The 45,211-nt window shown below is 58.1% G+C and carries 46 protein-coding genes and 7 pseudogenes; 42 read left to right on the top strand and 11 right to left on the bottom strand.

Annotated features, from left to right (window positions below; all coding sequences use genetic code 11):
* A pseudogene (locus FHT28_RS33825) lies at nt 1-166 on the bottom strand (IS110 family transposase); the annotation flags it as partial.
* A gap of 120 nt (nt 167-286) precedes the next feature.
* Between FHT28_RS33825 and FHT28_RS33820 the strand changes: the two are divergent.
* Nucleotides 287-649 (top strand): annotated as a pseudogene (locus FHT28_RS33820) (IS6 family transposase); the annotation flags it as partial.
* A gap of 21 nt (nt 650-670) precedes the next feature.
* Here FHT28_RS33820 and FHT28_RS33815 read toward each other — a convergent pair.
* On the bottom strand, nt 671-2,029 hold the full coding sequence (locus FHT28_RS33815; protein ID WP_168598660.1) for an ISKra4 family transposase: 1,359 nt from the start codon (nt 2,027-2,029) through the stop codon (nt 671-673).
* Between the two features lie 376 nt (nt 2,030-2,405).
* Between FHT28_RS33815 and FHT28_RS33810 the strand changes: the two genes are divergently transcribed.
* The 23 genes and pseudogenes from FHT28_RS33810 (at nt 2,406) to FHT28_RS33705 (ending at nt 22,496) form a co-directional block, all read left to right on the top strand.
* Entirely contained in the window at nt 2,406-3,245 is an 840-nt protein-coding gene (locus tag FHT28_RS33810) for a cyclase family protein (protein ID WP_168598655.1), read from the top strand.
* Between the two features lie 117 nt (nt 3,246-3,362).
* Complete coding sequence (locus tag FHT28_RS33805; protein ID WP_168598654.1) at nt 3,363-3,713, top strand: cupin domain-containing protein; 351 nt, start codon at nt 3,363-3,365, stop codon at nt 3,711-3,713.
* Nucleotides 3,710-4,516 (top strand): SDR family oxidoreductase, encoded by an 807-nt coding sequence (locus FHT28_RS33800; RefSeq protein ID WP_168598653.1) that lies wholly within the window; start codon nt 3,710-3,712, stop codon nt 4,514-4,516. The genes FHT28_RS33805 and FHT28_RS33800 overlap by 4 nt, the downstream gene beginning before the upstream one ends.
* Nucleotides 4,517-4,518: 2 nt before the next feature.
* The gene (locus tag FHT28_RS33795; RefSeq protein WP_210255963.1) at nt 4,519-5,430 is read left to right on the top strand and encodes a 3-hydroxyacyl-CoA dehydrogenase family protein; all 912 of its coding nucleotides are present in this window, start codon (nt 4,519-4,521) and stop codon (nt 5,428-5,430) included.
* Nucleotides 5,431-5,470: 40 nt separating this feature from the next.
* Complete coding sequence (locus tag FHT28_RS33790) at nt 5,471-6,730, top strand: ABC transporter substrate-binding protein (RefSeq protein ID WP_168598651.1); 1,260 nt, start codon at nt 5,471-5,473, stop codon at nt 6,728-6,730.
* Between the two features lie 10 nt (nt 6,731-6,740).
* A complete protein-coding gene (locus FHT28_RS33785; protein WP_168598650.1) occupies nt 6,741-7,403 on the top strand; it encodes a hypothetical protein in 663 nt (220 codons plus the stop codon).
* A 29-nt stretch (nt 7,404-7,432) separates the two neighbouring features.
* Nucleotides 7,433-8,719 carry an ABC transporter substrate-binding protein gene (locus FHT28_RS33780; RefSeq protein ID WP_168598649.1) on the top strand — a complete coding sequence of 429 codons (1,287 nt, stop codon included), beginning with the start codon at nt 7,433-7,435 and terminating at the stop codon, nt 8,717-8,719.
* A 54-nt stretch (nt 8,720-8,773) separates the two neighbouring features.
* The gene (locus FHT28_RS33775) at nt 8,774-9,508 is read left to right on the top strand and encodes an ABC transporter ATP-binding protein (RefSeq protein ID WP_168598648.1); all 735 of its coding nucleotides are present in this window, start codon (nt 8,774-8,776) and stop codon (nt 9,506-9,508) included.
* Entirely contained in the window at nt 9,501-10,205 is a 705-nt protein-coding gene (locus tag FHT28_RS33770) for an ABC transporter ATP-binding protein (RefSeq protein ID WP_168598647.1), read from the top strand. The genes FHT28_RS33775 and FHT28_RS33770 overlap by 8 nt, the downstream gene beginning before the upstream one ends.
* A gap of 5 nt (nt 10,206-10,210) precedes the next feature.
* Nucleotides 10,211-11,074 (top strand): branched-chain amino acid ABC transporter permease, encoded by an 864-nt coding sequence (locus tag FHT28_RS33765; RefSeq protein ID WP_168598646.1) that lies wholly within the window; start codon nt 10,211-10,213, stop codon nt 11,072-11,074.
* 5 nt (nt 11,075-11,079) lie between these two features.
* A complete protein-coding gene (locus tag FHT28_RS33760) occupies nt 11,080-12,081 on the top strand; it encodes a branched-chain amino acid ABC transporter permease (RefSeq protein ID WP_210255962.1) in 1,002 nt (333 codons plus the stop codon).
* A gap of 92 nt (nt 12,082-12,173) precedes the next feature.
* Entirely contained in the window at nt 12,174-13,388 is a 1,215-nt protein-coding gene (locus FHT28_RS33755) for an MFS transporter (RefSeq protein ID WP_210255961.1), read from the top strand.
* Between the two features lie 82 nt (nt 13,389-13,470).
* Nucleotides 13,471-14,409 carry a 3-keto-5-aminohexanoate cleavage protein gene (locus FHT28_RS33750; protein WP_168598643.1) on the top strand — a complete coding sequence of 313 codons (939 nt, stop codon included), beginning with the start codon at nt 13,471-13,473 and terminating at the stop codon, nt 14,407-14,409.
* Between the two features lie 34 nt (nt 14,410-14,443).
* Entirely contained in the window at nt 14,444-15,220 is a 777-nt protein-coding gene (locus tag FHT28_RS33745; protein WP_168598642.1) for an IclR family transcriptional regulator, read from the top strand.
* A gap of 24 nt (nt 15,221-15,244) precedes the next feature.
* Nucleotides 15,245-17,197, top strand: a complete 1,953-nt coding sequence (locus FHT28_RS33740; protein ID WP_168598659.1) for an acetoacetate--CoA ligase — start codon at nt 15,245-15,247, stop codon at nt 17,195-17,197.
* Nucleotides 17,198-17,221: 24 nt separating this feature from the next.
* Entirely contained in the window at nt 17,222-18,406 is a 1,185-nt protein-coding gene (locus FHT28_RS33735; protein ID WP_168598658.1) for an acetyl-CoA C-acetyltransferase, read from the top strand.
* A gap of 34 nt (nt 18,407-18,440) precedes the next feature.
* Nucleotides 18,441-18,584 carry a hypothetical protein gene (locus tag FHT28_RS33730; protein ID WP_168598641.1) on the top strand — a complete coding sequence of 48 codons (144 nt, stop codon included), beginning with the start codon at nt 18,441-18,443 and terminating at the stop codon, nt 18,582-18,584.
* A gap of 34 nt (nt 18,585-18,618) precedes the next feature.
* Nucleotides 18,619-19,608: an IS5 family transposase gene (locus FHT28_RS33725; protein ID WP_168598640.1), complete on the top strand. Its 990-nt coding sequence runs from the start codon at nt 18,619-18,621 to the stop codon at nt 19,606-19,608.
* A 14-nt stretch (nt 19,609-19,622) separates the two neighbouring features.
* The gene (locus FHT28_RS33720) at nt 19,623-20,480 is read left to right on the top strand and encodes an AraC family transcriptional regulator (protein ID WP_168598639.1); all 858 of its coding nucleotides are present in this window, start codon (nt 19,623-19,625) and stop codon (nt 20,478-20,480) included.
* A gap of 132 nt (nt 20,481-20,612) precedes the next feature.
* Nucleotides 20,613-20,741 (top strand): annotated as a pseudogene (locus FHT28_RS36585) (exodeoxyribonuclease III); the annotation flags it as partial.
* A gap of 157 nt (nt 20,742-20,898) precedes the next feature.
* Entirely contained in the window at nt 20,899-21,258 is a 360-nt protein-coding gene (locus tag FHT28_RS33715; RefSeq protein ID WP_168598638.1) for a type II toxin-antitoxin system RelE/ParE family toxin, read from the top strand.
* Entirely contained in the window at nt 21,248-21,571 is a 324-nt protein-coding gene (locus FHT28_RS33710; RefSeq protein WP_168598637.1) for a DNA-binding transcriptional regulator, read from the top strand. Before FHT28_RS33715 ends, FHT28_RS33710 begins: the two co-directional genes overlap by 11 nt.
* A gap of 170 nt (nt 21,572-21,741) precedes the next feature.
* Nucleotides 21,742-22,496, top strand: a protein-coding gene (locus FHT28_RS33705; protein WP_168598657.1) for an IS5 family transposase whose coding sequence is annotated in 2 segments (ribosomal slippage) — nt 21,742-22,075 and nt 22,075-22,496 — 756 coding nt in all. Because the reading frame shifts where the segments join, the coding sequence is not laid out codon by codon here.
* Nucleotides 22,497-22,520: 24 nt separating this feature from the next.
* On the opposite strand, the gene FHT28_RS33700 is transcribed toward FHT28_RS33705, so the two are convergent.
* The 7 genes from FHT28_RS33700 to FHT28_RS33675 all read right to left on the bottom strand — a co-directional run bounded on the left by FHT28_RS33700 (nt 22,521) and on the right by FHT28_RS33675 (nt 29,286).
* On the bottom strand, nt 22,521-23,096 hold the full coding sequence (locus FHT28_RS33700; protein ID WP_168598636.1) for a TetR/AcrR family transcriptional regulator: 576 nt from the start codon (nt 23,094-23,096) through the stop codon (nt 22,521-22,523).
* Nucleotides 23,097-23,110: 14 nt separating this feature from the next.
* The gene (locus FHT28_RS33695; RefSeq protein ID WP_168598635.1) at nt 23,111-24,580 is read right to left on the bottom strand and encodes an amidase family protein; all 1,470 of its coding nucleotides are present in this window, start codon (nt 24,578-24,580) and stop codon (nt 23,111-23,113) included.
* A gap of 171 nt (nt 24,581-24,751) precedes the next feature.
* On the bottom strand, nt 24,752-25,654 hold the full coding sequence (locus FHT28_RS33690; RefSeq protein WP_168598634.1) for an alpha/beta hydrolase: 903 nt from the start codon (nt 25,652-25,654) through the stop codon (nt 24,752-24,754).
* Between the two features lie 17 nt (nt 25,655-25,671).
* A complete protein-coding gene (locus tag FHT28_RS33685; RefSeq protein WP_210255960.1) occupies nt 25,672-26,541 on the bottom strand; it encodes an MBL fold metallo-hydrolase in 870 nt (289 codons plus the stop codon).
* A gap of 99 nt (nt 26,542-26,640) precedes the next feature.
* On the bottom strand, nt 26,641-27,840 hold the full coding sequence (locus FHT28_RS33680) for an MATE family efflux transporter (protein WP_210255967.1): 1,200 nt from the start codon (nt 27,838-27,840) through the stop codon (nt 26,641-26,643).
* Entirely contained in the window at nt 27,792-28,112 is a 321-nt protein-coding gene (locus FHT28_RS35970) for a hypothetical protein (RefSeq protein WP_210255959.1), read from the bottom strand. The genes FHT28_RS33680 and FHT28_RS35970 overlap by 49 nt, the downstream gene beginning before the upstream one ends.
* A gap of 217 nt (nt 28,113-28,329) precedes the next feature.
* Nucleotides 28,330-29,286: an SDR family oxidoreductase gene (locus FHT28_RS33675; RefSeq protein WP_210255958.1), complete on the bottom strand. Its 957-nt coding sequence runs from the start codon at nt 29,284-29,286 to the stop codon at nt 28,330-28,332.
* Nucleotides 29,287-29,321: 35 nt separating this feature from the next.
* Here FHT28_RS33675 and FHT28_RS36580 point away from each other — a divergent pair.
* A pseudogene (locus FHT28_RS36580) lies at nt 29,322-29,468 on the top strand (IS256 family transposase); the annotation flags it as partial.
* Nucleotides 29,469-29,687: 219 nt separating this feature from the next.
* Entirely contained in the window at nt 29,688-30,401 is a 714-nt protein-coding gene (locus FHT28_RS33665) for an IS6 family transposase (protein WP_168598632.1), read from the top strand.
* Between the two features lie 78 nt (nt 30,402-30,479).
* Here the strand turns inward: FHT28_RS33665 and FHT28_RS33660 are convergent, their stop codons facing one another.
* Nucleotides 30,480-30,803, bottom strand: coding sequence for an XRE family transcriptional regulator (locus tag FHT28_RS33660; RefSeq protein ID WP_168598631.1), 324 nt, complete (start codon nt 30,801-30,803; stop codon nt 30,480-30,482).
* 199 nt (nt 30,804-31,002) lie between these two features.
* On the opposite strand from FHT28_RS33660, the pseudogene FHT28_RS36940 reads away from it, so the two are divergent.
* From FHT28_RS36940 to FHT28_RS33620, 8 genes and pseudogenes are all read left to right on the top strand, one after another.
* A pseudogene (locus tag FHT28_RS36940) lies at nt 31,003-31,194 on the top strand (cold-shock protein); the annotation flags it as partial.
* A gap of 1,052 nt (nt 31,195-32,246) precedes the next feature.
* Nucleotides 32,247-32,675, top strand: coding sequence for an acetyl-CoA carboxylase biotin carboxyl carrier protein subunit (locus tag FHT28_RS33650; protein WP_168598629.1), 429 nt, complete (start codon nt 32,247-32,249; stop codon nt 32,673-32,675).
* Entirely contained in the window at nt 32,675-34,054 is a 1,380-nt protein-coding gene (locus FHT28_RS33645; RefSeq protein WP_168598628.1) for an acetyl-CoA carboxylase biotin carboxylase subunit, read from the top strand. The genes FHT28_RS33650 and FHT28_RS33645 overlap by 1 nt, the downstream gene beginning before the upstream one ends.
* Complete coding sequence (locus tag FHT28_RS33640; protein ID WP_168598627.1) at nt 34,051-34,449, top strand: acetyl-CoA carboxylase; 399 nt, start codon at nt 34,051-34,053, stop codon at nt 34,447-34,449. The genes FHT28_RS33645 and FHT28_RS33640 overlap by 4 nt, the downstream gene beginning before the upstream one ends.
* Before the next feature lie 20 nt (nt 34,450-34,469).
* Nucleotides 34,470-35,153 (top strand): 5-oxoprolinase subunit PxpB, encoded by a 684-nt coding sequence (gene pxpB, locus FHT28_RS33635; RefSeq protein WP_246705025.1) that lies wholly within the window; start codon nt 34,470-34,472, stop codon nt 35,151-35,153.
* On the top strand, nt 35,150-36,145 hold the full coding sequence (locus tag FHT28_RS33630; protein WP_168598625.1) for a biotin-dependent carboxyltransferase family protein: 996 nt from the start codon (nt 35,150-35,152) through the stop codon (nt 36,143-36,145). The genes pxpB and FHT28_RS33630 overlap by 4 nt, the downstream gene beginning before the upstream one ends.
* Nucleotides 36,146-36,179: 34 nt before the next feature.
* Entirely contained in the window at nt 36,180-36,947 is a 768-nt protein-coding gene (locus tag FHT28_RS33625; protein WP_168598624.1) for a 5-oxoprolinase subunit PxpA, read from the top strand.
* Nucleotides 36,948-37,008: 61 nt separating this feature from the next.
* On the top strand, nt 37,009-38,214 hold the full coding sequence (locus tag FHT28_RS33620; protein WP_210255966.1) for a pyridoxal phosphate-dependent aminotransferase: 1,206 nt from the start codon (nt 37,009-37,011) through the stop codon (nt 38,212-38,214).
* Between the two features lie 7 nt (nt 38,215-38,221).
* Here the strand turns inward: FHT28_RS33620 and nac are convergent, their stop codons facing one another.
* Entirely contained in the window at nt 38,222-39,127 is a 906-nt protein-coding gene (gene nac, locus FHT28_RS33615; RefSeq protein ID WP_168598622.1) for a nitrogen assimilation transcriptional regulator NAC, read from the bottom strand.
* Nucleotides 39,128-39,319: 192 nt separating this feature from the next.
* Here nac and FHT28_RS33610 point away from each other — a divergent pair, with 192 nt between their 5' ends.
* The 8 genes and pseudogenes from FHT28_RS33610 to FHT28_RS33575 form a co-directional block, all read left to right on the top strand.
* Nucleotides 39,320-40,096: an SDR family oxidoreductase gene (locus FHT28_RS33610; protein WP_168598621.1), complete on the top strand. Its 777-nt coding sequence runs from the start codon at nt 39,320-39,322 to the stop codon at nt 40,094-40,096.
* A complete protein-coding gene (locus FHT28_RS33605) occupies nt 40,093-40,800 on the top strand; it encodes an amino acid ABC transporter permease (protein ID WP_168598620.1) in 708 nt (235 codons plus the stop codon). Before FHT28_RS33610 ends, FHT28_RS33605 begins: the two co-directional genes overlap by 4 nt.
* A complete protein-coding gene (locus FHT28_RS33600) occupies nt 40,797-41,552 on the top strand; it encodes an amino acid ABC transporter permease (RefSeq protein ID WP_168598619.1) in 756 nt (251 codons plus the stop codon). Before FHT28_RS33605 ends, FHT28_RS33600 begins: the two co-directional genes overlap by 4 nt.
* Nucleotides 41,549-42,316, top strand: a complete 768-nt coding sequence (locus FHT28_RS33595; protein ID WP_168598618.1) for an amino acid ABC transporter ATP-binding protein — start codon at nt 41,549-41,551, stop codon at nt 42,314-42,316. The genes FHT28_RS33600 and FHT28_RS33595 overlap by 4 nt, the downstream gene beginning before the upstream one ends.
* Before the next feature lie 33 nt (nt 42,317-42,349).
* On the top strand, nt 42,350-43,186 hold the full coding sequence (locus tag FHT28_RS33590; RefSeq protein ID WP_168598617.1) for an ABC transporter substrate-binding protein: 837 nt from the start codon (nt 42,350-42,352) through the stop codon (nt 43,184-43,186).
* Between the two features lie 97 nt (nt 43,187-43,283).
* Nucleotides 43,284-43,958: a 4-carboxy-4-hydroxy-2-oxoadipate aldolase/oxaloacetate decarboxylase gene (locus FHT28_RS33585; protein ID WP_168598616.1), complete on the top strand. Its 675-nt coding sequence runs from the start codon at nt 43,284-43,286 to the stop codon at nt 43,956-43,958.
* Between the two features lie 128 nt (nt 43,959-44,086).
* Nucleotides 44,087-44,269 (top strand): annotated as a pseudogene (locus tag FHT28_RS33580) (L-idonate 5-dehydrogenase); the annotation flags it as partial.
* A gap of 598 nt (nt 44,270-44,867) precedes the next feature.
* A pseudogene (locus tag FHT28_RS33575) lies at nt 44,868-45,125 on the top strand (transposase); the annotation flags it as partial.
* Nucleotides 45,126-45,211: the final 86 nt, after the last annotated feature.

Below are 45,211 nucleotides of genomic sequence, written 5' to 3'. Positions count from 1 at the left end.
AGCAGGCTTCCATGCCGATCAGGCAGGGTGGTAGTTTTGTGAAGAAAGCGATCATGTTGGCGCGGCGCAAGGCTTTGCGCAGAACGACCTGCCCCCGCGCATCGACACCGTGCAATTGGAAAACATTCTTTGCGATATCAAGCCCGATTGTCGCAATATCGTCCATGGTGGGTGGCTCCTCTCTTGGGTTTTGCAAAAAAACCATCTTGGCACATTCGATGCCGTCGGAGGGCGACAACCACATCACCTTAAGGGAAATGTGCGGAGGGGATGATATGCGACGTGCATGACCGAAGAGCAGCAGCATCACTATCGTCGCCACCGCTTCCCCGCCCAGATCATCGCCCATGCGGTCTGGCTCTATTATCGGTCTCCGCTCAGTTTTCGCGACGTCGAAGATCTGCTTGCCGAGCGTGGCATTGAGGTCTCGTTTCAGACCCTCTCGGAATGGGTTGCGAAGTTCGGTCCCAAATTTGCTAATCAACTCCGCCGCCGTTCACGCGGCCACTTTGCCGATAAGTGGCAGCTCGATGAGATGGTGGTGACCATTACGGGAAAGAAATACTGGCTGTGGCGCGCCGTCAATGCCCTGCTACAAAGCCGAAGGAACAAGGCAGCCGCCCTGCATCTGATGCGCAAGCTGCTCAAGGGAGCGGGAAAAACCTGGGGGTCACACTGCAAGATTTAGCTTTGCCTTCTTAAGTCGACCATCCGCTACAGCGGCTCGGACTTGAAGAACCCGATGAGTGCCAATCGGCGACCAACGCATCTGACGCTTCTTATTCATACGGGCATTGACGAGGCTGTTGGCGGCACTTTCGGCGGGCGAACTGGATATCGGTTGACCGGACCAGTATCGCCGACAGTAGTTGACGATCGAAGCTGCATTCTGCGCCAGGTAGGTGCCAAGATTGTTGATCAGTTCGCATAGACGCCTGAGCTTCCCGGTGGCATCACGAAGTCCGGGATGCTGATCCAATTGGGCGAGCATCTGCGTTACGGCTTCACTTGCCTCCCGGACATAACCACTCCAAAGCAGATGTCGAAGCCTTGGCACATGTACTGCGACATCTCGAAGATAGACGTTTAGATCATGGAGATGCCTGATGCCCTCCCAGGCCTGCTCAATGTGCCGCAGCCGCATCGATAGACGAAACCAGTCGAGAATATGCGTGACGGGCTGGTGTGTTGCGCTGAGGACGATGTTTTGCAAGCCGACTTGTCCGTCACTGAAGACAGTAACGTCTCGGCCAGGAAGCCATCCTTGTGCTCGTAACGCCGCGCGAAGAATATCGTGCTTGCCGGTAGCCATATGAGGCGCGCCGGCAAACTGACGCGGTGCCCGGCCTTGCGACACAACCCGTCCCATTGCGACCTCGAAATGCCGGCTTTGATAGCCGGGAACCGCGCGAATGTAGGCGCCATCGATGACAACGGAAACGGGAGACTTGCCGGCGCGACTGAGACGGTAGGGGCTCGCGACGTCCCACTTTTCGATCTGATCGGCAACCTTGGCCAGCCGGTTCCTTAGCGTCCGGTGATTATGGACTCTTGCGGTCGGCAAAAAGATATCAAGTACACGAGCTGCTTCTCGAAAGGACAAACGGGAGCCGAGTTCTGCCTGAATTCGCTCCAATTCCGGCGTTGCTCTTCCATTCAACAGGGTCGGGGCGCAATCGGTGGCCAGTCTTGCGCTCGATCCGCATTCGCAGCGTCGCCACCGTGGCACGCGCACACGACAAAGGCCGAAGAGCGAATGGATCGCACGGGATCTGTAATCGTGAACCTGGCGAGAGCAATCGCAGTGCGAGCACTTCCGATCACGCTGGACGGCCTGATCCGTCTGAAACTGCGTCAGCTCCTTCTGCAGATGCAGCTGAATTTCTTTGGATTCTTCGAGGGAAAGGCCAAAATCGTCGAGACGAGCATCATCGACACTTCGCTTAACGTTGGCAATCTCACCACGCTGTCGAACGCCGTCCACCCCCACAAGCTCGACGGAGATGATCATCTTAAATTGTGCGGTCAACAAGTACCCTTTCCAAAAAGCACTCGATTATCTGGATATCCTTACCCCCACGTTTTTCCCACTCTCATCTCGTGCATCGTGGCTGCGTCGATTCCCTTCACTGACATAACTTCTTCGCCAGCTGTGAGGAGCGCCAATCGATTGAGCCGCTGTCGCCGTGCGACCCGACTTTCTGCCTGTGGTTTCATGTCCGCTTCCTCCTCAAATAAACAATGCAGTTCAAAGAGTAGCGCCAAACTTCTGGGCGCAATCCGAATGCCGCTTGACAATAAATGATACAGATGTACCGTATAAAGGTACAGGCGCTCTGGGAGGAGTCAGCCAAAATTTGGATCTAATGCTACGCCCCGCACCGCGAGGCGAGGAGGATTTCTGTATGTCCATTACTGTCCGTGGGATCGAATTTCAGGATAACCTCGATAACCCAATGGGGATCGAGTTCTACAATCTCTCGCATCGCTTCGGGTACCAGTGCCCCAACTGGCCGTACTTCAAAGATGTTCGCATCGAGCGCATGCACTACATGGCAAAGTCCGGCGTTCTTTCGCAGACCATCACGACAACGATGCACGTAACAACGCACATTGATGCGCCAGCGCACGTTGTCCAGGGAACGCCTTTCATTGACGAAGTCCCACTTCCACACTTCTTCGGCTCCGGCATTGTCGTTTCGATCCCGAAGAAGAAGTGGGAGCCGATCACCTATGACGACCTCGAAAAGGCGTGCGGACATGCGATCCGCAAAGGTGATGTGCTCATCATCAACACCGGGTGGCACAAGGAATACGAAGACGGCGACTACTTCGCGTATTGCCCAGGCTTCGTACCGTCTGCCGCCGACTGGATGATCGAGAAGGGCGTCAAGGTTGTCGGCCATGATACCCAGGCCAATGACCACCCGCTTGCAACGGCAATTGGACCTCAGCGCAATGGGCCTCTGCTTCCGCATCTCGCTGAAGAATACAAGGAATGGTCCGGCGGACGCGATTGGAAGGACGACTTCCCGGAATGGGAGCCTGTCCACCAGAAGATTTTCAAGGCGGGCATTCTCGGCATCGAAAACGTGGGCGGTGATCTGGATGCTGTCACCGGCAAGCGCTGCACGTTCGCGTTCTTCCCAATCAACTGGGATCGCGGCGATGGCTGCATCATCCGTCTGGTGGCTATGATCGACAAGGACCAGAACTACCGCGTCGAGAAGGGTGAAAGCTTCTGAGTACGACCTGCTGCCTGAATCACAGCAGCTAACATGGAGTGACGCCGCAAGAGGAGGTGGCGTCACTGCTGATCAACGGATGATGAATCCGTAACCCCAACGTGAACGGGAGGAGACATGTTCACAAAGCGGTTTCAAGAAGCCAAATCGTACGAGGCGCCGAACCATCACGGGTGCTTCGGATTGCGGTTGCAGGGCTTCGAAGAAGGCGGCCCTAAAAATCAATGGGTCGGCTTTTCTCAATTCTTACCCGGCGGAGGCGCGGGTCCCGACTCCACGCCATTCGAGAAGGTCTACGTCGTCTTGGACGGCGAAATGACGGTCGTTGTCGATGGCAGCGAAACAGTCCTGAAGGCGCTGGACAGCTGCACCATTGCACCCGGAGAGGTGCGCGAGATCGTCAATCGATCCAATCACGTCTGTAAAATGCTGGTTGTCATCCCATACCCTGCCGGAGCGGTCCAATGATTGCGGAAGAAACACTGCGCAAGCCTTCAAGCTTGTTTGACGTCAGCGGCAAAGTGGCAATTGTCACCGGGGCTTCAGGAGCATTCGGAGCCCTCGCTGCGCGTATTCTCGCTGGGGCAGGAGCGAAACTGTCGATTGTCGCAGGCAATCAAAATGCCCTTCGTGAGACGGAAGAAGCATGCGTTCACTTGGGCGCCGAAGTCCTATCTCTCAACCGCCGACCAACGACAGAGGATGACTGCGAGGCGATTGTTGCAGACACGATTTCACGCTTTGGCAGAGTAGACATCCTAGTTGTCGCATCCGGCAAGAACGACGTCGCGAAGATCGTCGACATGGCCCCTGACCGGTTCCTCGACGTCATGGACGCCAACGTGACGCAAAGCTGGCTGATGGCCCGCGCCGTCGGCAAGCGCATGTTGGAGCAGGGGGAAGGGGGCAAGGTTGTCTTCATGTCCTCCGCACGCGGGCTCCTGGGACATCCAGCTGGGTATTCCGCCTATTGCGCATCCAAATCCGCAGTTGACGGCTTAACCCGTGCGCTCGGATGCGAATGGGGCCCGACGGGGATCACAGTCAACGCCATAGCGCCAACGGTCTTTCGGTCGCCGCTGACCGCCTGGATGTTCGACGAAACCGAGAAGGCGCAAGAGGTCCGCAAGGGGTTTCTCGCCCGTGTTCCAAAAGGGCGGCTGGGCGAGCCTGACGATCTGGCAGGCCCGTTGCTCTTCTTGGCCTCGCGAGCATCAGACTTCTACACGGGACACACTCTTTACGCCGATGGCGGGTACACGGCGGGCTGATGATGTCTGATACCAAAATGAAAATCGCGGTGATCGGAGCAGGGCTCATGGGCCACGGCATCGCCCAGGTCTTTGCAGTTGCAGGCCACAGCGTTGCAGTGTTCGATGCCCACCAACCGGCTCTCGACACTCTCCGCTCTCGGATTATGAAGAACCTTTTCGATCTCGGCTTGCCCGACGGAGCGCAGGACCTCGTCACAGGATATGCAGTGCTGGCAGACGCTGTGAGCGATGCTGACGTTGTCATTGAAGCTGCGCCAGAAAAGTTGGAGCTAAAGCGCTCAATATTCGCTGACCTGGTACGCCTTGCGCCGAAGCACGCCATTCTCGCCTCAAACACGTCGGTCATTCCGATCACCGACATCGCGCAAGGGCTGCAAACTGGTGAACGTATTCTCGGAACGCATTGGTGGAACCCACCATTTCTCGTCCCGCTTGTCGAAGTGGTGGCTACGGCAAACACCGATTCTAACATCGTGGCCGAGATGATTGATCTTTTGGCATCTGCCGGAAAGACACCGGTCCACGTCAAAAGGGATGTTCCGGGCTTTGTAGGAAACCGATTGCAGCATGCGTTGTGGCGTGAGGCGATAGCCATCGTTGCCGAGGGCATTGCTGACGCCGAGACCGTCGACACCGTTGTCAAGTCAAGCTTTGGACGGCGGTTGGCAGTACTGGGGCCATTGGAAAACGCCGATCTCGTTGGAACGGACCTGACCTTAGACATCCATAACGTAGTGCTCGAACACCTCAATCGCGATCCTGGTCCATCGCCTTATCTGCGGGAGCTGGTTGAGAAGGGGCGGCTTGGGATGAAATCTGGGGAAGGCTTCCGAGCTTGGACTGAGGAGGGCGCCGCCGCTCTGCGAGCACGTGTGGCCCAATATCTCAGGAACTTCAAACCGGTCGAATAACAAACGTAGCGATAGACCAACCTTTGGGAGGAGGCAGACTATGAGGATTACGGGGTTAAATCGAAGAACGTTCATTCAGGCTACTGCACTCGCGGTTGCCGCACCCGCACTGACAAAGGGGCGTGCATTCGCCGCCGGAAAGCCCATACGCGTAGGTTTTGTCACGCCGCAAACCGGTCCGTTGGCGTTCTTCGGTGAACCGGATCGTTTTCTTCTTGAACGCTTCAAATCCGTATTGGAGCAAGGCGCGAACGGCCGCCCAATCGAAATCCTCGTCAAGGATAGTCAATCAAACTCCAGCCGCGCTTCGGAGCTGGCGAGCCAGCTCGCGCTGAAAGACGAAGTCAGTCTGCTAATCACCGCTGGCGGCCCAGACACCGTTGTCCCGGTCGCAGACCAGGCCGAGCTGAACGGGATACCAATGATCGGCACAGCTTGCCCGTGGCAGCCTCTCGTCTTCGGCCGCAATAGCACGCCGGACAAAGGCTTCGACTGGAGCTACCTCTTCGCCTTCGGTTTGGAGGACGTCATCGCTGCCTACATGGGACTTTGGGGGACCCTCGATACCAACAAGAAGGTCGGCTTGCTTTTCCCCAACGACGCAGATGGCAATGCTTGGGGAGACCCCAAATTTGGGTTCCCTCCCGCACTGGCACAAGGAGGCTACACGGTCGTCGACACTGGGCGCTATACGCCTATGTCAGAAGACTTCACGGCCCAGATCACGAAGATGAAGTCCGAAGGGGTAGATATTGTCGCTGCGACAATGATCCCTCCAGAGTTTTTCGCATTTTGGAGCCAGGCCAAACAACAAGGCTTCCAGCCGAAAATTGCGACAATCGGCAAGGCCTTGCTGCTACCGACCACTCTGGAGGCGATCGGTCCGACTGCTGACGGGTTGTCGACGGAGGTTGCCTGGCACCCGAGCTATCCGTCTCGGTCGGCTACCACAGGAGACACGTCGTCAATAGTGACAAAGGAATGGCAGGGTGCCACCGGCAGGCAATGGACGCAGGCCATTGGCATTAAACACGCGCTGCTTGATGTCGCTGTGGACGTGCTGAAGCGAGCGAGTGACCCGGCCGACCCTGGCTCGGTAGTCGAGGCGATCAAGGCAACGAAGGCCGACACCCTACTTGGCCGTGTCGATTGGTCAGCATCTGACATCAAAAACGTCGCGAAAGTTCCGATTGTTGGCGGTCAGTGGCGTCAGGCGGACAGAAAGTTCGACATTGCCATCTGCGCCAACCCGACGGGGGCTGCGATACCCGTCGCCGATAAGCTCCGTCCGGTAGCCTGAGGAGAAGACTATGCGGTTTGAAAACGCCAACGACCTACTGAACCAAGGCTATCTGAAGATCGAGTCCGGCGTCGTTGATTATGACGACGGGTTCAAAACGGTGTGCGCTTACACCCGCATGCCGCGCTGTAAGGCGAAGATGGTGGACTGGTGGTTCGGTTGGCTCGGGGGTACCGAGCAGTACAAACTGTGGCATCCGCGCGATCACGTCTTCAGCGACTGGGAGGAACGCCAGTCAGGAAGCTACATTGGCTCCAGTCATCTGGTTCACGAGTATCTGGGCGGTGACGATGGCCCCTTGTTCAAGCTGAGGATCAACTTCCGTGATCCCACCGAATTCTTCGACCAGGCTCGTTACGCTGCCTTCGACGGAACTGCCGTTTGCGCACGCATCGGCAGCCTTGAGAAGCCCGTAAACCTCGGTCGGATGACGCACTTTGTTCGCAACACCGACTACGGCTGCGAAATGCGGTCCCGGTTCTTTCTCGGCCATGTTGAAAGCCGCGATCCGGATCGCCCGTTCTCTGAGGAGCAGAAGGCGGCGATACGGCACGAGTTGGTGACCGACGATCTGGCGCGAGGCCTGCACCAGCATGCCACGGAGGAGATGGGATATCTCGCCGAGCTGCTGCCAATTCTCTACCGGCAGGTCACACAAGACGTGACCATCTAACTTCAATCGAACCTTTCTGGGAGGATACAATGGGTTCGAATGACACAATCGGTACGAAAAGAATAACACGCAGAACAATCCTAAAGTCTGGTTTGGGGCTGATTGCGGCGCCTGCCATCTTGCGCTTCACGCGGGCCTACGCAGACACGCCAACAATCAAGGTCGGTCACGTCAGCCCCGTCACCGGGCCATTGGCAGGCTTCGCTGAGGCGAATGACTATATTCTTGAAGGCATCAAGAAATCCCTTTCCAGCATCAACAACAACGGAAAGTCCTGGGCAATCGAGGTTATCTCAAAGGATAGCCAATCAAACCCCAACCGCGCTGCCGAGGTTGCAGCTGACCTGATCCTGAAGGACGAGGTCGACATCATCGTCGCCGCTTCAACGCCGGACACGGTCAACCCTGTCTCCGACCAAGCGGAAGCGAATGGCACGCCATGCATCACCACCGACTGCCCATGGCAGCCTTACTTCTTCGGTCGAAATGGTGTGCCGGACAAAGGCTTCGAGTCCACCTACCACTTCTTCTGGGGCTTGGAAGACGTAATCGGCGCTTTCCTTTCACTTTGGGATAATCCCAACGTTGCGAAGAAAGTAGGCGGCCTTTTCCCGAACGATGCGGATGGTAACGCATGGGGTGACCCGGACCGTGGCTTCCCCAAGCCACTGAAGGAAGCCGGATATGCATTGACCGATCCGGGCCGATACCAGCCGATGTCGGACGACTTCTCAGCTCAGATCTCCGCGTTCAAGGCTGCGGGTGTTGAGATCGTCACTGGGAACATGATCCCGCCCGACTTCGCCACGTTCTGGAGCCAGGCCGGTCAGCAAGGTCTCAAGCCCAAGATTGTGACCATCGGCAAGGCGTTACTGTTCCCCTCTGTGATTGCCTCTCTCGGAGAACGCGGGATCGGACTTTCGTCGGAAATCTGGTGGTCGCCCAATCATCCGTTCTCTTCCAGTCTCACGGGTGAAAGCTCGAAGGACCTTGCCGAGGGGTTCGTAAAAGCCACCAACCGCCCATGGACGCAGCCCATCGGCTTCAAGCACGCTCTCTTCGAAGTGGTCGCTGATGTTGTGAAGCGAAGCGCCGACCTGGAAGACCCGGCTGCCATTATCGATGCAATCAAGACGACCAACCTGAAGACCATTGTTGGGCCAGTGGATTGGTCCAAGGGGCCAGTGAAAAACGTGACGAAAACGCCTCTCGTTGCTGGTCAGTGGCAGAACGTAAACGGCAAGGCGGAACTGGTGATCACGACCAACAAGACTGCACCTGAAATCCCGGTCGGCGGCGTACTCAAGCTCCTCTGAGTTTGATTTCCAGGGCTGCTCATCACACGGGCAGCCCAAAATCGAGAGAACACGATGCCAATCATAAAACTGGACACGGTAAGCAAGCGGTACGGCGCTCTCCAGGTCACTGACAAAGTCTCATTGTCAGTCGATCCGGGTGAGGCTGTGGGGATTATTGGGCCGAACGGTGCAGGAAAAACAACGCTCTTCAATCTGATCGCTGGAACGACACTGCCGGACAGCGGAACAATACACTTTGACGGCTCAGACGTGACGCGTGTTCCTGCGCGTAGCCGCTGTCACCGGGGTATCGGGCGCTCCTTTCAGATACCGCATCCATTTGTCGGCATGACAACCTACGAGAACGTATTGGTGGGTGCGACTTTCGGGGGCCGCGTGACCGAGGCGGCAGGAGCTGCGAAAGCGGTTGAGGTTCTGGAACTGACGGGACTGGCGAAAAAGGCAAATACCCTCGCCGGTCAACTCACCCTTCTGGAACGCAAGCGACTGGAGATGGCACGGGCGCTCGCTAGTTCCCCGAAGCTGCTTCTGCTGGACGAGATCGCTGGCGGGCTCACCGAGCCGGAGTGTGTTGAACTCGTCGCGGCCATTAAAAGCGTCCGGAAGGAAGGCGTGTCGATAATCTGGATCGAACACGTCGTTCACGCCTTGTTGGCGGTAGTCGACCGGATCGCAGTCATCGACTTCGGTCGCAAGATTGCCGACGGCGATCCAGCCGCGACCATGGCAAGCCCTGAGGTTACAGCGATCTACATGGGGATCGAAGGGGAGGCGGTTCATGCCTGAGGTTCTTCTGTCCACTCATGGTCTTCGGGCCGGGTATGGCGATTTCCAAGCGTTGTTCGGCGTCGATCTCACGCTTTGTCGCGGGGAGGTTTTGGCCCTTATCGGTGCAAATGGCGCCGGAAAAAGCACATTGCTGAAGGCTATAACGGGCTTGGTCCCCTGCCGAAGTGAGATGGTTCGCCTCCACGGCAAAGAGATTGGTGGTCAACGACCCGATCGGATTGCTCGTGGCGGGATAGCTCTCGTTCCCGAGGGGCGGCGCCTATTTCGTTCGCTAACCGTTGAAGAAAATCTCGTGATCGGCGGCGAAAGGGCACAGAAGGGAAAATGGTCCCTCGACCGTATCTATTCCCTTTTCCCGATCCTCGCCGAACGACGGAAGAATCCCGGTACGGCTTTGTCCGGCGGCCAACAGCAGATGGTAGCTATCGGGCGAGCCCTGATGGCTAATCCTGAGGTCATTCTATTTGACGAGATTTCGCTCGGTCTCGCTCCGGTGGTGATCAAGGATATCTACGCTGTGCTTCCGACCATCGTGGAAAGCGGCGTATCGGCGATCCTGGTTGAACAGGATGTCTCCCGAGCACTTTCCGTCGCTCATCGCTTCGTCTGCATGCAGGAGGGGAAAGTCTCTCTTGCCGGTGAACCATCTCAATTCAGCAGGGCCGAAGTCACGGCTGCTTACTTCGGGACCTGATCGCCATGGATTGGATAAACGCTATCATTCAAGGAATTTTGCTGGGCGGCCTGTACGCTCTGTTTGCAGCGGGCCTTTCGCTGATCTTCGGCGTCATGCGTCTGGTGAACATCGCTCACGGAGATCTCATCGTACTGGCCGCCTACGTTGCCTTGGTCATCGTGCAAGCAACAGGTCTACACCCGTTGGCTTCGGCTTTGCTGGTTGTCCCGATCATGGCTGTAATCGGATATGTGATGCAGCGCTTCTTGCTCAATCCGACAATCGGTAAAGACCTACTTTCACCGTTGCTGGTTACCTTCGGAATATCCGTACTACTGCAGAACGGGCTGCTCCTGGGCTTCACGGCCGACAGTCGGCGGTTGCCAGCCGGATCCCTTGAGACAGCAAGCTTCGAGGTGTTTTCAGGGCTCACAATCGGCCTGCTTCCACTCTTGATGTTCATCGTCTCGATCTTGGTGATTTTTGGTCTCGACAGGGTGTTCTTTCACACCTCACTCGGCCGCGCATTTCGAGCAACTTCCGACGATGGCGAAGTGGCACAGCTGATGATGATTGACCGTCGCCATATCTTCGGCATGGCCATGGCTCTTTCATTGGGCGTGGTCGCCATCGCGGGCATCTTCCTAGCAATTCGTACCAACTTCGATCCTGCGTCCGGCCCAACGAGACTGATCTTTGGTTTCGAAGCCGTAATCATTGGCGGGCTTGGAAACCTCTGGGGGACTCTCGCTGGAGGGATTGTGCTCGGTGTTGCCCAGGCAATCGGCGCCCAGATATCGCCGGGATGGCAAATCATCGCAGGTCACATCGTCTTCTTCATTGTGTTGGCCTTCAGCCCGCGCGGCCTTTTCCCGAGAATGGATTGACAGCCATGAGCTTCCGAATTGAACGATTTACTCGCGCCAGTCGCGCAACTTCGATTGTCGCATGCTGTGTGCTGGTTGCCCTGGTTGCCGCGCCGTGGCTTACGGGACGTGCCAACATCCGACTGCTTGGGGAGATGTTCTCGTTCCTCGCACTTGCCAGTCTGTGGAACCTGCTAGCTGGCTACTGCGGCCTAGTATCAGTCGGACAACAGGCCTTCGTGGGCTTCGGCGGATATATGCTCTTTGCGCTTGCCATATTCCTGGGCATGGATCCGCTGCTCGCAATTGTCGTGGCTGGTCTACTCGGCGCGATCATCGCTGTGCCGATCGGGACCCTGTTGTTCCGGCTCCATGGTGCATACTTTGCGATCGGCAGCTGGGTCTTTGCTGAAGTACTCCGGCTCTCGTTCGCACAGATTTCCTCGCTCGGCGGCGGCTCAGGTTCAAGCCTTCCCACCTCCATCATCACGGGGATCGCGAGCAGCAGAGAATGGCGTGAAATCTTGATCTATTGGACCGGTCTGGCTCTCGCCGTGATCGCCTTGATGTTCGTTGTACTCTTGCTCCGTTCAAAAATGGGGCTGGCCCTCACGGGATTGAGGGACAGCGAGATCGCTTCAGAAAGCCTGGGCATCAATGCCTGGCTCACGAAAATGACGGTGTATGTCAGCGTCGCAGGACTCACGACCATGGTTGGGTCTTTCATCTTCCTGCAGAAATTGCGCATCTCGCCCGATGCTGCCTTCAGCGTGAATGACTGGACTGCCTACGTGATCTTCATCGCCGTGATTGGCGGCATTGGCACCATCGAAGGGCCGATCATCGGGACCATCGTCTTCTTCTTGCTTCGCGAAACGCTGGCCGACTTGGGTACGACTTACCTGATGATCCTGGGTGCACTGGCAATCGTGATTATGTTGAAGGCACCCCGAGGAATCTGGGGGATCATAAGCGAAAGAGCAGGGATCTCGCTCGTGCCAATTCGCCGCCGCGTCGTCTTTCAATAACAATTTTTTTGGCCATGGAACGGGAGGTCTTTGCCTTGAGAAATACCAATGAACGAGTTGATGCGGTTGGTGCATCGAGTAGGTGGCACGTCATGGCGGCTTCATTTGCAAGCTATGCCTTCGACGCCATGGATTTCATGCTGCTCGCGCTTGCGCTGCCACTCATTATCAAGGAGTGGAACCTGACGCTTGCGGATGCCGGTCTGTTGGGGACGGCAGGGATGATTGGCGTCGGCCTCAGCAGCGTCGTCATCGGGTGGTACTCGGACAATTACGGGCGCAGAAAGGCGCTTATCATCAGCCTTCTTGTCTTCGGCCTGTTTACGGCTGCGGCTGCTCTAGCGCGTGGTTGGACGGATATGCTGATCTTGCGCTTCGTCGCCGGACTCGGGCTCGGCGGTGTGTGGGGTGTTGCCGCCGCATTCATCAATGAGACGTGGCCGAAGCACCTACGTGGGCGCGTGATCTCGTTTGTGTTGAGCGCATGGCCCATCGGCTTCGGTATTGCGGCGGTGCTCGCTCATTCGATCATGCCGAACTGGGGATGGCGCGTCCTTTTCCTCTGTGGCGGCGGGGCGATCATTACCGTCATTTACATTCTTTTCTTCGTTCCCGAGTCGCAGGTTTGGGCGGAGGAGGAGAAGAAATCCGCAGGCAATGCGACCAAACAACGTGCGTCCGTCGCAGAGATATTTTCGGGAGAACTTGGGCGGAAAACCATCCTGGGCACGATTGCGGCAAGCTGCGCCCTCGTAGGTTACTGGGGGACCAACACGTGGTTACCGACCTACCTGGTCCAAGAGCGTGGACTGGACGCCAGCCACATGACGACGTTCATCATTATGCTCAATGTCGGCATGTTCATTGGCTATCAGATCTTTGGCTTTCTTGCTGACAAGATCGGGCGGCGTACCTCGCTTCTCATTTGCTTTACGGGCGCGACGATCATGCTCCCGATCTACGCGTCAATCCACGACAACAACGTGCTGTTCTGGATGGGGCCGCTGTTGGCAATTTTCTTTGCCTATGCAGGTCCGTTCGGATCGTACTTCCCTGAGCTTTACCCAGCCCGTGTCCGTGGGACCGGTGCAGGCTTCTGCTTCAATGTTGGTCGCGGAATCTCGGCATTCGCTCCCTTCGTTCTCGGCCAAATCGGAACACGGTACGGCTTGGCGACGGGCATCGGACTTTGCGCGATTGGTTTTCTTGGGGCCGGTTTGACCATGCTCTTTCTCCCGGAAACCAGGAACGCTCTCACCTCAGTGGCGGATAGCGTCAACGGCTCTGAGGCGGCGCAGCAATCCTAGCGCAAGCGAGGGCGCGGGGCGGCTCAGTCGCCCCGCGCTACCAGAATTATGAGCGGCTGGTCCGCTTAAGAAGGGAACTAAGATGGCTGATCTATCGAAAAAAGTAATTATCACCTGCGCTGTGACGGGAGGCATCCACACGCCAACGATGTCGGATGCGCTCCCATTCACGCCCGATGACATCGCTAGGCAGTCCATCGAAGCGGCTGAGGCCGGTGCCTCAATTCTTCATCTGCACGCACGAGATCCAAACGATGGTCGTCCGACACCGGACCCAGCCGAGTTTATGCAGTTCCTGCCGCGCATCAAGCAAGCCACGGACGCGGTAATCAATATTACAACGGGCGGCGGCCTTAACATGACGGTAGAGGATCGCCTCGCAGCCCCTCTCGTGGCAAAGCCCGAAATGTGCTCATTGAACATGGGCTCCATGAACTTCGGCATCTATCCGCTGGCGGACCGCTACTCCAGCTGGAAGTATGAGTGGGAAGAGCCTTATCTGCGCGGCACAGACGATTTCATCTTCCGCAATACATTCCGTGACATCGAGCGGATTCTTAAGATACTCGGCGAGGAACACGGAACGAAGTTCGAGCACGAATGCTACGACGTTGGTCACCTCTACAATCTCGCCCACTTCGTCGACCGGGGTCTCGTGAAGGGGCCGTTCTTCGTGCAGATGATTTTCGGCATCCTTGGCGGGATTGGTCCTGAGCTGGACAATCTCATGTTCATGAAGCGCACTGCCGACAGACTGTTTGGTGATCAGTATCGCTGGTCGGTATTGGCTGCAGGACGCTTCCAGATGCCGTTCGCGACCCAATCGGCCATGTTGGGCGGTTCTGTTCGTGTCGGGCTAGAGGACTCCCTCTATATCGGACGTGGCAAGCTCGCGAATTCGAACGCCGAGCAGGTTGGCAAGATAAAGACAATCCTGCATGAACTTGGGCATGAGGTTGCGACCCCAGCGGAAGCTCGTCAAATATTGGGTCTTAAGGGCGGCGATCAGGTTGGGTTCTGACCCAGGTGCAGGCCGCAAGCAGTCGAGGTAGTTCATGACGGACGCATTTAAGAGCAACGATGACAGCCGTTCAGGCATTCAGGTGATCGCGCGAGCAGCGGCCATTCTGCGGAGCCTTAAAAATGAGAGTGACGGCTTAAGTCTTGGACAGATCGCTGACCGTGTTGGTTTGCCGCGTTCAACGGTGCAGCGCATCGTTGGCGCTCTTCAGGCAGAGCAATTCGTCATTGCGGCAAGCCCAGAACGAGGCATCCGCCTTGGACCGGAGATCGGTGCTCTTGCCGAATCGGCTCGCATCGACGTCCTCGAAATGCTTCGGCCCTACCTGGTGGATCTGGCACGCCGGACGAAGGAAACGGTCGATCTGGCTGTGTTCAGATCGAAACGCCTCGTCTTTGTGGATCAAATACCAGGGACGCACCGACTTCGAACGGTCTCCTTCGTGGGAGAGAGTTTCCCTCTTTGCGACTCTGCGAACGGAAAAGCCTGCTTGGCCAAACTGAGTGACAAGCAGGTTCTCGCAAGGTTGGCCGAGGAGCAGCCGTCAATCGCTGAAGACCCAACATTGCTCCAAGCCTACCAGGCTGAGATCGAGTCGATCCGGGAAACGGGCATTGCCTTCGACAGGGACCAACACACTGTGGGCATCTCTGCGGTGGGCGCGGCATTCTACGACCTACAGGGCGACCTCTACGCGATCTCGGTGCCCACGCCCAGTTCGCGTTTCCATTCACATGAAAAACTACTCACCGATGAACTGAGCCGCACGCTCGCACAGATAGTCGCGCTGGAGATTTTCCGGGCAGGCTAACCGGAACTCCAGAGGAGGAGATTGATGAAAGACAACTTGCCTTTGTGGACGCCGTCGGACCAGTTTCGGCGGTCAACGCCGATGTTTGCCTTCATGCAGGAAGCCAACCGTCGGTATTCTCAGGAATTGAATAGCTTTTCTGACTTGCACGCTTGGTCAATCAATAGCCGGGCTGACTTCTGGACGGCTGTTTGGGACTTTTGCGGCATCAAGGGAGATCGCGGCGAACGACCGTTGATCAATCCCGATCGGATGCTTGAGGCTTCGTTCTTTCCGGATGCGTCCCTTAATTTTGCTGAGAACCTGCTCTCAACCAGCGGAACAGGGGATGCCCTCGTTTTCCGAGGCGAGGACAAGGTTTCCTACCGCTGGTCGTGGGATCATCTTCATGAGGTGGTGTCGAAACTGCAGCAAGCATTGCGAGCGCTTGGCATTGGGGAAGGCGATCGCATCGCTGCCATGATGCCCAACCTTCCGGAGACTGTCGCCTTCATGCTCGCGGCGGCATCCATCGGCGCCATTTGGTCTTCGTGTTCGCCAGATTTCGGCGAACAGGGAGTTATGGATCGCTTCGGGCAGATCGAACCCAAGCTGTTCATCGCTTGCAGCGGCTATTGGTACAATAGCAAGCTTCAGAATATCGCCTCGAAAGTTGGCGCAATTGCCGGACGGCTTGGTGTCCCTACCGTAATCGTTCCGTACGCAGGTGGCGTTACCTCGGCTCTCGACGCCACGCCAGGGGCCCGGCTTCTTGAGGACTTCACCAAACCATATGGTGCGAAGCCTGTGGAATTCACACGTCTTCCGTTCTCGCACCCGCTTTTCATCCTTTTCTCGTCGGGAACGACCGGCGTACCGAAGTGCATTGTTCATTCGGCTGGCGGTTCCCTGCTTCAGCTCGTCAAGGAGCATCGGCTGCATTGCGGTGTCGTTCCCGGCGACAAGGTCTTCTACTTCACGACATGTGGCTGGATGATGTGGAACTGGCTTGTCGTGGGATTGGCGGCGGGTGCCACCCTCTGCCTCTATGATGGGTCGCCTTTTGCGCCCGACGGAAAGGTTTTGTTCGACTATGCGCAGGCGGAAGGCTTCGCGGTCTTTGGAACGTCGGCCAAGTATATAGACGCCGTCAGAAAGAGCGGACTGACGCCAATGACCTCGCACGACCTGTCGGCCCTACGATTGATGACATCGACAGGGTCGCCTCTCTCTCCCGAGGGGTTCTCGTTTGTGTATGAGGGGATCAAGAACAACGTCCAGCTGGCTTCCATTTCAGGGGGCACTGATATCGTCTCATGCTTCGTGCTGGGCAATCCATTATCGCCGGTGTGGCGAGGTGAGATTCAGGGGCCTGGGCTTGGACTCGCCATGGACGTCTGGGACGACCAGGGGCGACCCGTTCGACAGGAGAAGGGGGAGCTTGTCTGTACTACGGCCTTCCCGTCGATGCCGGTAATGTTTTGGAATGACCCAGGCAAGGCCAAGTACAAGGCAGCCTATTTCGAGCGCTTCGACAACCTATGGTGCCACGGTGACTTCGCAGAATGGACTGAGCACGACGGTCTGATCATCCATGGTCGCTCGGATGCAACCCTCAATCCCGGCGGGGTTCGTATCGGAACTGCTGAAATCTACAATCAGGTTGAGCAGCTTCCCGAGGTGGAAGAGGCCCTCTGCATCGGCCAAGACTGGGATGACGACGTCCGCGTTGTTCTGTTCGTCCGGCTTGCCTCCGGTGTGGACCTAGACGAGAGCCTCTCAAAGACGATCCGCGACAAAATTCGGATTGGAGCCTCGCCTCGGCACGTTCCCGCAAAAATCATCGCGGTTCCAGAGATTCCGCGAACAAAGTCCGGAAAGATAGTTGAACTCGCCGTGCGCGAGATCGTCCACGGACGGCCAGTCAAAAACATGGAAGCTCTCGCAAACCCCGAAGCGCTCGCTCATTTCGGAAACCGACCACAGCTTCGAACCTAATTCATATCAATCTTGGAGGATAAGATGGCTCAACCATCAATCGTTATCGCTAGCGCAGCCCGGACAGCAGTCGGTTCATTCAACGGAGCGTTCGCGAACGTCCCGGCGCATGAGTTAGGTGCAGCTGTCGTGAAAGCTGTCTTGGAGCGAGGAAGCGTCGACACCAGCGAAGTGAACGAAGTCATCCTTGGCCAGGTCTTGCAGGCGGGTGAGGGGCAGAACCCTGCACGTCAGGCTGCCATGAAAGCTGGGATTCCGCAGGAGGCAACCGCTTGGGGCGTCAACCAGGTGTGTGGCTCTGGCCTGCGGGCAATCGCCCTTGGGATGCAACAGATCGTCTTGGGAGATGCGAAGATCGTTGTCGCTGGTGGTCAAGAGTCTATGTCGTTGTCCCCGCACGTCGCACATCTGCGGGCAGGCACCAAGATGGGCGACCTCAAGATGGTCGACATCATGATCAAGGATGGTCTGACCGATGCCTTCTACGGCTATCACATGGGCATCACCGCTGAAAACGTCGCGCGGCAATGGCAGCTTTCCCGTGAGGTCCAGGATCAGTTCGCCGTCGCCTCACAGAACAAAGCTGAATCTGCGCAGATGGCTGGTCGTTTCAAGGACGAGATCGTTCCGTTCGTCATACAAGGCCGAAAAGGTGAGATCACTGTCGATGCTGACGAGTACATTCGGCACGGCGCAACGATAGACAGTGTGGCTAAACTGAAGCCCGCCTTTGACAAGGAAGGTACGGTCACGGCTGCAAATGCGTCCGGGATCAATGACGGTGCGGCTGCTGTTCTTCTGATGACGGAGGACGAGGCCGCTCGACGCGGTATCACGCCGCTTGCCCGGATCGTCTCGTGGGCAACGGCTGGCGTCGACCCCCGCCTAATGGGCACGGGCCCGATACCGGCTTCCCGCAAGGCATTGGAGAGGGCAGGTTGGTCGGTATCCGACCTTGATCTGGTGGAAGCGAACGAGGCTTTTGCGGCCCAAGCATGTGCCGTCAACAATGATCTCGGCTGGGATCCTGCCATCGTTAATGTCAACGGCGGAGCCATCGCTATCGGCCATCCGATTGGAGCGTCTGGAGCGCGTATCGCCAACACGTTGCTGTTCGAAATGAAACGCCGCAAAGCCCGCAAAGGCCTCGCAACGCTTTGCATCGGCGGCGGTATGGGCGTCGCTATGTGCATCGAATCATTGGCGTAAGCACCGAGGTATCATTGCGGAGGGAGGCCGTGTGATGAGCGAATTTTGGCAACAGTTACGGAAGTGGATTGCCGATTTAGGCGCAGCATTAGGCGGCGTTGATGCTGAGTACCTTATAAACGATAAGAACAGCTCAAATCAGCGTTGGTGCACGGATCCTTCATCGGCGGTGACGTAGTTGGCTCGGGTGGAAACAACGCGGCTGACTGAACATGCCTTTCAAATATAACGCCTGCCGCCGTCATCGTATCGGCAAGATGAAATTCAAGGTCACGAACTGGCGGGCGTACGAGACAGGCCTTCGTCGGCGCGGAAGTCTGACGCTTTGGGTGACGCCCGAGGCACTGTCGTCCTGGCGAGCGCCGAAGCGCACGACGCGCGGTGGCCAGCCGCGCTACTCCGATCTGGCGATCGAGACTGCCCTGACGCTGGGGCTGGTGTTCGACCTTCGGCTGCGTCAGACGGAAGGTTTCGTTACCTCGGTGCTGAAGTTGATTGGGCTGGATCTCGTCGTTCCCGATCACACGACCCTGAGCCGTCGTGCAAATAAACCGAGAGCGCCGAACAATCGGCACTCTGATCGCTTCCCTCAGAAAGGGCCCGTCCACGTCCTGATCGATAGCACAGGGCTGCAGATCTACGGCGCTGGCCAATGGCTGGAGGAAAAGCATGGTGTCAAATCCCGCAGGGGTTGGCGCAAACTGCACCTGGTGCTGGATGCCGACAGCGGCGACATCATTGCACATGTCATGACGGAACAAGGGGCCGGCGACGCCTCGCAGGTGGAGCCGCTGCTCGACCAGATTGACATGCCGATTGGTCAGTTCACGGCAGATGGCGCCACTGATGGCGATCCGACCTATGACACCATTACCAATCACAGTCCTGACGCGGCGGTGATCATTCCGCCACGCGCCAATGCGGTGGAACGGAAGGACGCCGATCTCCCCAGTCAACGAGCCCATCATATAGCCGCGATTAACGCCGACGGCCGGATGAAGTGGCAGGCCGCGACCAGCTACGGGAAACGATCTCTGGTCGAGACGGCGATCGGTCGCTACAAATCGATCATCGGACGGCGGCTGCGGGCACGTGCATTCGCAGCCCAGCAGACGGAAGTCGCCCTCGGCTGCGCAGTGCTCAATCGAATGCTGGCCTGCGCACGCCCGAAATCCGTCCGTTGTAAGATCGTCGCCGTCTAGCCACCGCATCAAAGATGGAATTCTGCTCTTTCAATGACCCGTGCACCAACGCCGACGCGATCGGCTTTCACATTCTTGCCGCCGGATCCTGCTGGATAGAATTCGACGGCCGACGAACCACCCTACGCGAAGGCGACATAGCGGCATTCCCGTTCAGCAGTCCGCATTTCATCGGAGCGGGCACGGGAGGGCAGATCTTCGATCCAGGCGGGGCGCTACCGCCGCCGCCCTGGTCCGAGACGCCGATCCTGCATTTCGGCGATTCCGACCGCGTGGTTCGCTTTCTCTGTGGCTATGTCCGTTGCGAGGCAATGCACTTTCTGCCCTTTCGCGAGGCGTTGCCGGAATTCAATCACGTCTCCACCGCCAATGAGGGCGACTGGCTCAGCGGTGTCGTCTCGCAAATCGTCCCGGAGGTGGACCATCCGCACAGCGGCGGAATGGCGATCCTGGAGCGCCTTACCGAGATCATTTTGCTTGAAGTCCTGCGCCGGCAGCTTTCCGCCGAGCCGAACCGCACGACCGGCTGGCTGGCTGCCATTCGGGATCCGGTCGTCGGCAGATGCCTGCAACTCATTCATGGCGATCCTCTCTGTCCATGGACGTTGAAGGACCTGATGAATGAAGTGGGGGCCTCCCGGAGCGTTCTTTCCGAGCGTTTTCAGAACATCCTCGGAACCGGACCGATCTCCTATATGCGCGATTGGCGGCTTTTCCTAGCAAGGGAGCAACTACTCCAGGGAGACCAGGCGATCAGCATCATTGCGTTCAACGCAGGATATTCCTCTGAAGCCGCGTTCAACCGCGCCTTTGTCCGCGCGAACGGAATGCCGCCCGCCGCGTTCCGAGCCAACCATCGTAAGCGTGCCTGAGCGCTTCCCTGCTGCATGGAATGAAAGTTGCTTTTCACTGGGATTTGCCCCCGCTTCCGCTGATTACAAACCGAAAACGAGCCCGACTTCCGATCGAGCACCCGGTTTGCTATCCGCGGTAGCTATTTTTGCAAACTCCGCTGGTTCGGGCGGCTGCATTCCTACGCGGCGGAACTGTTCGAGCTCGATGTGCCCGTCGCCCTTGTCGGAGACTTCAACGTCATGCCGACCGATCTCGACGTATACAAGCCGGAGCGCTGGCGAGGCGTTGCCTTTTTTCGCGGCAGCAGTCCTTTGATGGCACCTGCCGCAAGACAAGGCTGCCCTTACTGCCCGAATTCTGAGAATCAGGTATGGAAAACCACATAGTTCTCTCCCCATACCTTGATGGATATAGCACTTAGTGCTATATAATCCGATGTCAGACAGAGTGTTCAAAACAGCATGGTTCGCCAAGGCGGCAAAGAAGGCGCGCATTTCCGACAAGGCTTTGTCGGCGGCAATCCGCCAAGTCGCTCTTGGGCAGGCCGACGATCTTGGAGGTGGCGTCTTCAAGAAGCGTCTTAACGACAACATGCATCGTTCGATCGTTCTGGCCAAGGCAGGCGAGTTCTGGGTGTTCGCCTATCTCTTCGCAAAGAAGAATCGAGCGAACATTGACGACGACGAGCTTCTGGCGTTCCGGAAGCTCGCTGACCTCTACCGCCGCAAGACGAAAACTGATCTCGAGGCGGAACTTGAGACCGGCACCCTTTTGGAGATAGACCATGGCAACTAATCGAAAGTTCAAAAGCGATGCCTTCGAGGCAATCCACAGTGCTGTCGAAGGCATGTACGCGGCTGGGACCATCGATAAGGAAACGATGCGGACATTCGACAACGATTGTCTTGTGGTCCCGTCTGAACTCACGCCAGAGGAGATCAAGGCCCTTCGTGAAAAGAACCACGTCAGCCAGCCCGTGTTCGCGCGCTATCTGAACACCAGTCAGTCGACGGTGCAAAAGTGGGAGACTGGCGCCAAACGGCCTAGCGGGCCTGCGCTGAAGCTGCTTGCGCTCGTGAAGAAGCACGGGCTTCAGATGCTAGCGTGATCGAAGATCCATTCCACTCGCGAATTCGATTGTTCGTTTCGCTCTTGAAAGGAAGCGAACCGGCGAAACAGTCTTTTGCCAATAGGCCGTTGAAGCGATGCAGGCGACTAGGCTCAGGACCTATTAATTTGGATTGAGATGTGATTCAGGGTTTCCGGAAGGAGATTATGATGAGTGATTTGTTTTTGCTGAGCGAGGGCCAGATGGCTCGTATTGGGCCGCATTTTCCGCTTGCGCACGGTGTACCGCGCGTCGATGATCGCCGTGTTGTCAGCGGGATTGTCTACGTCATCAAGCATGGCCTGCAATGGAAGGACGCACCAAAGGACTATGGGCCGCACAAGACGCTCTATAACCGTTTCATCCGCTGGAGCCGGCTTGGCGTGTTCGACCGCATCTTCGCAGCGCTGGCCGGTGCAGGTCCCAGGCCCGAGCGCATTATAATCGACGCCACGCACCTGAAAGCACACCGGACGGCGGCGAGCTTGCTCAAAAAGGGGATGTTCCCCGTCGTATCGGGCGAACCAAAGGTGGATTGAATTCCAAACTGCACACTGTCTGCGATGGCGAGGGACGCCCGATTATCATGCTGCTCAGCGAAGGCCAGATGAGCGACCATAAGGGGGCACGCCTTATTCTGGATGTCCTGCCACCAGCCAGAACGTTGATTGGAGACCGGGGCTACGACAGCACGGCGTTCCGGGAAGCCTTGCTGGCAAAAGGCATCGAACCCTGCATCCCTTCGAGCCGAAGCAGAAAGGTGCCATACTCATACGACAAGCAACTTTACAAGAAGCGCCACAGGGTCGAGAACCTCTTCGCCAAGCTCAAGGACTGGCGGCGCATCGCAACCCGATACGACCGATGCGCCCATACCTTCTTCTCAAGCATATGCATCGCCGCAGCCGTCATCTTCTGGCTGTGATTTAACGAGTCCTGAGCCTAGACCTCAGGGCCCCCTTGCAAGCAGCATCGCCGCCTGGACACCACCCTCCAAAATCGCTTCAGCGGCAACAGGATCTGCCACGGCCCGTGCGTATTGAAGCGTGCCAACCATGAGCGTAAAAATCGCAGTTGCTCGTTGATGCGCGACAGCAGCATCGGAAATTGCAATGAGAGGCGTCAACACTGCGAGATAACTGTTTATCCCGTCTTCATATGTCTGTCTGGTCGACAGAGGCTGGCGCGAGATTTCGGGTAAAAGAGAGGCCGACGGACACCCACATGCGGGACTGTTCAGGTGACCCATGCTGAGATAGGTCCGAAGCACGCCCTCAAGGTCGCGCCCGGATCGCACGCTCTCTTCAACCCGTTCCTGCTGCTCGCCCACCGCAGATGATACCGCCTCGCGAACAAGCTCCTCCTTCGACTTGAAGTGGGGATAGAAGGCGCCATTGGTCAGCCCAGCCTCCTTCATGATGCCGGCGATGCCGGCTGCTTCAATTCCCTCCTTGCGAAACTGCTTCGACGCGACCGCAAGGATGTGCCGCCGTGTCTCCGCCTTATGCCCCTTCTCGAACCGCATCTTTCCTTCCTCGCTCAATCGATCGCGCTGCCAGCTAACACACCTTCGATGCGGTGTGCGAGACCCAGAAGATGTCGATCGCCATTAGCCGGAGCGTCCAGTTCAATGCCGATCGGCAGGCCACCGCGCGAGGTGCCCGCCGGAATGCTGATGCCAGGCAGGCCTAGCAGGCTTGCCACCAACGTATGGTTTGCCAGAACCAGATCGTTGACCTCCCTTTCTCCTATCAGGAACTTCGCCTGCTGTTCGATGAGCGGCGCCGTGCAGGGCGTGGTCGGTTGCAAAATCGCTTGTGCTCCGTGTTCGGCAAAGGCCGCATTAAGACGCCGTTGAACTTTAGGCCTGCTGACAGTGAGTGCGTCCTGATAGGTTTCCGGCGAGGTCGCGCCGCCGCCGTCCGGGAGGATCATGTAGCGCCATGCCCCTTGCAATTCCGGCTTAAGGCTGTCGACAACTCCCTCAAAGATCAGCGGAACATCGTGTTGTCGGAGAAATTCAGAAAGTGCGCCCATCGTCTCATGGAACATGATGCTCCAGGTTGCGGAACTGGCCAAACCGCTGAAATCGTCGCCGAGGTCGACCTCGATTATCTCGGCGCCGGCACCCCGCAGTTGCTTCACCACTTCGCGGAAGCGCGTCTCGAGGTCCTGATCAATCAGATCGAGAAACTGCCGAGGCGCATAAACCAGCCGAACGCCTTTGAGGCCACTGACTTCAGTCGAGAGATCCGGGACCGAACCGCCGGTGACGACCTGGTCTACGAGCGCGCAGTCCGCCACGCTGCGTGCGATCACACCCGTCGTATCAAGCGTATGCGAGATCGGCGCGACGCCGCCGCGCGGCCATCGGCCCGTCGTCGGTTTGAAACCGACCACACCACATAGCGACGCTGGAACGCGGATCGATCCAATGGTGTCGCCGCCTAAGGATGCCGGCACGATGCCGGCGGCCACCGATGCAGCTGAACCGCTGGACGAACCACCCGAGACCCGATCACGCGACACGGGGTTCTTCACTTGGCCGAAGGCAGCGTTATGGCCAGTGAGCCCGAAAGACACCTCCACGAGGTTATTCTTACCGAATAGCAAAGCACCGGCGTCCTTGATGGCGCGTACGGCGTCCGCGTCTTCCCGCGGGATGAAATTGGCGAGCGGCTCAAGTCCGAGGCTCGTCGGCAGGCCCCTTGTCAGGTAGCTGTCCTTGACGCCGAGCGGAACTCCTAGGAGCGGAGCCAACGCGCCAGCGGCTCTTGCCTTGTCCGCTGCACGGGCGGCGTTAAGAACCTCGGCTTCATCGATGATGATGAACGCGCTCAGGGCCGCCTCCGCCCGAGCTCGTTCTAACAGGGCGGTGGCATAGGCCTCCGAACTCACGTCGCCGCTGCGGATTGCCCGAGCGGCGGCGGCGAGCCCGAGGGCGGCGAGGTCCGCGGCCTCCGATGGCGTGGAATTAGATGAATGTGTCACGTTATCGATGGTGGACATTTTTCCTCGCAAGCCGGAGCTTTCATCCGGACTAATATAAAATTTTGATCGTAATATAGATCTACGATCATTGGGATTTCGGTTGTAACCAGTTCGTGGAGCCGCGTTTCGACAACTCCTCGAGCGTGGTGGTTAAGTGGATCGAGGCCTTGAACGACTCGCTCCGACCCGTCATGACTTCAGGAATTCTAGTATTCGCTTCGCCACTTCTTCAGGCTGCTCTAGATGCAAGAAGTGCCCGACCCCGGGCAGAACGATCTTTTGCAGTCCCTTGCTGAACACTGCCTCTATGCCGTCGCTGAGGTCCGGCGACATGCAATTGTCTTGTGCACCGTGGAGGTAAAGCGAGGGCACCTGGATCAGGCAGCTGGCCCGCGCCTCGAGGTCCTGAGTGGCTATATCTGCAGAGGGCGCAGCAAACAGCTGCCGATAGTAGCTAAGCGTTTGCGACAACACCCCCGGCTCGGCAAACATCGCGTGCAGCGCGGCGCGGTCCTCCAAGGACAGGACAAAGCCCGGCGACCACTCGCGCCAGAGCCGATCGATGAAGGCATAGTCGTCAAGTGGTACGGCGACTTCCGCAAGCTGCGTCTGGAAGAAGAACATGTACCAGCTGCGACGCTGCTGGTCGCCGTTCGCCACAAACGCTCTACCCAGTTGGGGACCGTGCGGGACCGCGAGGCCAACCAGCTTGCGTACGCGCGTCGGATCCAAGCTTGCCGCCGCATAGACCGCACGCGCCCCAAAGTCATGTCCGATCAGATCGGCGTCTGTGCGTCCGAGGGAGGAGATGAGGGCAAGAACAGCAAGGCCCGTTGCAGCGGCCCGATAGGAGCCGTCCGGCGCACCACCGCCTGGCCAAAAGCCGCGCATGAAAGGGGCTACGGCCCAATACCCCGCATCTGCCAGCAGCTTGAGAAGGGGAATCCAACTTCGCGCGTGATCAGGGAAACCGTGCATGCAAAGCACCAGGGGACCAGAACCCGCTTCCAGCACAGGAAAGTCGAGATTGTTGGCCCGGACGGTTCTCTGACGGATGCCGTCCGGGAGGAGAGTTGAAGATGTCTTTGGCATGATTGCGGCCTCCGCTTTCACGAATGTGCTGACCGACGCGCCTCTTCCGGCGCAAACGCAAATCCGTCCCCTCGGGTGCGGATACGGCCGGCGTGAGGAACCCCGAAATGGGCCGGGAACAAAAGGCTGTTGTGTTCTGCGGCATGGTTCAGCACCCGCAGGCGCGTCTTCACTGCGAGCTCCGAGTCCAGGCAGACCCGGCTATTCCAGGTTGGCTGATAAACCTGGATTGGGTTATGCATGACATCGCCGATGAACAGAGCTTCGTCCGTGCCGCCTTGCAACCGAAGCAGGACCTGACTGGGTGAGTGTCCGGGTGCGGGTTCGATTAGAAGGTTGTCGCCAAGCTGGTCGGTCATGCTGACGACCTGATCCTGCTTTGCCGCGATTATCGGTAGCACTGAGTCCGCGAAGACATCGCGTGGCTCCTCGGGCAAATGCGGGTTGTTTGCGGGGTCCCAGAAATCTAGTTCTTCCCTGGAGAAGACGTATTTCGCATTCGGGAAGGTGGGTACCCAGCGGCCGTCGAGCAGGCGCGTGTTCCACCCGACATGGTCGACGTGTAGATGGGTGCAAAGGACATAGTCGATGTCCTCGGGCGCTACGCCGGCGCATCTCAGGCGGTCGAGGTAAGGTGTTGCGAGCTGATGGAAGTGCGGCGACCCAGGTCGCTGCTTGGCGTTTCCGCAGCAGGTGTCCACGAGAATATTGTGGTGCGGCGTCTGGATCAGCCAGGAATGGACCGACATGATGAATTGATCCGTCGCCGGCGCGTAGAAGTTGGGCGCCATCCACTCAAGATGTTCCTCGAGCACGGCTTGATCGAAGCTCGCCAGCAATTCGCTGGGTCGGAAAGCAGGACCTAAGAGTTCCTCGATCCGGGTCACGGTCGCCTCACCAATGCGCCATGTGGCGGGGGATGCCTGTGTCATGTGATGTCCTTGAATGCTTGCAATGGATGGGACCGAGGCCGGGCGGGTCGACGGTTATGTTGACTTCGCAGCCACGCCGGCTTTCTCTCCTTCTGAAGGCCACATGGCGCCGGTAAGAGCGGCAGCCGCGCAAATGGCGGCCGCGGCCGTCAAGGCGAAAGCGATGATTGCGAACAGGCCTGCCTCAGAAGCGTCGAAGACCACGACGGCGAGCCACCCACCGCCAGCCGCGATAACAAGTCGAACCGCGCCGGCTATGAAGACCCAGCCCATGCGACCGGCGCCTTGTGCGGCAAAGCTCAGTGCGAAGATGATCCCGTTGGCGGCGTAAAAGGGTGCGACAATCCTGAAGTACAACGACCCCGTTTCCAGCACGGCGGCATCGTGCGAGAATATCTCGATCCATAGCCAGGGAACGAACGCAACGATAAGCCCGACGATCTCCGTGAAAGCCAGACTGACGGCGGATCCGAACCAGGCGATCTTCTTTGCCCTTGCGATGTGGCCAGCCCCGACATTCGTGCCGACCATGGTGAGGATCGCTGTGCCGAGGCCGAACAAGATCGGGATGAGCACGTAATCGAGCCGGGAAGCCGTCCCATAGCCTCCGATCGCATCGACGCCGAAGCGGCTGACAGCTGCGGTGACGAGCAGAACCATCAGGTTCAACTGAATGGTGTTGAGCGCGGCAAGCAAACCGACTTTGAGGATGTCCCGAAACATGGACCAGCGCAGTCTGTCGCGCGTCAGGCGCAGTCCTGAGTTGCCGCTGGCCATGTAGCGCAGCATTACAACAGCCGCCCCGCAGTAAAAGAGCGTTACGGCGATGCCGGCTCCGGCGACGCCGAACCCTTCAAATGGTCCGATACCGAAGATGAGCGCGGGGGAAAGTGGGACGAGCACAGCCGCGCCGACGAAGGTCACCAATGCAGGAACCCGCACGTTGCCGATACCGCGAAGTGCTGCGGACAGAAGATTGACGATCCAGATCGGAACAGCGGCCAGGAAGATAAAGTTTGAGTACACGAGCGCTGAATGCAGGGCCGCGCCCGATCCTCCTAAGGCCAGATAGAGCTTACTGCCTAACCCAATGGTGAGGACCGAGAACAACAAGCCAAAGACCACAGCGATTGCGAGTGTATGCAGAACAAGCGCGTTCGCATCCTCATGCCGGCCGGCGCCTGCGGCGCGCGCAACGGCTGAGGCTACGCCCCACCGATCCCGCCAGCGGCCATCATTGTCATCAGCATCCAGACAGGGAACACCAATGCCACGCCGACGAGCGCATCCGTTCCAAGTCGCGAGACGTAGAAGGTCTCCGCGACGTTCACGAGAGTCTGGGCGATCAGCACGACGACCGTTGGGAGCGCAAGGCGCATCATCGTCTTGAAGATTGGGCCATGCAGCATCGCCTCACGTGCCCGGAGCTTAGCTGCATTTTGCCCGATTGCTGACGATCCGGGCTTTGCGTTCGCAGCTCCCAGACCCCCTGCAGCACTTTGCTTCGAACTCGCGCCTTGATCCATTTGAATTCTCCTTGAATGCGCTCTCAGCTCACGGTTGGGCCATCGCTCAAGGCGGACTCGAGCGGGCTATTTTTTGAACTGAAACTGGTGGGGGCGGCCGACAGTGTGTCAGGCGCCAGGAAACTGTGCGAGCTTGCCGAACGGTGCTTCGATCGGCGCCTGTGCGGATGGTGAAGACGAGCGAAGCCTCTTCCTCACCAGCAAGAAGCGCCAAGAACTAAGTTGTCGCGGCGGTCTGGCGATAGCGCGGTGCGGGTTGACCTGCAGCAAGCGAGCCCCAAAGGCTCTGACGAGCGTTCTCGTAGGCTTTCCAGCTCTCTTCATCGGCGACTGTCGGCAACGTGAGGACTTCGCCCTTGTCGAAACCGACGAGAGCCGCGGTCACAAGGTCTTCAGGGCTCATAATCATCGAGCGCGGGACAACGCTTTCTGGAACCCCACTGCGTCCCCACATCTCGGTGTCGGTCGGCCCAGGCAAAACCGCCTGAAATCGCACGCCGGCATCTTTGGTTTTGCCCGCCAGCGACAGAGTTAGGTTGATGAGGTGGCTTTTAGTGCCACTATAGGCGCCATCGAACATCTCGGGAGCAAAAGCTGTAACCGAGCTGATGTTGACAACGCCGCCCCTGCCCCGCTTGCTAAAGGCCTTAGCGGCTGCGACGGAAAGGAGTGTCGGTGCGGTGATGTTGACAGCGATCATCGCCGCCGCCTCGTCAAGGCCACTCTGGAGGACACCGCCCTGGAGACTTAAACCGGCGTTGTTGACGAGAAAGGCGATCGTCGGATCATCCGTAATACGCTCGGCGAGCTTTATCACTTCATCAGACCGAGAAAGATCGGCAACGACAACCTCGACCTTACGACCAGTATCCTGGCTGATCCGGCTCGCATTCGCTTCGAGTCTCTCCGCGTTTCTTGCCACCGCAATCACGTCATATCCCCGTTCGGCCAGCTTCCGGGCATAAACAGCACCGATCCCCGTTGATGCTCCTGTAACGACTGCTTTCTGAACTGTTTCGGTCATGAAACCCTCACGATAAATGTGGTGATGCAGAACGCCGGATCCATGATGAAAGCCGGTCATTAAATTACAGTCATAATATAAAAATACGATCGTAATGCAATAGGCGATTAAAGTTTTTTCGCTCCATTTTGGCGTAATATTGCCCTGCAACCCGCATCCGCCTGGTTATGGGCGATTTGCTACGCATTGCCACGGCGTTTGCTCACGACACACCGGAGGCCGCAAGCACGCAGTGGCGCAACATCGCCGAACAGATCAGGCTGAAGGTATCGAAGCTCGCTAGTCTCATGGACAGCACCGAGCAGGACGTGCTCGCCTACATGACCTTTCCCAAAGCAGCGTTGAAGCCCTGGCACTCCGCTCCTATGCGGCTATCCACCAGGTGGCGGCCGGCATTCGAGATGAGAGCTTTAATTGTGGTGGTTCGCATCATTGGGCGCGCTTACTCGCCTCATTTGGACATGAGGCAAAAATGATCGCGCCACGACTCGCCAAGCAATGGGTAGCGTCGGATTAACGTCTCTGTGGTGAACGGGTTGGTATTGGTGGCAATGACCGAAATCTCTCCTGCTCATTTCAGACGCCACCGTTTTCCCGCCGAGATCATCGCCTATGCGGTCTGGCTCTATTACCGGTTTCCACTCAGCTTTCGAGACGTCGAAGATCTGCTGGCCGAGCGCGGCATTGAGGTCTCGTTTCAGACCGTCTCGGAATGGGCTGCGAAGTTCGGCCTCAAATTCGCTCATCAGCTTCGTCGACGGTCCCGCGGTCAATTTGCTGATAAATGGCAGCTCGACGAAATGGTGGTGACGATCAAGGGGAAGAAATTCTGGCTGTGGCGGGCAGTCGATGCAAACGGTTACGTCCTCGACGCCCTGCTGCAAAGCCGGAGAAACAAGCGAGCCGCCCTCCGGCTGATGCGCAAACTGCTCAAGGGTCAGGGTACCACCCCACGGGTTATGATCACCGACAAGCTGCGGTCCTACTCTGCCGCCACGTCCGAATTGATGCCGGGCGTCGAGCATCGGTCACATAAGGGCATCAACAACCGCGCCGAGACTTCACATCTTCCCGTGCGACGATGGGAACGGCGCATGATGCGCTTCAAGTCGGCGCGGCAATGCCAGCGTTTCATTTCAACCCACGGCCAAGTCGCCAATCTCTTTCTTCTTCACCGCAAACACCTGGCCGCGGCAGATCACCGCCAGCTTCGCTCCAACGCCAACGCAACATGGCGGCAGATCACTATGTTAATCAACGCGTGAAGGCTGACACGATGCCAGACGCGCACCCTGTCCCAGCTTAAGGCGACGCCCCCCGTAACCGTAACAAAGAGGGGCCGCTTATGCGGCCTCTTTTTGTTTTTCCTCGACGCGGCAAACCACGTGATGGTTGCCATCCAGCGATGGCTTGAAGCGGTAACCAAGCGACGCAAGGTATCCAAAAAGTTTTTGGACCGAGAGTACGGCGATCTTGCCGCGTACGAGTTCACTTACCCGCGACTGCGGGATATTAAGCGCCGCTCCGATATCGGCGTTTTTCCAACCGCGTTCTTTGAAGATCGCAACCAGCGTGTTGACGAGATCGGATCGCAACGTCAAATCCGCGGCCTCAATCGGATCGTCTGTGATCGAGTCGAAAATGTTGTCGTATTCGAGCGGTGTCATAGCAAATTCCAAACTTTAAAATTACAGAATTCTGTAAATAGGTCAAAATGACAGACCCGTCCAGTTCGCAATAACCGGATGTTGCTCATGCCGGCCATGTCGGACCTATCGCGTCTCGTCGAGGTAGGCGTGTCGCTTGCGTTTACGGTTGGTGGCTGCAAAATGCGGGCAATTGTCCCTCTGAAAGGAAAGTTCATACATGCCGACCGGCAAGGTGAAGTGGTTCAGTGCAGCCAAGGGGTTTGGCTTCATCACACCAGACGATGGCACTGCAGACGTCTTCCTGCATATCTCAAAGGTCGAGGAAGCCAATCTTCCAACACTGGAAAGCGGCACTGTGGTTCAGTATTCTATCGGCTCCCGGAACGGGAAAGCCTTTGCAGAAGGTCTTTCGATCGTTTTTAAACCAAAGACACCTCGGCGGGAGCCCCCACCGGACAATTCAGCTTCAAATTTCGAGACAGAATTCGAGAAAGAATGGGGCCTTCGAAGGCGATAGCAGTCGTGGACGGCTAACGGAGCAGGCGAGCCTTGATCGCTTGCCGGACGATCGTCGGTCGCAGCACCGGTTCGCCTCGCACGAAACTTTCCTCCACCAGTTCCAAGTGCGCGACCCGCTCAACTATCTTTACCGCAAGCCGCCTGTCACCCACCAGCCAGCCTTTGCCGACTTTTTCTGACGACGGTAAAACGCGATCGCCCTTAGCGCATCCTACTGCGCGCGTGTAAGGCAAATTGCCGAGTTGTCTAATCTGCGATGATTCGACGGGATCATATAGCTACTCCTTCGCCTCGGTCCGGATATCGGCGGCCGGCCAGTCGTTCGCGGGTTCCTCGACAACGTCGTCTGCCGGATTGCGATCGCGCTGATAGGCGAGCTTGCGCTTTGCCACAACGCCCGCAGCGTTTCGATGGCGACGGCAGTCCCCTATTTAATAGGGGAGAACCGGTATGATGTTGGCGTTGAGCTGATGCATCTCCTCCCGGTTGCTGTTCGGTTGTTTTCGGAAAACCAGCCGCACCACGACTGCGCGCTAAAAAAATGTGGGCAGCCATGGACTTGGGACCTGCGATGTATTTCTTCGCGCGCCGAATTTTCTCAGCGGGAGTTACGCCCAAATCATTTCTTCTATCCAACCAAAGCTTTAGTCCGCTCGCATCCTCTCGCGAAAATAGGGGGTCGGGGGTTCAACTCCATTCAAGGCGAAAAGACATTTTGATCTATAAATATTCCCTTATACTTTCAGACAATTTCCTTAGATGAATAGCCTCGCCATCCGCCCTTCGATTTTGACATGATCAGGGCTGAAGTCGTGGATGAGGCTTATCCATTCAAACTTCGTCTGACCCCATCGTTGAAGCGCTCATGGTACGGAATGAACTTCATTGGCCCGGTCCCGATCGCTAGGGGCGGCGCCGTCATTCTGAACTACCAGGCGCGTTATGGATCTGTCGAAAATCAAAGCACTCATCGACTTTGTCGGGCAATCGAACGTGTCCGAACTGGCGGTCACCGAAAAGGACGTGACAGTCCGCATTTTTCGCAACCACCAGTCGGGTCATGCTTCCTCGGCCTCCACGAACCCCGCGGTGGTTGCCATCGCATCTGAGAGTGCCACCGCTGAAACCCAGGCTGCTGCCGTGCCCGTCAAGGCACCTGTCTTTGGGGTCCTGCACCGAGCCCCGGCCCCGGGCGAGCCACCCTTCGTCAAGCTGGGCGATGCAGTTGAGGAGGGGCAGACCCTCTTCGTCATCGAGGCGATGAAGGTTTTCAACACAATTTCTGCGCCGCGTTCGGGGCGCATTGTCCACCTCACAGACATCGATGGCGGTGAAGTAGAGACGGGCAACCTGCTGGCGGAGATCGCTTGATGTCGTCACTTCCCGACCATAAGCCGCTGTTTGACACAGTCCTCATCGCAAACCGCGGCGAGATCGCAACGCGTGTTCAGCGCGCCTGCCGCGATCTCGGACTCAAAACCGTGGCAGTCTGTTCCGAGGCGGATCGTGACGCGTCCTACGGCAAATCTGCGGACGTGGTTCTCTGCATCGGCCCGTCCAGCGCGTCCAAAAGCTATCTGAACAAGGACGCCATTCTTCTCGCAGCCCGTCTGACCGGGGCAGGGGCCATTCATCCGGGCTACGGCTTTCTTTCGGAAAATGCTGCCTTTGCCCGGGCTATCGAGACTGCAGGTCTGGTTTTCATCGGGCCCAATGCCGCCTCGATTGCCAAGATGGGGGACAAGATAGCGGCGAAGCGCGCAATGATCGCCGCCGGAGTGCCCTGCGTTCCCGGCCCGGACACGGCGCTGCCGGACGACCAGAGCCTCGTCGAACAGATCGCGCTCGAGATTGGCTATCCTGTGATCATCAAGGCAATCGGTGGCGGCGGCGGTCGCGGCATGCGGGTGGTGACAGAACCGGCCCGATTGCAGGATGCGCTTGCGTTGACGCGGGAGGAAGCGCGCCAGGCCTTTGGTTCGCCGGCGCTCTACATGGAGAAGTTTCTCCAGCATCCGCGTCATATCGAGATCCAGGTCCTCTGCGACGCCCATGGCAACGCCGTTTGGCTCGGGCATCGCGATTGCTCCATGCAGCGGCGTCACCAGAAGGTTGTCGAGGAAGCTCCGGCTCCCGGGATTGCTCCGGAGATCATCGGCCCGGTCGGTGAGGCCTGTGTCGACGCCTGCCGGCAGATCGGATATCGCGGGGTCGGAACCTTCGAGTTTCTTTACGAGAACGGGGCGTTCCACTTCATCGAGATGAACACGCGGCTGCAGGTCGAGCATCCGGTCACCGAGCTGACGGCCGGGATCGACATCGTCCAGCAGCAGATCAAGGCGGCGCAGGGCATTCCGTTGGAACTGACCCAACAGCAAGTGACGTGCGTAGGCCATTCCTTTGAGTGCCGCATCAATGCCGAAGACCCCGAAACATTCATGTCGTCTGCAGGCGTGATCACCGGGCTCGAGCTGCCTGAAGGTGAGGGCATCCGTGTCGATACCCACATCCATGCCGGCTACAAGGTCTCTCCCTACTACGACTCGCTGATTGCCAAGGTGATCGTCCATGCACCGACGCGTGCCGGAGCATTGGCCAGGATGCGCCAGGCGCTTGCCGACACGCGCGTGGATGGCATTTCCACCAACATTTGGTTCCTGCGCGCACTGTTCGAGGATGCGGCTTTTGCGAAAGGCGAGACGGACATCCACTATCTGGAGCAATGGCTGAAACAGAGGGCCACGCCATGAGCGCGATCGACTTTAGCGATCCGAAAACGATTGCCTTTCTGACCGAAGCGCTGACAGCCGCCGGTGTGGACGGATTGGAAATCTCAAGCGCCTCCGGGAAACTGCGCATTGTCGTCTCCGGTGGTGAAAACCACGTTTCGCAAGCGGCCAAGGCTTCATCCAAACCCGCTGTGATCAAGGCACCGATGGCGGGGATTTTTCAGCTCCGGGATTCCGCTTCAGCAGACCTTCCACATTCCGTCGCTGCCGCCGATGTTCTGGGCTTTTCGCGGGTCGGTCATGTTCTGGTTCCCCTGAGAGCGGGACATTCCGGTGTCTTGACCAGGCGGCTGATAGAACCTGGCACGCTGGTCGGGTTCGGGGATGCCCTGTTCGAGATCGAGGCCCAGTCATGATAGCGACAGTGCACACACACATGCAGCCATTGACCATCATTCCCGTCGTCAAGGACCATGCTCGCATCTCCGCGATCGGCAGCCGATCCTTTCTGCTGGAGGCGCCCGGTGAGTTCGACCTGCCCGCCCAACGTCGCATCTGGGCCCTGTCCCAGACACTGAAGGGCTGGCCCGAGCTGGCGGAAATCATTCCCGGCATGACCAACCTTCTCGCAATTTTCAAGCAGACGCCCGAGGATCCGGCTGAGGTCATCGATCGGCTGTATGAGGCCTGGGACGCTGCTCGCAGCATCGATCTTGCCGGGAAAACCATCGAGATCCCCGTTCACTACGGTGGAAAATACGCGACCGATCTGCCGGCATTGTGTGACCTGTCGGGGCTTACCGATCGCGAGGTGGTCCGTATCCATCACGAGGCGACCTACCGGGTGTTCGCGCTCGGCAGCGCGCCGGGCTTTGGCTATCTCCACGGTCTTGATCCCCGCATCTACATGCCCCGCAAGACCGTACCGTCGCTGAAGATGGAGAAGGGCTGCGTGACAATCGGCGGCATGCAGACCGGGGTTGCCATGCTCACCGGACCCAATGGCTGGAATTCCATAGGCTTTGCCGATCTGCAGATGTTTGACCCGCAATCACCGACGCCAGCCATGATGGCGCCGGGCGATATTGTCCGGTTCGTGCCCGCGAGGATCGAGCTATGATTGAAATCCTTGAAACTGGCCCCTTCAACACCGTGCAGGACCTCGGACGTCCAGGTTATCGCGATATCGGTGTTTCGGCCAGCGGCGCCATGGATCCTCTTGCCGTCAGGATCGGCAACAGTCTTGTCGGCAATGACGAGGGCGCGGCCGCGCTGGAGATCCAGACATTTCCCTTCCGCCTGCAATTCACCGACCGCACCGTGTTTGCCGTTACCGGCACGGATGGCAATCCGGTCTTGGATGGTATCGAGCTGCCTGCATGGTGCGCCTTCACTGCCGAGGCGGGCCAGATTCTTGAGCTGAGGCAGCCGCCGAAACTCGCCCGCGCCTATCTCTGTGTTGCCGGCGGCTTGGACGTGCCGTCGGTCATGGGGTCGCGCAGCACCTCCTTGCGCGGCGGCTTTGGCGGATATGCGGGCCGGCCGCTGGAGAAGGGCGACCAGATAATCGCGGGGGCTGCCTCCACGAACATTCCGCTGCCCGCCTCGGGTCTGGCGGTGGTGGAGCCGTCGATAGCGCTGCAGGATGTTTTCCCTTCATCCCCTGATGGAACGTTGCTGATCCGTGCCCTGCCGGCCGGCGAGCATGGCCTCTTTGCGGATGATGGCAAGGCGTTCTGGGATCAGACCTGGCGCATCTCGTCGCGCAGTGATCGTACAGGCTACCGCCTGTCCGGCGACGCCATCGTGCCGACGGAAACCGTCGAGATGCGATCGCATGGCGTGGTGCCGGGAGTGATCCAGGTTCCGCCCGGAGGCGAACCCATCGTGCAGATGAGCGATGCGAATACGGCCGGCGGCTACCCGAAGATTGCCGGTGTGATCGAATGCGATCTGTGGCGTCTCGGCCAGGCCCGGATCGGCAGCCGCGTGCAGTTCGTCCGGTCGAGCCATGCGGAGGCGCGTGCGGTGGAAAAAGCCGTCGAACGCTACATCGCAGATTTGAGGCAGACCATACCGATGGTCAAACGCGCTCTGAAGGCAATGGCTTGAGTATGCGGGCTATCGGCGATGAGAGGAACTTAGGATGAAGATCGATCTGAATTCCGACATGGGCGAAGGATTTGGTCCGTACCGGCTGTGCGACGACGAGGCGATGATGCAGATCGTTTCCTCCGCCAACATCGCCTGCGGGTTTCATGGCGGCGACCCCGATACGATGGTGCGGATGGTGCGGCTGGCGAAGGCCAACGGCGTCGGTATCGGTGCGCATCCGGGTCTGCCGGACCGGCTCGGTTTCGGGCGTCGCGAAATGCCGTATCAGCCGGATGAACTGCGCCAGCAGATGCTTTACCAGCTCGGTGCCCTGATCGCGATCGCCAGAGCCGAGGGTATGAAGGTTGGCCATTTCAGCTTCCACGCGGCCATGGGAACGATGGTCGAGCGTGATCCGGCCGTTGCAGACCTGATGATGCAGGCGATTGTCGCGGTGGACCCGGGTCTGGCTGTTTTCGTCACCGCAGGCAGCGAAATTGAAAAGGCTGCAAAGCGGGCTGGCTTGAAGACACTGGACTTGTTCCTCGCTGACCGCGCCTATGACGCGCGTGGCAAACTTGTTGCGCGTGGTCTGCCTGGCGCGCTTGTCAAGGACGAGGCATCGGTACGCGCCCGCGTGCGTCGCTTCCTCGTTGATGGAACCGTCGAGGCAATCGATGGAACGGTCATTCCAATGCAGGCGCGGTCCATTCTCGTCCATAGCGACACGCCCGGTTCGCTGGAGCTTGCCCGCATCGTCCGCAGCGAAATCGAGGCGTCCGGCGCCAAGCTTGCTCCTGCGGCGGAGCTTGCCAGCTGACATGCCTGATCGCCCAGCGGGCGCTCGTCCAATTTCAATCCACCATCGAAAGACCATGCTGATGTCCGTCACAGCCGACCGCCTGAAGAATGTCTCCATCTCCGCCTCCGCAGCCATGACCCAGCGCGCCCGAGAGCTGGCAGCCAAGGGTATCAAGGTCGTCAGCCTCTCCTCCGGTGAGCCCGACTTTCCGACGCCAGCCCACGCAATCGAGGCCGCCTATTCTGCCGCCCTGAACGGTGACACCAAATATCCGCCCATGGACGGCACGGCAGCGCTCAAGGCCGCCATTTCCAGGAAGTTCAAGCGCGATAACAATCTGGATTACGATGCTAGCCAGATTATCGTCTCGGCCGGCGGTAAGCAGGTCATCTTCAATGCGATGCTGGCAACCTGCAATCCCGGCGATGAAGTCGTGATCCCCACACCCTCCTGGGTCAGCTATGCCGATATCGTCAAGTTCGCCGGTGGCGTTCCTGTCGCTGTCCCTTGCTTTGAGCAGGCCGGCTTCAAGCTGCGCGCGGAAGACCTGGAAGCCGCCATCACGCCGCGGACCAAGTGGCTGTTTCTGAACTTCCCGAACAATCCCACCGGCGCCGCCTGCTCGCGGGCCGAGATGGCGGCGATCGCTGAAGTGATGCTGCGCCATCCTGACGTGTTGATCCTGACCGATGACATCTACGAGCATCTGGTCTACGACGATTTCGAATTCTGCACGATCGCTGAGGTCGAGCCCCGTCTCTATGATCGCGTGCTGACGATGAATGGCGTCTCGAAGGCCTATGCGATGACCGGTTGGCGGCTGGGCTTCTGTGCCAGCGGTTCGAAGGAACTGATGGCCGCGATCAGCAATGTCAATGGCCAGAACAGCGGCGGCATCTCGACCCTGACCCAAGCGGCTGCGATTGCCGCACTCGATGGTCCGCAGGACCTGCTGAAGGAACGGGCGGCGATCTACAAAGCGCGTCGAGATTTTGTGATCGACAAGCTGTCCCAGGTGGAAGGACTTCGCTGCCACAAGCCCGAAGGTGCCTTTTACGTCTATCCCAACATGGCTGGCCTGATCGGAAAGACCAGCAAGGGCGGCTGCAAGATCGCGACCGACGTCGATTTCGTGATGGCGCTGGTCGATGAACACCACGTCGCCACCGTTCAGGGCGCCGCCTATGGCATGAGCCCGTTCTTCCGCATTTCCTACGCAACCAGCATGGAGATGCTGGAGGAGGGCTGTGCCCGTATTGCGCAGTTCTGCAAGGACATGCGCTAGTAGGCTGCTAAATCTTCAGGCCTTCGGTCAGCTCGACAAGAATGTCCCTGACCGCAAGTGCCGGCTCCGACAGCGGGTTCTGATCGGAGACACATAAAGACAAAGTCTCCTCGATCCGCGGGGAGATGATCCGGCAGACCAGCGGTTCGTTGGTTTCCGTTACGATACGATCTGCAATCGCCTTCGGCATGATCGTGGCTCCGAGACCGGCTGCCACCGCGCGCGCCAAGGTGCGCACGATCTCCACTTCCGCCACCACTTTCATACTGTTGCGGGTGCGTGTGAAAGCGGTATCTACCGCCCTTCGCACAAAATTATAGGCTGGCGGCATCAGCAAGGGCATGCCGTCCAGCGCCGCCAGCGGCACCGGCTTGCCATCATCCTCTATTGCGAAGTCGCGATGCGCGACAAGATAGAAGTCCTCTCTGAGGATCGGATCGAAGCGCACACCCTTGATGGGCCCCGTGCCGTGGATCAGTGCCATTTCTAATCGGCCGTTCATGATCATCTGGCTATAGGTCTGGCCGACGCTCTCGGTCAGGTGCAGCAGGATGCCAGGATGACGCCGGCGGGTCTCCGCGAGAAGGTCGACAGACAGGGTGGCCGCGCTGCTGAAAGGCACCAGGCCAACGGAAACGCGTCCGGCCAGCGAATTGCCGGCTGCCGATGCATCGGCCTGCGCCTGTTCCATCTGCCGCAGGATTATCTGGGCATGGCGATACACCGCATGGCCCGCATCCGTCATGCTGACACCCTGCTGACTGCGGATCAAAAGCTTCTGGCCAAAATGTTCTTCCAGCGCGGCCAGCTGCTGGCTAAGCGCTGGCTGGGCGATGTGCAGAAGATCGGCTGCACGCGTGATGCTCCCGCTGTCGACAATCACGATGAAGGATTTGAGGCGCCTGATGTCCATTTTATCGGGATGCTTTTGTTCTCTCTCGACGCATGTTGACAGAGGCGGGCGCCGTTTGCAAACGCGGGGCTTCCGGTTAATGGCGCAGAAGCGGGGCTCCATACAACTTGCTTATTGCTCCAGATATAATCGGTCTTAGGCAAGCAATTGAAGCGTCGCTAATGTCTGCGACAACAAAAAAAGGGGACTTCAATGCCATTCTCCGATTACAAGACAGCCTTGGTGACGGGAGCATCCTCCGGCATCGGCGCTGCCATTGTCGAACGCTTCCGTCGCGAGTATATCGAAGTGCACGCCATTGCCCGTAGCGGCGATGCGCTCAAGGCTCTTGCCGAACGGACCGGGTGCATCGCGCACGTCATCGATGTGACGGATCGCGCCGCGATCGCCGACCTCGCATCCAGGGTTCCGTTCGACATCCTCGTCAACAATGCCGGGGTCGACCGGCCCAAGAAGTTCTTGGACGCCGATGAAGAGGACATCGATCTGCTTGTCGACGTCAACCTGCGCGCGGTTCTTCACATCTGCCGCCTGATCGTTCCGGGAATGGTTGCCCGCGACCGCGGTCACGTCATCAACATCTCTTCGATTGCCGGCAATTACAATTTCGGTGGCAACTCCACCTATCATGCCGTCAAGGCTGGCGTGGCCATGCTGTCGAACCAGCTGCGGCTGGATGCCTTCGGCAAGCGTGTCCGCGTTACGGAAGTCTGCCCGGGTCGCGTGGCAACGGATATCTTCAACCACGTGCATGGTAATGATCCGAGCATTCGCGAACGCTTCATCGACGGCTTCGAGCTCCCCCAGGCGGCCGACATTGCGGACGCGATAGCCTTTGCAATTGCTGCGCCGGTGGCCGTCAATATCGGTCATATGGAGATCACGCCGACACTCCAGGTGATGGGTGGGCTTCAGACGGCACGGCCCCAGCCGCTTCAGGCCGACGAACCCGGGGAGCCGAAGCGGTGAGTGGATTCGACCTTTCGGCCATTCTCAAGGATCCGGCCTCTGTCGCCATGCTGCTGCATGGCGTCGAGATGACGTTCGTCATCTTTGCCGGGTCGTGGCTTTTGGCGATGGTCCTCGCGCTCACGCTTCTGTCCATCCGCTTTTCTCCGTTTCGCTTCGGCGAATACGTGGTAGCCGCCTACGTTTCCTATCATCGCAACGTGCCGACGCTGGTTCAGCTGATGCTGTGGTATTTCGGCATTTTCACCTTGCTGCCGAACGGGTTGACGGCCTGGCTTTCCGCGCATAACGCCGAAACCATCTTTGCCGTCATTGGCCTCGGGCTGTGCCAGGCGGCCTATTTCAGCGAAGACTTGCGCTCCGGGCTGCGCTCCGTTGGTCCCGGGCAGATGGAAGCCGCCACCGCACTCGGCCATGGTTATCTGTCGGCCATGCGTTTCGTGATCCTGCCGCAGGGTGTCCGCAATGCGCTTCCGCCGCTGATCAATCACAGTGTATCGCTCTTCAAGAACAGCAGCCTGGCCATCATCATCGGGGCCCCGGAATTGACCCACGCGGTCAAGGAAATCGAAAACTTGAGCTTCCGGACCTTCGAGATCTACCTGATCGGCACGGTGCTCTATCTGTTCTTTTCTCTGCTGATCATGGGTGCCGGTGCCTACCTGTCAATGCGTGCAGACCCGGTTCGGAGGGCACGCGCATGATCACGGACATCATCACCATCATCAAGGACTACTGGCTTCTGCTATTGATCGGTCAGTTTCCGAACGGCCCGCTGGGTGGTCTGGTCAATACGCTGATCCTGTCGGCGCTGAGTATCGCGTTTGCCTTTCCGATCAGCATCCTGTTTGCCCTGGCGCGCCTGTCAAAATGGCGGGCGTTGCGGTGGCCCGTCACGGCGCTCGTCTACATCACGCGCGGTGTGCCGCTGCTGATGCTGGTTCTGTGGAGCTATTTTCTGGTGCCGCTGTTGACCGGGGCGGATGTTCCAAGCTTCGTCACCATGCTGACGACGCTGGCCATCTACCAGGGAGCATTCCTCAGCGAGGTCGTTCGCGGCGGCATCGTCGCCCTCGGTCATGGGCAGATGGAAGCAGCCAAGGCGCTGGGACACAGCTATCTGGGGGCGATGCGGTTCATCATCCTGCCGCAGGCGCTTTACAATATGATCCCGAGCATCATTTCGACCTTCGTGTCCACGATCAAGGATACGACGATCGGCTATGTCATCAACGTGCCGGATCTCACCTTCGCGGCCAGCCAGGTCAACAACCAGCTTCTGACACAGCCCTTCCAGGTCTTTCTGATCCTGGCGATCGTCTACTACGCCATCTGCTGGAGCCTGACCCAGGTCGCCAACGTTATCGAGCGACGGATTACCCGCCGGCGCGCCGGCACATCCCGCGCGACAGTTGCAACTCTGGCGTCGTCCAAAATCCTATCGGAGCAGCCATGACCATGTCCGCACCCACTTCGCAACAGGCTCCGGCAATCCGCCTGTCCAACGTTTACAAGAGCTATGGCGATCATCCTGTTCTGAAAAACATCGATGCCTCTGTTGCGCGCGGCGAGGTGGTGGTGATCTGCGGCCCGTCCGGTTCAGGCAAGTCCACACTGATACGCACCATCAACCGTCTGGAAGAGATCAACAGCGGGTCGATCATCTTCGACGGCCAGGACATTCACGCGGCGATGCCGGCGAAGAAGCTCAATCTTCTGCGCAGCAGCATCGGCTTCGTATTCCAGAACTTCAACCTTTTCCCGCATCTGTCGGTGGTCGAGAACGTCTCGATGTCACCGGTGCGCGTGAAGGGCGTGGCGCCCCATGTGGCTTACGACAAGGCGCTGAAACTGCTTGATCGGGTCGGGCTTGCCGAAAAGGCAAACGTTTATCCCGGTCAGCTTTCCGGCGGACAGCAGCAGCGGGTGGCAATCGCCCGTGCGCTCGCCATGGAGCCGCCGGTCATGCTGTTCGATGAGCCGACCAGCGCGCTGGATCCCGAAATGGTCGGGGAAGTGCTCTCGGTGATGAAAAGCCTCGCGGCTGAAGGGATGACCATGTTGTGCGTCACGCATGAAATGGGGTTTGCCCGCGACGTTGCCGACCGCATCTGGTTCATCGATGCGGGAGAAATCCTTGAGACGGCTCCGCCGGAAGAGTTCTTCAAGACACCCCGCCATCCCCGTGCGCAGCGTTTCCTCGCTGATCTGCGCCACTGATATCCAAAACCAATAAAACAAAGGAGAGCAGCAATGAACTGGAAATGCATCACTCTGGCGGCGGCACTTGCCGGTACCGCAGCCATCTCGCCGGCCAAGGCGGATCAACTCGACACGATCATGTCGTCGAAGACGCTGCGTTGCGCGACGTTTGCCGACGTGCCCCCCTTCGCCTCGCCCGATCCGAAGACCCGCGAAATGGTCGGTTTCGACGTCGATCTGTGCAACGCAATCGCCAAAGCGCTCGATGTTAAGGCGGAAATCAAGCCTGTGTCCGTCGAGGCGCGCGTACCCGAGGTCAAGCTGGGTCGTGTCGACATCACGGTTGCCAATCTCGCTTATACGGTGAGCCGTGCCGAACAGATCCAGTTCAGCGATCCCTATTATCTCGCCAAGGAAATGCTTATCGTTCCGGCTGACGATCCCGGCCAGAAGAAGGCTGATTTCGAGGGCCAGCGCCTGGCGTCGACCAAGGGCTCGACCTCAGAAATGTCGATCAAGCTCAACAAGTCCGATCCCTTGACCTTCCAGGATACGGCGTCCGCCTATCTCGCCGCCCAGCAGGGCAAGGCTCGCGGCATGGTCGCCAACACGATGACGACGACCAAGCTGGTCTTGGAATCGAAGACCAAGGGCAAGGAAATGCGGATGATTCCGGAGCCGATGCTCTATCAGCCGATCGGCATCGGCATGGCCAAGGACAATCCGGCGCTCACCGCCAAGATCAACGAGGTCCTGCGCAAGCTCGATACATCCGGTGAACTCAACCAGATCTGGGACAAGTGGCTTGGCCCGAACACCGATTACAAGATGACACGCACCGACAAGGTCGTGCCGCTTGCCGAACTGAAATTCGACCCGATCCCATAAGCCGAACGGCCGGGACCCAACTCAACCAAAAAAATGTCAGTGTTCATGGCGGTGGAGATGGTTCTGCCGCCACGGGTACCTGTGCGAGGAAATCCAAGTGATCCACATCAAAGACATCGCAGAACGCCCGTCCAAGGTCGATATCGAGGCGCTTGCAAAGTTCTCTCCGGCAACGATCCATGAAGCCCAGGGCCGCCGCGGCGCATTGTCGTCGCGATTGAAGCCGGTGGATTATCGCATGAAGCTGTGCGGTCCGGCTTTCACGGTCAAATCCTCGCCGCGTGACAACATCATGCTGCAGCTGGCCATCAACTATGCCAAGCCGGGCGATATCATCGTGGTTTCGGCCGGAGAGTATGAAGAGGCCGGGTATTTCGGGGACGTGCTGGCCAATGCCTGCCTTGCCAAGGGTATTGGTGGTCTTGTTACGGATACCGGCGTGCGCGATACGCTGCAGCTTCGCGAACTGGGCTTGCCGGTCTTCTCGCTCAGCACCTGCATCAAGGGCACCGTCAAGGAGACCCTCGGCACGACCAACGATTCCATTATTGTCGGCGGCGAGATCATCCATCCGGGCGATGTCATCGTTGGCGATGCAGATGGTCTGGTCGTGGTCCGCCGCAACGAAGTGGCGGAAGTCGCGAAGCTTTCGCAGGCCCGTGAGGATGCCGAAGCAGGCTATATCGCCGCCTACAAGGCTGGAAAGTCTGTGGTGGAAGTCTCCAACCTGGAAGCCGTGCTGAAGGCAAAAGGCCTGGTCGTCGATATCTGATCGGCGGCCGCATCACTCGACCCATATGGCATTTCTCGTATCGTAAGGAGGTTTGAATGACCTTCCCCCTTTTCGACCTTTCCGGGCAACGTGCCCTTGTGACCGGTTCCTCGCAAGGCATCAGCTAAATCGAGATGAAGGGGACTTTCCGCTTTCACGAGGAATTCGGCCTGGCGGTAGACCTCATCAACAAGCGACGGGTGGATCTTGCACCGCTTCTGACCGGTACCTACCCGATTGAGGATGCCGTCGCAGCCTTCGAAATCGCCGGAGACCGAACACAGTCGATGAAGGTGCAGCTGGTGTTTTGATACCAGCTTTCCTCCCAACCTTCAGCGATTTCAAAGATAGAAACATCGGAGAAAAAGTTCGAAGACGAGCCAATCTGGTTCGGTTCACCTGCATCGGCTGACGAATTGTAGGATCTGAACGACCTTAATCTTGAGACACTGGAGCTTGAGAGGATTAAATTTTCAATGATTTCCAGATCGCAAGCCTAAGCTTGCGGGTTCGAACCCCATGAAGAGCAAGATGCTGGCAACGCGATTTTGATGAGTGACTCGCGGCCCACACGCAATGACCGCTTTGCGCTCCCAATTCGGTCATGACCTTTGTGATTTCACGCTCCCAGAACCGGACCTTACTCCGAAACTGCATCATACCTCCAGTGCGCCATCCAACACACATCACACGCAGATGCGTTCGAATGCGAGGTAGTCACCAAGAAAGCGCACCGCCAACGACTCAAAGCTGTCACGAGCGATTTCCTCTTTAATGAGGCCCGCGCCCTCTACTCAAACTCCCGTTGCCCCATTTGCAAACGTCGGCCCGCCGCCCAGCGCCGGTGACCTTGCCCCGTTGAAATAATCCATTTTGAAGTAAGCTCTGGCCCATTGAGAGGACCAGAGAATGAAGCGCAACCGTTTCACCGACGAGCAGATCATCGGCATTTTGAAGGAGCACGAGACTGGCACGCCGGTCTCAGAGCTTTGCCGCAAGCACGGCGTCAGCGATGCCAGCATCTATAAATGGAAGGCCAAATGCGGCGGTATGGACGTATCCGAAGCCAAGCGGCTGAAGACGCTGGAAGACGAGAACACGAAGCTGAAACGGCTCCTGGCAGATGCGATGCTGGACAATGCGGCTTTAAAAGACCTCTTGGGAAAGAATGTATGGTCCGCCCCGTCCTTGCAAGGGTTCGCGACATCGCAAATGACGATTCCAGTTGCATAAATGTATCCGGCCTCTCGCGA

The organism is Rhizobium sp. SG570 (assembly GCF_012275345.1).
GTDB classification, from domain to species: domain Bacteria; phylum Pseudomonadota; class Alphaproteobacteria; order Rhizobiales; family Rhizobiaceae; genus Rhizobium; species Rhizobium lusitanum.
Note: the sequence above shows the minus strand (reverse complement) of the source record. Positions and strands in the feature narration are given on the sequence as shown.

Excerpts from the sequence above, each read along its gene's own strand:
- FHT28_RS33810 (WP_168598655.1), top strand. The coding sequence starts at position 2,406 with ATGTCCATTACTGTCCGTGGGATCGAATTTCAGGATAACCTCGATAAC.
- FHT28_RS33805 (WP_168598654.1), top strand. The coding sequence starts at position 3,363 with ATGTTCACAAAGCGGTTTCAAGAAGCCAAATCGTACGAGGCGCCGAAC.
- FHT28_RS33800 (WP_168598653.1), top strand. The coding sequence starts at position 3,710 with ATGATTGCGGAAGAAACACTGCGCAAGCCTTCAAGCTTGTTTGACGTC.
- FHT28_RS33795 (WP_210255963.1), top strand. The coding sequence starts at position 4,519 with ATGTCTGATACCAAAATGAAAATCGCGGTGATCGGAGCAGGGCTCATG.
- FHT28_RS33790 (WP_168598651.1), top strand. The coding sequence starts at position 5,471 with ATGAGGATTACGGGGTTAAATCGAAGAACGTTCATTCAGGCTACTGCA.
- FHT28_RS33785 (WP_168598650.1), top strand. The coding sequence starts at position 6,741 with ATGCGGTTTGAAAACGCCAACGACCTACTGAACCAAGGCTATCTGAAG.
- FHT28_RS33780 (WP_168598649.1), top strand. The coding sequence starts at position 7,433 with ATGGGTTCGAATGACACAATCGGTACGAAAAGAATAACACGCAGAACA.
- FHT28_RS33775 (WP_168598648.1), top strand. The coding sequence starts at position 8,774 with ATGCCAATCATAAAACTGGACACGGTAAGCAAGCGGTACGGCGCTCTC.
- FHT28_RS33770 (WP_168598647.1), top strand. The coding sequence starts at position 9,501 with ATGCCTGAGGTTCTTCTGTCCACTCATGGTCTTCGGGCCGGGTATGGC.
- FHT28_RS33765 (WP_168598646.1), top strand. The coding sequence starts at position 10,211 with ATGGATTGGATAAACGCTATCATTCAAGGAATTTTGCTGGGCGGCCTG.
- FHT28_RS33760 (WP_210255962.1), top strand. The coding sequence starts at position 11,080 with ATGAGCTTCCGAATTGAACGATTTACTCGCGCCAGTCGCGCAACTTCG.
- FHT28_RS33755 (WP_210255961.1), top strand. The coding sequence starts at position 12,174 with ATGGCGGCTTCATTTGCAAGCTATGCCTTCGACGCCATGGATTTCATG.
- FHT28_RS33750 (WP_168598643.1), top strand. The coding sequence starts at position 13,471 with ATGGCTGATCTATCGAAAAAAGTAATTATCACCTGCGCTGTGACGGGA.
- FHT28_RS33745 (WP_168598642.1), top strand. The coding sequence starts at position 14,444 with ATGACGGACGCATTTAAGAGCAACGATGACAGCCGTTCAGGCATTCAG.
- FHT28_RS33740 (WP_168598659.1), top strand. The coding sequence starts at position 15,245 with ATGAAAGACAACTTGCCTTTGTGGACGCCGTCGGACCAGTTTCGGCGG.
- FHT28_RS33735 (WP_168598658.1), top strand. The coding sequence starts at position 17,222 with ATGGCTCAACCATCAATCGTTATCGCTAGCGCAGCCCGGACAGCAGTC.
- FHT28_RS33730 (WP_168598641.1), top strand. The coding sequence starts at position 18,441 with ATGAGCGAATTTTGGCAACAGTTACGGAAGTGGATTGCCGATTTAGGC.
- FHT28_RS33725 (WP_168598640.1), top strand. The coding sequence starts at position 18,619 with ATGCCTTTCAAATATAACGCCTGCCGCCGTCATCGTATCGGCAAGATG.
- FHT28_RS33720 (WP_168598639.1), top strand. The coding sequence starts at position 19,623 with ATGGAATTCTGCTCTTTCAATGACCCGTGCACCAACGCCGACGCGATC.
- FHT28_RS33715 (WP_168598638.1), top strand. The coding sequence starts at position 20,899 with ATGTCAGACAGAGTGTTCAAAACAGCATGGTTCGCCAAGGCGGCAAAG.
- FHT28_RS33710 (WP_168598637.1), top strand. The coding sequence starts at position 21,248 with ATGGCAACTAATCGAAAGTTCAAAAGCGATGCCTTCGAGGCAATCCAC.
- FHT28_RS33700 (WP_168598636.1), bottom strand. The coding sequence starts at position 23,096 with ATGCGGTTCGAGAAGGGGCATAAGGCGGAGACACGGCGGCACATCCTT.
- FHT28_RS33695 (WP_168598635.1), bottom strand. The coding sequence starts at position 24,580 with ATGTCCACCATCGATAACGTGACACATTCATCTAATTCCACGCCATCG.
- FHT28_RS33690 (WP_168598634.1), bottom strand. The coding sequence starts at position 25,654 with ATGCCAAAGACATCTTCAACTCTCCTCCCGGACGGCATCCGTCAGAGA.
- FHT28_RS35970 (WP_210255959.1), bottom strand. The coding sequence starts at position 28,112 with ATGGATCAAGGCGCGAGTTCGAAGCAAAGTGCTGCAGGGGGTCTGGGA.
- FHT28_RS33665 (WP_168598632.1), top strand. The coding sequence starts at position 29,688 with ATGACCGAAATCTCTCCTGCTCATTTCAGACGCCACCGTTTTCCCGCC.
- FHT28_RS33660 (WP_168598631.1), bottom strand. The coding sequence starts at position 30,803 with ATGACACCGCTCGAATACGACAACATTTTCGACTCGATCACAGACGAT.
- FHT28_RS33650 (WP_168598629.1), top strand. The coding sequence starts at position 32,247 with ATGGATCTGTCGAAAATCAAAGCACTCATCGACTTTGTCGGGCAATCG.
- FHT28_RS33645 (WP_168598628.1), top strand. The coding sequence starts at position 32,675 with ATGTCGTCACTTCCCGACCATAAGCCGCTGTTTGACACAGTCCTCATC.
- FHT28_RS33640 (WP_168598627.1), top strand. The coding sequence starts at position 34,051 with ATGAGCGCGATCGACTTTAGCGATCCGAAAACGATTGCCTTTCTGACC.
- pxpB (WP_246705025.1), top strand. The coding sequence starts at position 34,470 with ATGCAGCCATTGACCATCATTCCCGTCGTCAAGGACCATGCTCGCATC.
- FHT28_RS33630 (WP_168598625.1), top strand. The coding sequence starts at position 35,150 with ATGATTGAAATCCTTGAAACTGGCCCCTTCAACACCGTGCAGGACCTC.
- FHT28_RS33625 (WP_168598624.1), top strand. The coding sequence starts at position 36,180 with ATGAAGATCGATCTGAATTCCGACATGGGCGAAGGATTTGGTCCGTAC.
- FHT28_RS33620 (WP_210255966.1), top strand. The coding sequence starts at position 37,009 with ATGTCCGTCACAGCCGACCGCCTGAAGAATGTCTCCATCTCCGCCTCC.
- nac (WP_168598622.1), bottom strand. The coding sequence starts at position 39,127 with ATGGACATCAGGCGCCTCAAATCCTTCATCGTGATTGTCGACAGCGGG.
- FHT28_RS33610 (WP_168598621.1), top strand. The coding sequence starts at position 39,320 with ATGCCATTCTCCGATTACAAGACAGCCTTGGTGACGGGAGCATCCTCC.
- FHT28_RS33600 (WP_168598619.1), top strand. The coding sequence starts at position 40,797 with ATGATCACGGACATCATCACCATCATCAAGGACTACTGGCTTCTGCTA.
- FHT28_RS33595 (WP_168598618.1), top strand. The coding sequence starts at position 41,549 with ATGACCATGTCCGCACCCACTTCGCAACAGGCTCCGGCAATCCGCCTG.
- FHT28_RS33590 (WP_168598617.1), top strand. The coding sequence starts at position 42,350 with ATGAACTGGAAATGCATCACTCTGGCGGCGGCACTTGCCGGTACCGCA.